Source organism: Fibrisoma montanum (genome assembly GCF_003583365.1).
GTDB classification, from domain to species: domain Bacteria; phylum Bacteroidota; class Bacteroidia; order Cytophagales; family Spirosomataceae; genus Fibrisoma; species Fibrisoma montanum.
The window spans coordinates 576716-634195 of sequence record NZ_QXED01000001.1 but is presented as its reverse complement, the minus strand read 5'-3'; the positions used below and the strand labels follow the sequence as shown (position 1 = coordinate 634195).

At 55.2% G+C, this 57480-nt stretch carries 53 protein-coding genes (1 of these 53 running past the window's edge); 25 read left to right on the top strand and 28 right to left on the bottom strand.

What is annotated here, in order from left to right:
- Window positions 1–14: 14 nt before the first annotated feature.
- Window positions 15–1271 carry an SGNH/GDSL hydrolase family protein gene (locus DYU11_RS02660; protein ID WP_119666085.1) on the bottom strand — a complete coding sequence of 419 codons (1257 nt, stop codon included), beginning with the start codon at window positions 1269–1271 and terminating at the stop codon, window positions 15–17.
- Window positions 1272–1552: 281 nt separating this feature from the next.
- Here DYU11_RS02660 and DYU11_RS02655 point away from each other — a divergent pair, with 281 nt between their 5' ends.
- The gene (locus tag DYU11_RS02655; RefSeq protein ID WP_147367872.1) at window positions 1553–1819 is read left to right on the top strand and encodes a hypothetical protein; all 267 of its coding nucleotides are present in this window, start codon (window positions 1553–1555) and stop codon (window positions 1817–1819) included.
- Between the two features lie 95 nt (window positions 1820–1914).
- Window positions 1915–2769 carry a sterol desaturase family protein gene (locus tag DYU11_RS02650; protein ID WP_119666083.1) on the top strand — a complete coding sequence of 285 codons (855 nt, stop codon included), beginning with the start codon at window positions 1915–1917 and terminating at the stop codon, window positions 2767–2769.
- Between the two features lie 6 nt (window positions 2770–2775).
- On the opposite strand, the gene DYU11_RS02645 is transcribed toward DYU11_RS02650, so the two are convergent.
- The 5 genes from DYU11_RS02645 to DYU11_RS02625 form a co-directional block, all read right to left on the bottom strand.
- Window positions 2776–3954, bottom strand: coding sequence for a DUF748 domain-containing protein (locus tag DYU11_RS02645; RefSeq protein WP_119666082.1), 1179 nt, complete (start codon window positions 3952–3954; stop codon window positions 2776–2778).
- A gap of 121 nt (window positions 3955–4075) precedes the next feature.
- The gene (locus DYU11_RS02640) at window positions 4076–4843 is read right to left on the bottom strand and encodes a pentapeptide repeat-containing protein (RefSeq protein ID WP_119666081.1); all 768 of its coding nucleotides are present in this window, start codon (window positions 4841–4843) and stop codon (window positions 4076–4078) included.
- A 142-nt stretch (window positions 4844–4985) separates the two neighbouring features.
- Entirely contained in the window at window positions 4986–5333 is a 348-nt protein-coding gene (locus tag DYU11_RS02635) for a hypothetical protein (protein ID WP_119666080.1), read from the bottom strand.
- A gap of 16 nt (window positions 5334–5349) precedes the next feature.
- Window positions 5350–6081 (bottom strand): PD-(D/E)XK nuclease-like domain-containing protein, encoded by a 732-nt coding sequence (locus DYU11_RS02630; RefSeq protein ID WP_119666079.1) that lies wholly within the window; start codon window positions 6079–6081, stop codon window positions 5350–5352.
- A gap of 118 nt (window positions 6082–6199) precedes the next feature.
- Entirely contained in the window at window positions 6200–6844 is a 645-nt protein-coding gene (locus DYU11_RS02625) for a hypothetical protein (RefSeq protein ID WP_119666078.1), read from the bottom strand.
- Between the two features lie 267 nt (window positions 6845–7111).
- Here DYU11_RS02625 and DYU11_RS02615 point away from each other — a divergent pair, with 267 nt between their 5' ends.
- From DYU11_RS02615 to DYU11_RS02605, 3 genes are all read left to right on the top strand, one after another.
- On the top strand, window positions 7112–7477 hold the full coding sequence (locus DYU11_RS02615; protein WP_119666076.1) for a helix-turn-helix transcriptional regulator: 366 nt from the start codon (window positions 7112–7114) through the stop codon (window positions 7475–7477).
- Between the two features lie 225 nt (window positions 7478–7702).
- Window positions 7703–11239 carry a SusC/RagA family TonB-linked outer membrane protein gene (locus tag DYU11_RS02610; RefSeq protein WP_229365673.1) on the top strand — a complete coding sequence of 1179 codons (3537 nt, stop codon included), beginning with the start codon at window positions 7703–7705 and terminating at the stop codon, window positions 11237–11239.
- A gap of 18 nt (window positions 11240–11257) precedes the next feature.
- Window positions 11258–13027: a RagB/SusD family nutrient uptake outer membrane protein gene (locus tag DYU11_RS02605; RefSeq protein WP_119666075.1), complete on the top strand. Its 1770-nt coding sequence runs from the start codon at window positions 11258–11260 to the stop codon at window positions 13025–13027.
- 106 nt (window positions 13028–13133) lie between these two features.
- Here DYU11_RS02605 and DYU11_RS02600 read toward each other — a convergent pair whose 3' ends face one another.
- Both DYU11_RS02600 and DYU11_RS02595 read right to left on the bottom strand, forming a co-directional pair.
- Window positions 13134–13847 (bottom strand): NAD-dependent epimerase/dehydratase family protein, encoded by a 714-nt coding sequence (locus DYU11_RS02600; RefSeq protein WP_119666074.1) that lies wholly within the window; start codon window positions 13845–13847, stop codon window positions 13134–13136.
- Complete coding sequence (locus DYU11_RS02595; protein WP_119666073.1) at window positions 13834–15057, bottom strand: glycosyltransferase family 4 protein; 1224 nt, start codon at window positions 15055–15057, stop codon at window positions 13834–13836. The genes DYU11_RS02600 and DYU11_RS02595 overlap by 14 nt, the downstream gene beginning before the upstream one ends.
- 643 nt (window positions 15058–15700) lie before the next feature.
- Between DYU11_RS02595 and DYU11_RS33435 the strand changes: the two genes are divergently transcribed.
- The 9 genes from DYU11_RS33435 (at window position 15701) to DYU11_RS32925 (ending at window position 22500) form a co-directional block, all read left to right on the top strand.
- Window positions 15701–16039, top strand: a complete 339-nt coding sequence (locus tag DYU11_RS33435) for a hypothetical protein (protein ID WP_199736653.1) — start codon at window positions 15701–15703, stop codon at window positions 16037–16039.
- Window positions 16017–16490, top strand: coding sequence for a hypothetical protein (locus tag DYU11_RS02585; RefSeq protein WP_119666071.1), 474 nt, complete (start codon window positions 16017–16019; stop codon window positions 16488–16490). The genes DYU11_RS33435 and DYU11_RS02585 overlap by 23 nt, the downstream gene beginning before the upstream one ends.
- Window positions 16491–16658: 168 nt before the next feature.
- Entirely contained in the window at window positions 16659–17654 is a 996-nt protein-coding gene (locus DYU11_RS02580; RefSeq protein WP_119666070.1) for a mevalonate kinase family protein, read from the top strand.
- Window positions 17655–17752: 98 nt separating this feature from the next.
- A complete protein-coding gene (gene galU / locus DYU11_RS02575; RefSeq protein ID WP_119666069.1) occupies window positions 17753–18619 on the top strand; it encodes a UTP--glucose-1-phosphate uridylyltransferase GalU in 867 nt (288 codons plus the stop codon).
- 241 nt (window positions 18620–18860) lie between these two features.
- Entirely contained in the window at window positions 18861–19487 is a 627-nt protein-coding gene (locus DYU11_RS02570) for a hypothetical protein (RefSeq protein WP_119666068.1), read from the top strand.
- An 18-nt stretch (window positions 19488–19505) separates the two neighbouring features.
- Entirely contained in the window at window positions 19506–20054 is a 549-nt protein-coding gene (locus DYU11_RS02565; protein ID WP_119666067.1) for a PRC-barrel domain-containing protein, read from the top strand.
- Between the two features lie 203 nt (window positions 20055–20257).
- Window positions 20258–20986: a 3-keto-disaccharide hydrolase gene (locus DYU11_RS02560; protein WP_119666066.1), complete on the top strand. Its 729-nt coding sequence runs from the start codon at window positions 20258–20260 to the stop codon at window positions 20984–20986.
- Window positions 20987–21069: 83 nt separating this feature from the next.
- Complete coding sequence (locus tag DYU11_RS02555; protein ID WP_199736652.1) at window positions 21070–21963, top strand: hydroxypyruvate isomerase family protein; 894 nt, start codon at window positions 21070–21072, stop codon at window positions 21961–21963.
- Window positions 21964–22224: 261 nt separating this feature from the next.
- Window positions 22225–22500, top strand: coding sequence for a hypothetical protein (locus DYU11_RS32925; RefSeq protein ID WP_147367871.1), 276 nt, complete (start codon window positions 22225–22227; stop codon window positions 22498–22500).
- Here the strand turns inward: DYU11_RS32925 and DYU11_RS02550 are convergent.
- The gene (locus tag DYU11_RS02550) at window positions 22481–23872 is read right to left on the bottom strand and encodes a DUF389 domain-containing protein (protein ID WP_119666064.1); all 1392 of its coding nucleotides are present in this window, start codon (window positions 23870–23872) and stop codon (window positions 22481–22483) included. The genes DYU11_RS32925 and DYU11_RS02550 overlap by 20 nt on opposite strands.
- An 83-nt stretch (window positions 23873–23955) precedes the next feature.
- On the opposite strand from DYU11_RS02550, the gene DYU11_RS02545 reads away from it, so the two are divergent.
- Window positions 23956–25200 (top strand): cation:proton antiporter, encoded by a 1245-nt coding sequence (locus DYU11_RS02545; RefSeq protein WP_119666063.1) that lies wholly within the window; start codon window positions 23956–23958, stop codon window positions 25198–25200.
- A 33-nt stretch (window positions 25201–25233) separates the two neighbouring features.
- On the opposite strand, the gene glgX is transcribed toward DYU11_RS02545, so the two are convergent.
- From glgX to DYU11_RS02530, 3 genes are all read right to left on the bottom strand, one after another.
- Window positions 25234–27360 carry a glycogen debranching protein GlgX gene (gene glgX / locus DYU11_RS02540; protein WP_119666062.1) on the bottom strand — a complete coding sequence of 709 codons (2127 nt, stop codon included), beginning with the start codon at window positions 27358–27360 and terminating at the stop codon, window positions 25234–25236.
- 80 nt (window positions 27361–27440) lie between these two features.
- On the bottom strand, window positions 27441–29201 hold the full coding sequence (locus DYU11_RS02535) for an APC family permease (RefSeq protein ID WP_229365671.1): 1761 nt from the start codon (window positions 29199–29201) through the stop codon (window positions 27441–27443).
- A gap of 329 nt (window positions 29202–29530) precedes the next feature.
- Window positions 29531–30436 carry a universal stress protein gene (locus DYU11_RS02530; RefSeq protein ID WP_119666060.1) on the bottom strand — a complete coding sequence of 302 codons (906 nt, stop codon included), beginning with the start codon at window positions 30434–30436 and terminating at the stop codon, window positions 29531–29533.
- A gap of 109 nt (window positions 30437–30545) precedes the next feature.
- Here DYU11_RS02530 and DYU11_RS02525 point away from each other — a divergent pair, with 109 nt between their 5' ends.
- Window positions 30546–31466, top strand: coding sequence for a DUF8428 domain-containing protein (locus DYU11_RS02525; RefSeq protein ID WP_119666059.1), 921 nt, complete (start codon window positions 30546–30548; stop codon window positions 31464–31466).
- Window positions 31467–31539: 73 nt separating this feature from the next.
- On the opposite strand, the gene DYU11_RS02520 is transcribed toward DYU11_RS02525, so the two are convergent.
- The 3 genes from DYU11_RS02520 to DYU11_RS02510 all read right to left on the bottom strand — a co-directional run bounded on the left by DYU11_RS02520 (window position 31540) and on the right by DYU11_RS02510 (window position 34049).
- The gene (locus tag DYU11_RS02520; RefSeq protein ID WP_119666058.1) at window positions 31540–31896 is read right to left on the bottom strand and encodes a SpoIIAA family protein; all 357 of its coding nucleotides are present in this window, start codon (window positions 31894–31896) and stop codon (window positions 31540–31542) included.
- Between the two features lie 86 nt (window positions 31897–31982).
- Window positions 31983–33356: a sensor histidine kinase gene (locus tag DYU11_RS02515; protein WP_119666057.1), complete on the bottom strand. Its 1374-nt coding sequence runs from the start codon at window positions 33354–33356 to the stop codon at window positions 31983–31985.
- Between the two features lie 6 nt (window positions 33357–33362).
- The gene (locus tag DYU11_RS02510; RefSeq protein WP_119666056.1) at window positions 33363–34049 is read right to left on the bottom strand and encodes a response regulator transcription factor; all 687 of its coding nucleotides are present in this window, start codon (window positions 34047–34049) and stop codon (window positions 33363–33365) included.
- Between the two features lie 130 nt (window positions 34050–34179).
- On the opposite strand from DYU11_RS02510, the gene DYU11_RS02505 reads away from it, so the two are divergent.
- Complete coding sequence (locus DYU11_RS02505) at window positions 34180–35511, top strand: DUF2254 domain-containing protein (protein ID WP_119666055.1); 1332 nt, start codon at window positions 34180–34182, stop codon at window positions 35509–35511.
- Window positions 35512–35518: 7 nt separating this feature from the next.
- Here the strand turns inward: DYU11_RS02505 and DYU11_RS02500 are convergent, their stop codons facing one another.
- Together DYU11_RS02500 and DYU11_RS02495 are read right to left on the bottom strand one after the other, a co-directional pair.
- Window positions 35519–36616, bottom strand: a complete 1098-nt coding sequence (locus DYU11_RS02500) for an AI-2E family transporter (protein WP_119666054.1) — start codon at window positions 36614–36616, stop codon at window positions 35519–35521.
- The gene (locus tag DYU11_RS02495; RefSeq protein ID WP_119666053.1) at window positions 36613–37542 is read right to left on the bottom strand and encodes a GHMP family kinase ATP-binding protein; all 930 of its coding nucleotides are present in this window, start codon (window positions 37540–37542) and stop codon (window positions 36613–36615) included. The genes DYU11_RS02500 and DYU11_RS02495 overlap by 4 nt, the downstream gene beginning before the upstream one ends.
- Window positions 37543–37681: 139 nt before the next feature.
- Between DYU11_RS02495 and DYU11_RS02490 the strand changes: the two genes are divergently transcribed.
- A complete protein-coding gene (locus DYU11_RS02490; protein WP_119666052.1) occupies window positions 37682–38242 on the top strand; it encodes a fasciclin domain-containing protein in 561 nt (186 codons plus the stop codon).
- Window positions 38243–38244: 2 nt separating this feature from the next.
- Here the strand turns inward: DYU11_RS02490 and DYU11_RS02485 are convergent, their stop codons facing one another.
- Both DYU11_RS02485 and DYU11_RS02480 read right to left on the bottom strand, forming a co-directional pair.
- Window positions 38245–39183 (bottom strand): sterol desaturase family protein, encoded by a 939-nt coding sequence (locus DYU11_RS02485; protein WP_119666051.1) that lies wholly within the window; start codon window positions 39181–39183, stop codon window positions 38245–38247.
- A 107-nt stretch (window positions 39184–39290) separates the two neighbouring features.
- Complete coding sequence (locus DYU11_RS02480; RefSeq protein WP_147367870.1) at window positions 39291–39740, bottom strand: hypothetical protein; 450 nt, start codon at window positions 39738–39740, stop codon at window positions 39291–39293.
- A 606-nt stretch (window positions 39741–40346) separates the two neighbouring features.
- Between DYU11_RS02480 and DYU11_RS02475 the strand changes: the two genes are divergently transcribed.
- The 5 genes from DYU11_RS02475 (at window position 40347) to DYU11_RS02455 (ending at window position 45658) form a co-directional block, all read left to right on the top strand.
- Complete coding sequence (locus DYU11_RS02475; RefSeq protein ID WP_119666049.1) at window positions 40347–40919, top strand: hypothetical protein; 573 nt, start codon at window positions 40347–40349, stop codon at window positions 40917–40919.
- Between the two features lie 30 nt (window positions 40920–40949).
- Window positions 40950–41924 (top strand): mechanosensitive ion channel family protein, encoded by a 975-nt coding sequence (locus tag DYU11_RS02470; RefSeq protein ID WP_119666048.1) that lies wholly within the window; start codon window positions 40950–40952, stop codon window positions 41922–41924.
- 2 nt (window positions 41925–41926) lie between these two features.
- On the top strand, window positions 41927–42463 hold the full coding sequence (locus DYU11_RS02465) for a DUF421 domain-containing protein (RefSeq protein ID WP_119666047.1): 537 nt from the start codon (window positions 41927–41929) through the stop codon (window positions 42461–42463).
- Window positions 42464–42506: 43 nt separating this feature from the next.
- Window positions 42507–43556 (top strand): AI-2E family transporter, encoded by a 1050-nt coding sequence (locus tag DYU11_RS02460; protein WP_119666046.1) that lies wholly within the window; start codon window positions 42507–42509, stop codon window positions 43554–43556.
- A gap of 374 nt (window positions 43557–43930) precedes the next feature.
- Window positions 43931–45658 carry a tetratricopeptide repeat protein gene (locus DYU11_RS02455; protein WP_119666045.1) on the top strand — a complete coding sequence of 576 codons (1728 nt, stop codon included), beginning with the start codon at window positions 43931–43933 and terminating at the stop codon, window positions 45656–45658.
- Between the two features lie 88 nt (window positions 45659–45746).
- Here DYU11_RS02455 and DYU11_RS02450 read toward each other — a convergent pair whose 3' ends face one another.
- Window positions 45747–47906, bottom strand: a complete 2160-nt coding sequence (locus DYU11_RS02450; protein WP_119666044.1) for a glycosyl hydrolase 115 family protein — start codon at window positions 47904–47906, stop codon at window positions 45747–45749.
- A gap of 44 nt (window positions 47907–47950) precedes the next feature.
- On the opposite strand from DYU11_RS02450, the gene DYU11_RS02445 reads away from it, so the two are divergent.
- Together DYU11_RS02445 and DYU11_RS02440 are read left to right on the top strand one after the other, a co-directional pair.
- On the top strand, window positions 47951–48181 hold the full coding sequence (locus DYU11_RS02445; RefSeq protein WP_119666043.1) for a hypothetical protein: 231 nt from the start codon (window positions 47951–47953) through the stop codon (window positions 48179–48181).
- Window positions 48178–48636, top strand: coding sequence for a type II toxin-antitoxin system VapC family toxin (locus DYU11_RS02440; RefSeq protein ID WP_158600204.1), 459 nt, complete (start codon window positions 48178–48180; stop codon window positions 48634–48636). Before DYU11_RS02445 ends, DYU11_RS02440 begins: the two co-directional genes overlap by 4 nt.
- 1 nt (window position 48637) lies before the next feature.
- Here DYU11_RS02440 and DYU11_RS02435 read toward each other — a convergent pair whose 3' ends face one another.
- The 8 genes from DYU11_RS02435 to DYU11_RS02400 all read right to left on the bottom strand — a co-directional run.
- Window positions 48638–49648 carry a zinc-dependent alcohol dehydrogenase gene (locus DYU11_RS02435; RefSeq protein WP_119666041.1) on the bottom strand — a complete coding sequence of 337 codons (1011 nt, stop codon included), beginning with the start codon at window positions 49646–49648 and terminating at the stop codon, window positions 48638–48640.
- A gap of 12 nt (window positions 49649–49660) precedes the next feature.
- Window positions 49661–50062 carry a VOC family protein gene (locus tag DYU11_RS02430; RefSeq protein ID WP_119666040.1) on the bottom strand — a complete coding sequence of 134 codons (402 nt, stop codon included), beginning with the start codon at window positions 50060–50062 and terminating at the stop codon, window positions 49661–49663.
- Window positions 50055–50846, bottom strand: a complete 792-nt coding sequence (locus tag DYU11_RS02425; protein ID WP_119666039.1) for a sialate O-acetylesterase — start codon at window positions 50844–50846, stop codon at window positions 50055–50057. The genes DYU11_RS02430 and DYU11_RS02425 overlap by 8 nt, the downstream gene beginning before the upstream one ends.
- Entirely contained in the window at window positions 50843–52933 is a 2091-nt protein-coding gene (locus tag DYU11_RS02420; protein WP_119666038.1) for a heparinase II/III domain-containing protein, read from the bottom strand. The genes DYU11_RS02425 and DYU11_RS02420 overlap by 4 nt, the downstream gene beginning before the upstream one ends.
- The gene (locus DYU11_RS02415; RefSeq protein WP_229365670.1) at window positions 52933–53568 is read right to left on the bottom strand and encodes an RraA family protein; all 636 of its coding nucleotides are present in this window, start codon (window positions 53566–53568) and stop codon (window positions 52933–52935) included. The genes DYU11_RS02420 and DYU11_RS02415 overlap by 1 nt, the downstream gene beginning before the upstream one ends.
- A 50-nt stretch (window positions 53569–53618) precedes the next feature.
- Window positions 53619–54320, bottom strand: coding sequence for an SDR family oxidoreductase (locus DYU11_RS02410; protein WP_119666036.1), 702 nt, complete (start codon window positions 54318–54320; stop codon window positions 53619–53621).
- Window positions 54321–54452: 132 nt separating this feature from the next.
- Window positions 54453–56162, bottom strand: a complete 1710-nt coding sequence (locus DYU11_RS02405; RefSeq protein WP_119666035.1) for a sodium:solute symporter family protein — start codon at window positions 56160–56162, stop codon at window positions 54453–54455.
- Between the two features lie 36 nt (window positions 56163–56198).
- Window positions 56199–57480: the 3' portion of a GH39 family glycosyl hydrolase gene (locus DYU11_RS02400; protein ID WP_119666034.1), read on the bottom strand. The gene runs 215 nt beyond the window's last position; the window shows 1282 of its 1497 coding nt (coding positions 216–1497); the start codon falls outside the window, past its right edge — the gene reads right to left on this strand; it ends in the stop codon at window positions 56199–56201.

Here is a 57480-nt window from a genome sequence, read left to right as displayed (position 1 = left end):
GCCGCTCGTGTGGTTTACTCGCCTTTGAACGTAGTAAGCTCAAACGCCCTGAAGCTGCTCTGGTAGGCTTTGTTGATCACACTGAGGTATTCGTTGGCAATCAGGGCGTACCCGCGCGATGTAGGATACGTGCCGTCCAGTGAATAAAACCCGCCCGTCAGGAAGGTCGTGTTCAGAGTGATGCCGTTCTGCGTAAGGCCCGCCTTCAGTCGCCCGGACAAACCATACAGGTCGACAACCGGCAGGTTACGGGCCGTGGCTTCGGCCTGGATGATGCTGTTGAACGCCTGAACAGCGTTCCGGGCCTGTTTAACCTCGTCGGCATCCAGTACGTCCTCGTTGTGGAGCGGATACGCCGAAAAATAACCTTTCTGCAAACCTGTCTTACCCGCCAGCCCAATCGAATCGGCATCGTTCAGAATAAGGTCATCGGCCGTAGCCGGTCGTACAACCCCCTGCCCGGTTCGGATGTAGACAACCACTTTATTGGGCCCCTGCATGGCCGTTACGGTGCGGGTATTCAGGTAAGCCAGCGTCGTAATGTCGGGCAGGTTGCTCAGTACGCCCTTGGCCTGCCGGCTCGTCAGGACGTCGAGCAGCTGCCGAAGGTGGGTGGTGAAAGTGGTCGTGCTGGTGATCGCTTCGCGCCCGCCACTGGTCACGAATGCCATAACGTCATCGCTGCCGATTGAACAGGTGAAAAACGTGTGCCCGTTCTGGCCGGTCGAGCGGGCTTTTACGTAGTCAAGGTACGTAGTCTGTTCCTGTCCGCTGGTCAGTAAACGTTCGAAAAAGGGGTTCCCCTGGGCTGATCCGTAGCCAGCCGTGTTGAGATCGGCCAGCCGCAGGTTCGGAATGCCGAGGTTAGCCGGCGCCGGACCGGTGTATTTGGTGAACAGCATCGGGTTCCGGCTACGGATGGCCGTACCGCTGCTGACGTAGCCAAGGGCGGGAAATCCGGCTACGGCTGGTCCGCTGGTCTGCTGGAGATAGCCTGACCCATTGGCCTGGTCTTCGTTGAACAGGGGTTGTACGAAGGCAGATCCACCGGCGGATTGAAACCGTTGCGCCAATAAGTTTGGATAGGCGTTGAGCTGGCTCTCGCGGTAAAGGCCACCGTTGCTGAATCCGGCCGTCAGGGCGTTTCCTACGGCCAGATACCGGCTGAAATCGGCGGTGCTTGAAGTAGCGGGTTTGGTAGGCTCTTGCTGGTTTCGCCGGCAAGCAGTGAATAAAAGGACAGGGACTACTACGTAGAGAAAAGCGTTCATAAGGAATGGCCTGGTGCCTGTAATAATTCCCTAATTAACCTGTTTAGACGGTTTGCGGCTTCAACAAAACCAACAAAGGTAATCGTCCTAAAAATAGCTTAAATTTTTATACGTTAAGTTCAACGAGGAAATACTTTTGCCGGTGCCGCACGAAATGTTTACCGGGTCTTGAATAAAATGCCCTGAGTTCGTAATAATCGGCAAGCGCCTGCCGGCAGGCGCTACGGTGTAAACTTATGGGCGGGGTAGTTGTTGACTACATACAATCAATCAGCAACGGTATGAAAGGCTTCCTGTTTTTAAGTGTATCGCTATGGTTGGGCGTGGCCATGAGTGCAATGGCCCAGAGCCAGTCGCCGACCATGCAGCAGTCGACCTCAACGACCAATACGCGCACAACCAGCCCCGTTAAGACCAAAATGAAAAAGAGTGGTCTGGGCAAACCCATGCAGAACGATACGACGCAGCCCCGCAACCGCCGGCAGCGTCGGCTTCCGCCCGACTCGCTGCGCCGGGGAGGAGCCACGCGCGTCGATACGGTCCGGTAGCCGCTCCGGGCCAGGTACCGAAACTTCGGCCGGAACTGTCAAACCTATCCGTCATGAGCGGGTTATCCGTACGATGACCCGCTCAACGTTTTGTTATGCCGTTATTTCCCTTTCCTCCCTTTGATTTCGTCATCTTTCCCCTGATGATGGTAGCCTTCGGCCTGCTGCTCTGGATACAGTGGCGTCGGCCGTTACGTCGGCAGCGCACCAGCACCGTGCGCCGGGTGGTACGTAACGTCGGGGTTTCGATTCCGATGTTCATCGTGTTTCGGTTGCTGCTGATTCCCGTGCCGCTGCTGACGGCGCTCTGGGCCGAACGGCAGGACGTTGGGCTGCTGCACTGGCTGCTGCCCGAAACGGGCGCGTGGCTGTATGTACAGGGGGCGCTGGGCTTTCTGCTGTTCGACTACAGCTACTACTGGTGGCACCAGGCTACGCACTACTGGCCTGCTTTCTGGCGATTTCACAACGTTCATCACACCGACCTCGACATGGACGTATCGACGGCCGTACGGTTTCATTTTTCCGATATGATCATCGGGACGGTATTCCGGGCGTTGGTTGTGCTCGGGTTTGGGATTGGCTTCTGGACGGCCCTGATCTACGAAGCCGTGTTTGAGCTGGCCACGCAGTTTCACCATTCCAATACGCGGCTGCCCAAACGGCTGGAGGACGTACTGAGTAACGTGATCATAACCCCACGGCTCCACGGCATCCACCACTCCATCATCCGCGACGAGCTGAATTCAAACTGGGGCACGGTGTTTTCGTTCTGGGATCGGCTGCACGGCTCCTGGCGGATGGATATTCCGCAGGACCAGATCGACATCGGCGTACCGGCTTACCGCGACGAACAGGAACTGACGTTCATCAAATTGCTGAAAATGCCGTTTGGGCCGCAGCGCGACTGGCGGCTACCCACCGGCGAACGACCCGAAACGCGCAAATAGACCAAGCTATTTTTCTTTCTTACGTTCCTCCCGGCGTTCCTGACGCTCGGCTTTACGTTCTTCGCGTCGCTCCTGGCGTTCGGCTTTGCGCTCGGCCCGCTTGGCCTTGAAATCGTTTTTTACGTCTTCCAGAGCATCTTTAAACGTAATGGTGTTGTCGAACTCACCCCGGAAAGCCTCGATGTACGCGTTACGCAGTACGCCGAACAGGGTTGGCCAAACGGCAGTTTCGATGTTCTCGACTGTCCCGCTCAGCGGAATCCGGGTGGCTACCTGGTCCTTCTTCTGATTTTTAAGCACGGCCGTTCCGACCTGAGCCGCCAGTTCGGTGAAAAATCGCCCAACGCTCCGGTTTTCATTTTCATTGAGCTTGAAAATTTTCATGTTCTTGGTCAGCGGTTTTATGTAGCCGGCCAGCTTCCCGTTGTTCATGGCCATTTCGTTGTAGACGCTGACCGTACCCCGTTCAAAATCCAGATTGGCGTATTCGCGGGCCAGGTTGTTGATTTTAACCAGCTGCACATCCCGAAACTCCAGGTTATAGTTAAAATCCGGAAGGGGTTTGAGCAGATACATGTTGGCGTCGAAACGCATGGTGCCTCCGTAGCCGGGCATGTTGCCCGTGGCCCACACCGGTGAGGGTAAACTCCCTGGTTTTTCTTCTACGTTCCGGATGTTGCGAATCTCGCCGTTGAGTCGTTGCAGCGATACGTCGGCACGGGGCTGAGTGATCAAACTCGTCAGATCAACGTTGCCGTCGTAAATGGCAAAGCGGTTGATCTGGATCGGCAACAGCTCTTTAACCAGTTGGGTCCAGTCAACTTCGGCCCCTGTCTGGCTGGCGGCTTCGTTTTCACTGAACGCAAAATTGAGTTCAGGCCCGTAGCATTCTACTTCGCCCACCAGGCTGCCTTTAAACAACGACTTCCACTCGATGGATAAATCGCTTTTGGGTATGTAGAGGAACGGCTCTTTGATTTTGCCGTTGATTTTACGAATCCGTAGATCGTCGATCTGGTAGGCACCCCGCAGCAGCGAGATGTCTACATCCTCAATGTGGCCCGTGTAGCTGCCCATGTCGGCCAATACCTTGTTGACGTACCGAAGCACGAAGTAGGGCAGCAGCAGCCGGGCTATGATAATCAGCACAATAAGTGCCAGTAAAATTTTTCCTGTCCGTTTCAAAGCAGTTCATACCGTTGGTGACTGGATAGTAAAACTAAAAAACACGCGTAGGGTTACAACAACCGAAAAGCCTCCCCGCCGGAAGGCTTTTCGATGAGTAGTTGATTCTTGGGAAAGAACCTTAACGATCCGGCGAAAACTTACGTCCGCCCAGCGTGGCGTACTTGAAGTCGGCTTTGCCCTCGAAAGCCGCATTGTCGAAGGTTGTGCCGCGGGGCATGTGGGTGTATTTGAAACTCGCCATGTCCGAGAAGCGGGCATCCCGGAAATCGGCCGGTTCGTCGAATTTAGTGTACTTGAAATCGGCGTACCGGCCAAACGTAGCCCGTCCAAAGGCCGAGGCTTCGTTAAACTTCGTGTATTTGAAGTCGGCATACCCCCGGAATTTTGAACCGCTGAAATCAGCCGCATCGTTGAAGCGGGCGTATTTGAACAAAGCCAGTTCGCGGAACGTATTGCCGGTAAACAGGGCCCGTTGCCGGAAGTCGGAGTACTTGAACGCAGCGTCGTCCTCGAACGTACAGTTCTCGATCGTTACGGCTTCGCGGAAGTCGGCGTTGAAGACTTTGTTGGTGTTTTTGGTGAATTTGTTTTCCTCCGAGTAATACGCCAGGAATTTGCCGCGGAACGTACAGTTTCGGAAAGAAACCGGAACCTCCACCGTACTGCGGTAAAACTCGGTCTCACCTACCCAGTTGCCTTCCCTATCCAGTTTGCGGTTTGCCAGGCTGGTGAGATCAAGGTCACCGTTGATGGTTACGTTCTGGTACGAAACGGCTTCCTTGCGGTTTAGTTTGGCAATGATGTCTTTGGCATCGACTGTTTGCTGGGCCCATACCGGCGATAGCGCAACGAGGGCAAGCAGAAATGAAGTAAGCAGGGTTTTCATGGGGGGTTATCTGTGTTTATGGTAAAGATGCAGTTTCGGCGGGGCGGGTTGCACGGTGGGTGACGCCCCAAACGAAAAAGCCGAACCTCGCGGTCCGGCTTGCTCTTCAGGTTGTATTGACTGAATCGACGGGTATGCCCTGTTAATCCAGCCACATCACTTTGTCGTAAGCGACTTCGTAGTCCATTTCTTCCAGCGGAATCAGGCCGGCAAATTGTCCGGCTTCGTCGGTCCGGATGGCATTCCAGCGACCACTGGTATCGCGGAGCAGCAGCTTGTACCCATAAAGCGGGTGAAGTGTATCGCCGTCGGTGCGGTGATCCCAGCCGGTCTGTAGTTCAATGGCGAACCCGATCCGACTCAGCACTTCGTCCATCTCGCCAACCAGGGTGCCGGCTCCGTCCAGTTCTTCAATCCATAACACCAGCCCATCGGTGCCCCAGTCAAAGTGGAGCTGGCTCGGTGTCAGTGTGATGACGGTCATGTTCATAGCGTTGTTGATTACGTCAGGCTACCCGCTGAAACGGGTGAGCCGTCAGGGGTGATACTCGGTCGGCTCCACGGCGGTCCGACTCCTGTTCGTCGCGCCATTTGCGCAGCCAGAAGCGGTATTTCTTCCGGCCGTAGTCGATAAACCCCGGGATGGACGTAGCGTCGACGGCAAACAGCCGGTGGGGTTTCTGTTTCATGACGCCAATAAACACAAACCGAAATTGCCGGGTAGTGGCCCATTCGCTCTGATCGGCGTACCGCAGACTGTCCAGATAAAAGGCGGCCTGCCGGTCGTAGTCATAATCGTAACAGGATTGCAGAAACTGCGCTTGGGTCCGGGCTGACGTGGTCTTGATGTCCATCACCAGGGCGTTTCGGCGTTTGGGACTTGTATACACCATGTCAAGGCGGGCTTTGCAGTCAATGCCGCTCATCGGGTCCGTAAAAAGAACCACCCGCTCCCGCTCTGACAGCCGCAGGTACCGGCGGCAGAACGCATCCTGCCGGATGGTTTGCATCAGTGTACCAAGCTGCACGGCCTGCTTCGGGGCCAGGTCGGGGAGCAGCTGTTCCAGAACGGTACCGACCGTTTCGGGCTCCAGCAGGTGCTGATGAAAGGCCTTGCCAAAAGTCCGGGTCTGTTCCGTAGCCCAGCGCGCCGACGGCACCGACCAGTAGCCGAGGTGTTCTTCCTTAAGGCGTGTCAGGTCCGAGTTGGATACCCGGGCAATTGCGCGATAATCCATTCGTGCATGTGTTTTGAGGTTGAACAATCAGAATAGGGGGATGGTATTCCGTTTACGGTGCGAAGCTTCAGAAGCCTGTTCACCGTAAACGGAATACCGGACACTGTAAACCGTGTTCTCACCCCTCTCCGCTGGTCAGGAGTTCAGGCTCTTCGGCTGCGTGGGCAAACGGATTGTAGTAGTTGAAGGCCGTTTTGATATTGGCAATGTCGGTAAGGGTTTCTTGGCGGAAGACCTTAACATCCTGCGCAAACTGCTTTAATTCTTTGGTCTTCTCAGGGTCGCCCATTTTGTACGAGAACGTGGCGATATAATACACGCCTTTCGGCTGGATTTTCGTGTTTTCTTTTTTCTCCGCCACGGCCGTGATCACTACGTCGGCCAGCGTCAGGTCGTCGTAATACAGCGGTTCGATGAGCCGGAAGATGTTATCAACTGAATAGCCGTGGAACAGCACCGCCGATACGCAGTTCTTCTCGTCAATGAAAAAGAGCTCCGCCCAGTTCTTGGTGCCCATGTTCAGAATGTTGTCGGTGAAGATCCGCCAGGCGATTGGTTGAAAGGTCAATGTGCGGCCCAGCTTATCGGTTCTGTTGATGTTGAACACGCCTTCTTTGGCATCAAAACGGTACTGACGGGGATGTCCTTCCAAATATTTATACTTGTTTACGACGTCTCCGGTCACTTCATGCACTTTTTGATAAGATTTCAAGGCGCCAACGCTTTGAATTGTCTCAATTGTGTTTTTGTTTTGCGTGTTCATTAGTATTTGTTGTTTACTGTTCAAGCAGGGGGCCCATATTGCGGTCCCTTTTGCCTTTTACAGGGGGTTCGTTTAACAGGTAAATATACATAGTTTCGTGTAATCTGCAAAGCCGTTGAGCAAAGTTTTTAAGCCCGGCCAGCCTTCCATCGAACGCCATTTTTTGACGCCATTTACGCTGTTTTTTGCCAGATTGACCCAGGTGTGAACCCGCATGACGGGCAACCATCTTTTTTTACATAAGTTTGTGTAAAACCCCACCGCGCCATGACCATTCATAACCGCCTGCAGGAACTGATCGACGCTCTTGATGTCAGTGTATTGGAGTTTGCCCGGCAGTTGGGCGAGCGACGGGGCGAGAAAGTATACCACATCCTGCACGGGCGACTGAAGCCCCGCTACGATACCATCGAAAAAATTTTGCTGGCCTACCCACAGGTCAACGCCGACTGGCTGCTGCGGGGCGAAGGCCTTATGTTCAAGACCCTCAATTCGCCCTCTGCAGCCATTACCACCGAAGAGCGCCTGCGCAATATGGAGTACCTGTTGTTTCAGCTCAACGAACGTATGGCGCTGCTCCAGCAAACGAACGATCAGCTACGGGCCGAACTGGCCGCTCTGAACGCTAAGTAGTTCAGCTTATACTTCATATTCAGGCAGTTTCCCCGCTTTTCTTGCCTCCTGTTTCAACCCCGGTATGGGTCTGGCACTACTGTGTCCAATTTCTTCAATTTTTTGTCCCGTTGAATAGTCTTACCTATTCACAAGTTGACATATTCCTAAGAGAAATATAATATGTTTAAGCCCTTAGGGGTCTACTTAAGTACTTATACATCAATATCTTAACCCGTTTACTCAATGAGAAACTTCTTAAGGTTTCGTACTTGCCTCTGGTTGTCGGTAGGCTTGCCGCTGACCGAAGTACCGGTGTTTGCCCAGACACCGGCTACGAACCAGCAGAGCACCACCGCCACACAGGGGAATCAGCCGGCGACACCCACCCCCGCTGAACGAGCAATCATGGGGACAACCCCAACGCAGACGGCCCCGCAGAGTGTTACGCCCATTGCGGACCCATCGGCCGCACCCGCCAACACCAGTCAGCCTGCTACTCCCGCAACCCAGTCACCCGCTACCCCCGCACCCGGTACTACGTCGTCCAGCCAACCGGGTCCAGGCCAGGGGGCCAATCGGAGCGGTCGGGTGGTTGACCAGGGTACCGGAACAGGCCTGCCCGGTGTCAACGTTGCCGTTAAAGGAACCAGTCGTGGCGTATCGACCGATGCCGAAGGAAACTTCCGGCTGCAGGCTCCGGACAACGCTGTACTGGTTTTTTCATTTATCGGCTACAAACCACAGGAGGTAGCCGTGGGTGGTCAGACGACGCTGAACGTAGCGCTGGTGGAGGACGTATCAACGCTGAATGAGGTGGTCGTAACGGGCTACGCTACCCAGGAAAAGAAGGACATCACCAGTGCCGTCACCGTGATTGCCCCCAAAGAACTGCTGTCGGTTCCGGCGGCTAACCTGGGTCAGCAGCTTCAGGGCCGCGCAGCCGGTGTGCAGGTGTTGCAGGACAATTCGCCCGGTGGCGGGGCCAGCATCCGGATCCGGGGCTTCGGTACGCTGGGGAACAACAACCCGCTCTATGTCATCGACGGCGTACCGACCCGGGAGAACCTGAACAACCTGAATCAGAACGACATCGAGTCGATTCAGATTCTGAAAGATGCGACGTCGGCATCCATTTACGGATCGCGGGCGGGTAATGGTGTAGTGATTATTACTACCAAGAAGGGTAAGTCCGGCGAGCCCCGCCTGACATTTGACGCCTACTACGGTAGCCAACAACCGTACAAGTACTTAGACCTGCTCAGCACCCAGGAGTATGGCCAGTACCTGTGGCAGAGCAAGCGGAATGCCGGTGTGGTGAATCCAGCGACCGGTAACCCATCGCAGGCGCAGTACGGAAACGGCCCCGAACCGGTCATACCCGACTTCATCGTACCTGACGGAACATCGGCCAGCGACCCGCGCGTGGCCCGGAACCCCGACGGAACCTACCAGAACTACAGCATCGATCGGTTCAACGACCCCCGGTTCGGCAGCAGCGTGTTCCAGATTACGCCCGCCAACAGGGAAGGTACCGACTGGCTGCGCGAAATCATGACCGACGCGCCCATCCAGAACTATAACCTCGGCCTGACAGGCGGCACCGAAAAAGGTCGGTATGCCCTCTCGGTGGGTTATTTTAATCAGGAAGGCATCATTCGCTACAACGGATTCACGCGGTACTCGCTGCGGGCCAACACCGAATTCACGATCAAGAAACGGGTGCGGATCGGCGAAAACCTGCAATTGGTACTGGCGCAGCGCAAAGGTGGTTTTCGCAACGAAGGCACGGAAGGAAACGGCATCCTGATGGCCATTCGGATGCAGCCCATTGTGCCGGTGTACGATGTTGCCGGGAACTACGCCGGAACGCTCGGCAGTAACCTGGGTAATGCCAAAAACCCGGTAGCGCTGCTCGACCGGGCTCAGAACAACGGCTACCGCGACCTGCGCGCCCTGGGGAACGTGTATGCGGAGGCCGATATCCTCGACGGCTTCACGCTGCGGACCAGCTTCGGTCTGGACGGTACGCTGGCCTACGGTACCAACTACGGCATTCCGGAGCCGGAGGCATCGGAGCCCGTTCGGACCTACAGCGTCCGGAAAGATGCGCAGTACCGCTATTCGTGGACCTGGACCAATACGTTGTCGTACCGGAAAACCTTCGCCAACATGCACAACCTGAATGCATTCGTGGGCATAGAGGCCATTTCGGCTTTTGGGGAGTACCTCGAAGGATTCCGCGACCGGTACTACAGTGGCGCTCCTGAACTACAGTACCTGGACATCGGCGACCAGGCTACCCAAACCAACCGCAACTACGCGTTCAACGACTACCGGCTGTTCTCGTATTTCGGCCAGGCCAACTACTCCTACCGCGACAAATACCTGTTGCAGGCTACCCTGCGCCGGGATGCTTCGTCGCGGTTCCTGGCTGCCCAGCGGTACGCTACGTTCCCGGCCGTTTCGGGGGGCTGGCGCATCACGGGCGAGCCGTTCATGAAAAACGTGCCGGTGATCAGCGACCTGAAATTACGCGCTGGCTGGGGGCAGACCGGAAACCAGGAGATTGGCGACTATAACGCCTACACAACTTACGCGGCTGACTTCGACCGGGCGGGCTACAGCCTCAACGGCAACCCGAACGCCTACAACACAGGGTTTGCCATCCAGCGCTTTGGTAACCCGAATGCCCGCTGGGAAACGACCACATCCATCAACGTAGGACTGGATGCCGGGTTGTTCAGCAATGCTCTGGAAGTTAACCTCGACGTGTATGAACGAAAAACGACGGGTCTGCTCTACACCCGGCCGCGTCCGGCTACGGTCGGTCAGGGGGATCTGCCCGCCGAGAACGTAGCGGCCATTCGCAACCGGGGCGTTGACCTGCAGGTCAGCTACCGGGGCCGGGCTTTCGACGACAAGATTCGATACCAGGTATCGGGTAACTTCTCGACGTACCGGAACCGGGTGCTGGAGCTAAATCCGGCCAGTCCCAACGAGCCGCTGCTGGGGCTTAGCTCACGGCTGCCGGCCGTCAACCGGTCGGTGGTAGGTCAGCCGATTTCGCTGTTCTACGGCTACGTCATCGACGGTATTTTCCAGACGCCGGAAGAGGCCGCGGCTGCGCCCAGCTTCCCTGGCTACAACGATGCCGAGGTGGTGATTGACGGCCAGCGGGTACGGGGCGTTGGTAAGTTTCGGTACCGCGACCTGAACAACGACGGGCAGATCACGGCCGACGATCAGACGTTTATCGGCAACCCCCATCCGGATTTTAGCTACGGGCTGAACGTCAGCGTCGGCTACGGGAATTTCGACCTGACGCTGTTTGGGCAGGGCGTATCGGGGAACGACCTGTTCAACTACGTGCGCTACTGGACGGATTTCAATACGTTCCAGGGAAACCGGACCAAAGATGTGCTCTACAACTCATGGACGCCCCAGAATCCAACCGCGACACTGCCGATTCTGGACGAAAACGATGCCATCAGCAGCCGGGCTTCGACCTATTTCATTGAAAAGGGCTCGTACTTCCGGATGCGGAACATTCAGCTGACGTATTCGCTGCCGAAAGGATTTGGCACCCGCCTGGGTCTGAGCGGAGGCAGTATCTACCTGCAAACGACGAACCTCTTCACCGTGACCAAATACAGCGGTCTGGACCCCGAAATTACGCTGCGTAACTCGTCGGCTTCCAACGAAGACCGGCAGTTGGGCGTCGATGAAGGCCGGTATCCAACGCCCCGTCAATTTCTGGTCGGCTTAAACCTGAGTTTCTAACCTTCACTGCCAACACGTATGAACACAATAAAAAAATGGATAAGTGGTGGTCTGGCTACGGCCGGGCTGCTGATGCTGAATGCCTGCGGTGAAGATTTCCTGACCCGAACTCCGCAGGGAACCTTCAATCCAAACGCGGTGACCGATGCGCGGGGGATCGATGCCCTGCTGACGGGTGCGTATGGTATGCTCGATGGAATACCGTCTGTGGGCCCAAGCTGGCACGGAGCCGGGTCGAACTGGGTGTTCGGTGAAATTCCGTCCGACAATGCCTACAAAGGTACCGACGCCGGTGACCAGCCCGAGCAGACGGCGATTGAACGATACGTCTGGACAGTTACGAACGAACACGTACGGGGCAAATGGCGAACCTTGTACAACGGCGTTGCCCGAACGAACGACGTACTGGACAATCTTGCACTGGTGGAAGATCTGGATACGGCCCGTCGGCGCGTGATCAGTGCGGAAGCCCGGTTCCTGCGGGGGTTCTACCACTTCGAAGCCAAGAAGATGTGGAACAATATTCCGTTCATCGACGAGCAGGATTATAACAAAGAAGTGCCCGACAGCGCCAAAGTGCCTAACACCGAGGATGCCTGGCCACGGATTGAAGCCGATTTTATGTATGCCATGCAGAATCTGCCCGATGCCTTTCCCGGTGAACCCGGTCGCGCAACCCGCTGGGCAGCGATGGGTATGCTCGCCAAGAGCTATCTGTACCAGGGGTTCGACCCGTATACCGGTGCGCCTAACCCGCAGAAGCTACAGCAGGCGTTGACGCTGTTTAACCAGATTATTGCCAGTAACCGGTTTGCGCTCATGGATCGATACGGCGACAATTTTTCAGCGGCTCCGGCCAATCGCAATAACCGCGAATCCATCTTCGAAATCCAGTACTCCGTTACGTCCTCGGCGGGTGGGGGCGGTGGTTTGGGCGACGAACTGGCCTGGCCGTACAACACGGGGCCGGGTGGCTGCTGCGGGTTCTACCAGCCGTCGCAGAACCTGGTGAATGCCTACAAAACTGATGCCAGTGGCCTGCCGCTCATCAATACATTCAACGAAACTGATGTTACGAGCGACCAGGGACTGTCCTCGGATCAGCCCTTTACACCCTATGCCGGTACGCTGGATCCCCGACTGGATCATACCGTTGGCCGACGGGGCATTCCGTACAAGGACTGGGGAGTTCACCCGGGTCGGACCTGGGTTCGTGATCAGGCTTATGCCGGACCCTATTCGCCGAAGAAACACATTCCGGAACGCCAGTTTTTTGGTGTAAACCCCGGCAACAACCGCCTGCATTCCAATAACTACCGGTACATGCGGCTGTCGCAGGTGCTGTTGTGGGCGGCCGAATGTGAAGTAGAAGTCGGAAGCCTGACCCGCGCTCGTGACCTCGTGAACCAGATCCGTCGGCGGGCGGCCAACCCCGACGGCTTCGTTCGCGGAGCGGATGGGGCACCGGCTGCAAACTACGTTGTTCGGGAGTATCCGGCCGGTGCTCCGCAGTTTGCTACGAAGGAAGCCGCCCGGAATGCCGTGCGCTTTGAAGAACGACTCGAAACGTCGATGGAAGGTCATCGCTTCTTCGATCTGGTCCGGTGGGGCATTGCTGAGCCAACCCTGAACGCGTACCTGACCAAAGAGCGGACGCAGCGGACGTACCTCTCCGGGGCAACGTTCACTAAAAACCGGAACGAGTTTTACCCGATTCCATTCGAGGAGATCCTGAACAGCGCCATTAACGGCCAACCCACGCTGCGACAGAATCAGGGCTATCAATAAGTCAAAAGCGTACTGTTGTCAAAAAACAAACGGCCGATCACTGGATCGGCCGTTTGTTTTTTGAGATGAGTTGAGCAGAAAGAACGGGGGCGTGTGGGGCTGACGGCTACACCAGGCAAGGTTCGAACGCCCACTGGTAATAAGCGTGCAGCAGGTCGTTGAGATAGCATTCAGGATCTATCAGCTTGCCGAACGACTCCAGAATAGCAGCACATTCGGAAGCAACAATCCGGAATGGCTGCCCTTTGTCGATCAGTCGGTACTGAGCCGACCGGCCGGTGAAGCGTTCAATGCTTTGTACAATCTGCAGCGGGCTGATGCTAACCGGGTAAGCCACATTGATGGTCTGATTATGGAAAACAGGTTCCTCAATCAACTGCATGACAACCTGGTAGAGATCATCGACGTCGATCAGGTTGCGGGTTGCGCCCTGCCAGACATCGAAGGGCTCGCCACTCCGGCAGCGTGCCATAAAATAATTGAGCACCGTATTCGGATTACCCGTACCACCCACCACGTTCGACGCGGGGCAGATCAGGTAGCGTTCGGCCCGCTCAGCGATCAACGATTCAAGGGCGAGTTTGTGCGCTACGTAAGGGGAGCCCCGCTCGGTCGGGTCATGCACGCTACACGTACTGAAATAAATGAATAAGCGGCCCTCAGCCTGACGAAGCCAGTGCTCAACGAGCCTGCGCTCCCGAACAAATGGCTCACGCTGGGTTTCTTTCGAATTAGAAACACCTGAGGCAAACAAAATAACATCATCATTATGCGCCAGCGAACTGAAGCGCCGGGCAATCATCCCATTACCGATAACCATGAGGGACGGGCTGGTGGTTAATACATGTACTCAGTAAAGAGAGCAAACGTGGGGCCAATACACTCGTATCGTGTGCCATAGCTCGCTCATAAAAAACTTTTCCTAGCGTCCGGCGCTCAATCGGGTCGTTAATCAGGCGATTGAGCACATTGGCCATGGCCGATACATCCGCGTAGGGAATCAGGCAGCCCGTGTCGTGCCCAACGTAGTCGGCGCTTCCCCCTGATCCCTGAAAAGTCAGCACCGGATTGTAGTTCAGCCCCGCTTCGAGCATCACCAGGGGGTATGGGTCCTCGCGGGAGGTAAGAGTAAACAGATCAAAACAGGCGACGTAGTCCAGGTAATCCCCCCCCGGTTCGATCAGGTGAACGCGGTCGGTCAGGCTCATCCGTGCCAGATCATACATCAGATGCTGGTATTCTTCGCTCGCCTTCGGAACACCTACCCAGATGAAATGCACCTCGGGGCTTGTCAGGTCATTATTTTGCTTGAGCACCTGCTGCGCCACCAGTGCGAACAGATCCACGCCTTTACGCCACTCGGCGTTGCCGCAGCCTCCTACCACAACCGCATCGGCCGCAATACCCAGCCGCTTCCGAACCGCAGACCGCTCTACCTTACTCAGGGCACTGATCAGGGTTTCAGCCCGCAGGATTGAATTGAGAACGGTCGTTTTCAGGCGATCCACGCCGTGGTTGTCAATGAGATTATCCTGAACCGCGCCTGAGCCGCACAGGAAGTGACGGCAAGTGTTGAGCTGAAACTGAAGATCAGCCGGTTGGGTGTAAATACTGATGGATGTTTCCAGCTCGTGGACGTACGACACAAACGGGATGCCCAGCGGCTGAAGCGTACGCAGTAGGGAGCCGTTTGCAATGGTGTTCGAGAAAATCAGGTCAAACTGCTGCGCCCGGAGTGTGTCGAGCAGGCCGGCGGGAAGCACCGTTACGGACGAAGCCGGCTTTGACCGGTTACCCGTTTGTAGCCGACGTAAAATCCGGGAACCTAAGGATGGATTTTGCGGATGAACAAACCCGTCGTATACGGTTGTCACGCGTTCATACTCGGAGCGAAGGGGGCCGTCGCCGGCTAGTAACAGGGCCGTTTGAACGCCGGTCTGCTTTAAGTACGTGAGCAAATGCAGAAGCAGGTATTGCGCTCCCGCCCGGTTTGCATCGTGACCAATAAAAAGTACTTTATAGCTGAACAAACCTGGTGTAAATTAAAACGTTTACTGATTTGACTGATTAACTTCCGGGTGCGTGGGAGGCATCGCCGATGCTGGATGGCTCGTCAATGATTGACGCTACACGTCCAAACTAGCTTTCAATACCTGTGCTGATTCCGTGTGGATGCTTCCGTTGACGTCAACGGAAGCTGCTGCGAATATGATGATTTTTTTAATTACTGAAAAGGTTGTTCAGCTAAAAAAAGGCGCTTCTACGATAGGTTTACTGTATTACTCAAAACAGTACGGCCATCTTGTTTGATACCACGCTGCGCCTGTCAGAAACGGAAAAAACGGCTCTCTGCGTTGTGCGAGCCGTATTTATGAAGAATTGATGCTAGTGGCTTGACTAAGTATAAATACTGGCGTAATTGATTTACAGTCAACAACTTATATAACAAACAAATTGCATTATTAAAAGACTGATTAAGCCCTGATTTTATAACAAACCTTTCCTGTTTGACCGTATGGCTGTGGCTACTAACCAGCATGATGTTGCTAAGCTCCCTAACTAAACCTTAAGGAACTACGCGCAACGTCCCAGCGCTGGGAACGGACAGGCAAGGTACTGAATAGTAAAGAACTGCGCCGTCATCTGTTTTGTGACCTGATACGCTGGAATCAGGTGCTAAACGCCTACGCGACGAAAGAAGGTGAAAAGCGGACGTACCTGCGCGGAGCCCGGTTCGTAAAGGAGAGAAACGAGTACTATCCGATTCCGCAGGAGGCTATTGACAATGCCTACCTGTCGGGCAAACCAACGCTGGTTCAGAATCCGGCGTATAAAGAGGAGAAAAAGGAGGAAGGAGGGAAGGGAGGAAAGGGGGAAGGGAGTACTTTCCACGGCTGGCTACTTAACCCTTTCTTCTTTCCCTCCTTTTTTCTTTTCCAAACAACCGGCCAGTATTTCCAGTTAATATGTCAAAAAACCACTCAACGGTATGGCAACTACATCACCATTTGATCCGGATAAAGTAGACCCTGAATTCTATTCGAACAATCCGAACCAGCACGGCGACTCTGATTTCGGCCGTGAATCGGAGGGGGTGGGTAATGCTCAGTATAACAGCGTAACAACCAACGACCGTGGCGAAACGTCAGAAGACATGGCCGTTCGCCGGGAGCAGAACGTTAATGTCGGAGATCCCGACCTGCCCGAAGGTGAAAACTACGGCGTGACAATGGAATGGGACGTTAATCCGGAATCCATCACTACACAGCCGAAAGGCCACATGATGAGTGATGAGGCTTCGCGGAAGCTGAACGAAGTCGCTGAAAACCCATCGGACGATGCCTTGTTCCACCGGGGCGACGCTACGTACCTCGAACAGAACGACGATCCGAATCAGGGATATGACCCGCACAACGTGGGGTATAGCAACAACGAAAAGAAGAAAGATAACGATAGAAAGTAAGCAGTTTGAGCGCGGCTTATTTCTTTCTACAGCCAGGCCGGGATGTCACATTCCCGCGTCTGGCTGTTTTTTTTGAGTAAGGTATACCGCCCGGCCGCCTTTATACGGTAGTTCTTTCGTAAACTTGCCGCGTCACATTACTGCGGACTGGCGGTCCGCCCTTTCGTTTTGCTCATCGAAACCCGTGCCTATGCCCGGGCGGGATTGCTCGGCAATCCGTCCGACGGCTTTTTTGGTAAAACCATTGCCATCTCCGTTCGTAATTTCGGCGCATCCGTTACGCTGTATCCGTCACCGGAACTGCACATCGAAGCGCAGCTGCAGGACAGCAACATTTTCCGGAGCATTTTTCACCTGCGCGATGCCGTCGGTACCCTGGGTTACCACGGCGGAGTCCCGTTGATCAAAGCCGCCATCAAGAAATTTGCGGAATACTGCGAGCAGCAGCAGATCCGGCTGCCGAATCAGAATTTTTCGATTCGCTACAAAACGTCCATTCCCCGGCAGGTGGGCCTCTCGGGGTCCAGCGCCATCATCGTCGCTACGTTCCGGGCGCTGATGCAATTCTACAACGTAGAGATTCCGCAGCCAGTGCTGCCTAATCTGGTCCTCGCCACCGAAACCGATGAGCTGGGCATTGCGGCCGGTCTGCAGGATCGCGTGATTCAATGCTATGAAGGCTGCGTGTACATGGATTTCGACCAGGCCACGATGGAGCGCCAGGGATACGGCCAGTACCAACCGCTGGACCCGCGATTGCTCCCGAAGCTGTATATCGCGTATAATACGGAGCTGGGAAAGCAGTCGGGGCGGGTGCACAACGATGTCCGGGCTCGCTGGCAAAAAGGCGAGGAGAAGGTCGTACAGACTATGCGTAACATTGCCAACGTAGCCCACGAGGGACGTGAAGCCCTGCTCAGGCACGATACCGATTCGCTGCACGGCCTCATCAACCGGAATTTTGATCTGCGCCGTGAAATTTACGCCATTAGTGAGCGGAATCTGAGCCTGATCGAAACGGCCCGCGGCTGTGGTGCATCGGCTTCGTTTACCGGATCGGGCGGGTCGATTATCGGCGTGTACCATAACGATGCGATGCTGAACCGGCTGTTCGTTGAACTGAAGAAAATTAACGCCCGCGTCATAAAACCGTATGTTGTTTAAAAAAGGGAGGAAAGGAGGAAGGGGAGAACGGAGAAAAGAGTATTGTATACCTACTCCCTCTTATCCCCTTCCTCCTTTCCTCCTTTCCTCCTTCAACTATGATCACAAAAGCTGTTATACCCGCTGCGGGGCTTGGTACCCGGTTTCTGCCCGCTACCAAGGCTCAGCCCAAAGAAATGCTGCCTATCATCGACCGCCCGACGATCCAGTACGTTGTGCAGGAGGCCGTCGATTCCGGGATTGAAGATATTCTGATTATTACCGGTAAGGGCAAGCGGGCCATCGAAGACCACTTTGACCGGAATTTTGAACTGGAAACCCGGCTGGAAGAAAAGGAAGATCAGCTTCTGCTCGACGAAATGCGCCGGCTGTCGGACATGGCCAATCTGCACTACGTCCGGCAACGTGAACTGAACGGTCTCGGCGATGCCATTCGTTACGCCCGTCACCACGTTGGGAATGAGCCGTTTGCGGTGCTGCTCGGTGATACCATCATGGATTCGGTAATTCCCGTGACCCAGCAACTGATCGATACGTATGAACAGTATGGCTGCTCGGTGATCGGCGTAGAAGAAGTGCCGCACGACAAGGTGAATCGCTACGGAATTGTGGGCGGCCGGTCGCTCAGTGACCGGATTCTGGAACTGGATACACTCGTTGAAAAACCCGCCATCAGCGAAGCCCCGTCGAACCTGGCCATTGCGGGCCGGTACGTACTGACGCCGGAAATTTTCACGATGCTGGAACAGACGGGCGTGGGGAAAAACGGCGAAATTCAGTTGACCGACGCCATGCGGTTGCTGCTCAAGCGCGAAAACCTGTATGCACACCGTATCGAAGGCAAACGCCACGACATCGGCAACAAACTCGACTTTCTGAAAACGACCGTGGAATTTGCCCTGAAGCGCCCGGAGTTTGCCGAAAAATTTAAGGCCTTTCTTAAAGAGACCGTGGATTCCTTTTAATACCTGACTTCCCAATTTGCCGTGCTAGAGTGTCGCCCGGCAAATCCCGTTCTCCGTCAATAAAACAAAACCCGGCTAAGTAACCTAGCTGGGTTTTGTTTTAATAATGACATGATAATCAGATTAATATGTTTTGTTGTGCCAGTTGAGAAAAGCACGTAAAAAGTAAGATTAAAACGACTTTCTATAAACAGGGTAGATTTTATAGGGTTAAACAATCAGTACCAAACATGTACTGGTTATGGCAGAGATTGATATTCAAAAGAAAAGCTCCCCGCCAATTTGGCCGTGGATTCTGGTCTTGCTGGCCTTGATAGGCGTTCTGGCGTACATCTTCTGGTTCCGTAATGGCGAAACTCAACCTGCCGTTACACCCGTAACCGACACGACCGCGACGACTACCGCTACGAATGCAGGTACGTTATCGGAGCCGGTCGATACCTACGTCAGTTGGGTGAGCGACATGGATAACAAGGAAATGGGCCTTGATCATGAGTTTACGCACAATGGTCTGACTAACCTCGCCGACGCGCTTGCGGCCGTTGCCGACCAGGTAGAGGGCGTAAACCGGTCTCAGTTCGAAAGCAAACTTAACGTCATGAAAACAAGAGCCGATGAGATTACCCGCAACTGGAAGAGCGGTAAGCACGGCGATATGATCAAGGACGCCTTTCGGGCCAGCGCCGACGTAATGGGTGACCTGCAACAGGCTTCGTTTCCGGACCTGCAGCAGGACGTAGCCACAGTAACGCAGCAGATCAACGATATGGATACAAGTACGCTTACGCTCGATCAGCGCAAGCAGGTAAAAGACGTTTTCCGGGCGGCTGCGGACGTAGTGCGCAAAATGGACATGCAGGTAGACTAACTGTAAACTCGTACCGATATGGCACATTCAGAAGAAGTAAAAAAGGTTCAGGATGACTATAATTCAGGTAATCGCCATTTATACAGTCTGAATGAACTCGACGACTATGAGGTAGCCGACGATAACCCGGACATTCGGGGTTGGCCGGTTAAAACACACGACGGTTCGGTGATTGGCAAGGTAAACGATCTCATTGTGGATACAACAGCCATGAAAGTTCGATACATCGATCTGGAAATAGATCAAAACGTACGGTCAGACGACGACAATGACCATGCGCTGGTGCCAATTGGAGTAGCCCGGCTCGACGACAACGATGATGATGTGTATCTGGATCAGATTGCTTCCATTGACAGTTTACGTGCTTACCCTACAGGGCGCCGTGGGCTGATCAACCGCGATTACGAACAAAAAATAGTTCGATACTATTGGCGATCTGATCCGAACCGAAACGCCCGTTCGGAGCTGGTGCGCACCGAAGAGCCGGCAATTGGCAGCGACAGCTCATTCTACGACCAGCGCTATTTTGACGATCAGCGGCTGTATGCTAACCGCCGACGTTCCTGACACCGGTTCAGGTTGTGATGCATCAAAAACGGTTGTCGCCGTAACGAATCGCAAACGCTCGTTACGGCGACAACCGTTTTTAGTGTAAGTAAATACATGTTTCGCGGTGCTTTATCTGATATTCGTTTCAAAGTTTGATAGGTTTTACCAAATTGCTTTCTAAAAAGGCTTAGGCCATAAAACTGTTATTTTTTGCACTAACTATGAATTACTTTCTGATCTTCAAGAGTGGCCTTCTTACGGCTGCGCTGACGTTAACGCTCAATGCCACTGCTACAGATACACCCGATGCGCCTAAGCGTACGAAGAAAGGCAAATGGGAAAAAATCTTCGACGGCAAAACGCTGGCGGGCTGGCACAACTACCTCAAAAGCGGTCAGCCGGTTTCCGATAAGTGGCAGGTTGAAGACGGTGCTATTCACCTGAATGGCCGTGGTGCGGGCGATATCGTAACCGATAAGGAGTACGGTAATTTCGAACTCGAACTCGAATGGAAGATTGCCGAGAAAGGCAACAGCGGAATCATGTATCACGTCGTTGAAGATCCGAAGTATAAAACCACGTACATGAGCGGGCCTGAAGTGCAGGTGCTGGATAACGAGCGCCATCCCGATGCCAAGCAGGGACGTAACGGCAACCGTACGGCCGGGTCGCTCTACGATATGCTGCCGCCTTCCGATCCCTCGGCCTACAAACCCGCCGGTGAGTGGAACAAGATTCGGATTGTGGTGAACAACGGCAAAGCCGAACACTTCCTGAACGGTAAGAAAATTGTCGAGTACCCAACCACTGGCCCTGAGTGGGACAAGATGGTTGCCGAAAGCAAGTTTAAGGCCTGGGAAGGCTTTGGTAAGGCGCAGAGCGGCAAAATTGCGCTGCAGGATCACGGCGATCAGGTATGGTACCGTAACATTCGTATTCGAGAACTTTAATTAATCAGCGAACGGGTGAATGAGTAAGGCGAATACACGCGCTTGTTCATTCACTCGTTCACTCATTCACGCTTTCACTCATTATGATCCGCCGAACGGCCCTTAAAACCCTGACTGGTTCCGCAGCGTTATCGCTGGTGGGTACCGAAACCTTTGCCCAGTTCATGAAAGAGTCAGAACCTGCCGCACCGGGTGCCGGTGTGGCGCCAACCCTCCTCAAAGGCCGCATCAACCATTCGGTGTGCCGGTGGTGCTACAGCAAGATTCCCCTCGAAGACCTGGCCAAAGCCGCCAAAGAAATCGGCATCAAGTCAATCGAACTGACGGGACCTGACGAATGGCCGATCCTGAAGAAATACGGCCTGACCTCAGCTCTGCCGCAGGGAGCGGGCAAGGGCATTGAAAACGGGTTCAATGATCCTAAGTTCCACGACGAACTGGTTGCCAGCTACGAAGCGATCTTCCCGAAACTGAAAGACGCCGGGCTGAATACCATCATCTGCTTTTCGGGCAACCGCCGGGGCATGAGCGACGCCGACGGTATCGCCAACTGCGCCAAGGGTCTCAAGCGGCTGATGCCGAGCGCCGAGAAGTATGGCATTACCATGATTATGGAACTGCTGAACAGCAAGGTGAACCACAAGGATTACATGTGCGACCACACCGCCTGGGGGGTTGAGCTATGCAAGGCCGTTGGGTCCGACAATTTCAAGCTGCTGTACGATATTTATCACATGCAGATCATGGAAGGCGATATTATCCGGACCATCCGCGATAACATCAAATACATCGGCCATTTCCACACAGGTGGCAATCCCGGACGTAATGAAATCGACGAAACGCAGGAAATCTATTACCCGGCTGTGATGAAAGCTATCGTCGACACGGGCTTCAAAGGCTACGTAGCGCAGGAGTTTATCCCCAAACGCGATCCACTGACAAGCCTGAAAGAGGCCGTCATCCTGTGTGACGTATAGACCTACCGGGCATTTGGCCGGGACAAAGACGGACCGCCATCGGTAAACAAACCGATTAAAAAAACGCCGTTGCGCAGCGGGTCATCCGTTGGCAACGGCGTTTTTGTTTTACCGATACTGAGGTGACTTCAGTCCGTCTGTTTCAGAAGCTGCTTCGTTTTTCTATCAGGCTCTAAGCACATTCTAAGCAAATTTTTAAGCTGGACTAAGCCGCCGTACCCAATTTTGCCTGTATACATTTCATCACGTTTATAGTGCCCAATGACAGACGAAAAATCACTTCATCAGTCTATACCGTTGCCTCCACCGACCAAAAACCGGCTGGAGTTGCCGACCATACCTCAGGAGAACCCAACCAACAAAGAGCCACCGCGCCGGCCAGACTGGCTGGTGCTGCTCATTATCGGGTTATTGCTCCTGACGTTGCTGATTGTCTGGCTTACGGATATGCCGTTCGTGTATTTCAAGGCTGAGCGGGCTGCAACCGCACGGGAGCTCGTGTGTTTAGCTGAGCAAGTTATTCAACCACGAGTTTGATTTTTTTGCTTTTGGTCCGGCTTTGCAGCCACCGCTCGATGCGCCGGCGTTCGGCTACGGTGTGTCGGCGCGAAAAGCGGGCGTATACCAGCGTGACCGTATCGGGGCGGTTGGTGTTGCGGTCCATAACCAGCGTCTGAGCAGCCGTAAAGTTCAGAACATCGGGCATGAGCGTTTTCAGCTCGTTCCGCAGATCAGCCACCGGAAGCCCGGCCGTCTGCGCCTGTTGCAACTGCTGGCGCAGGGAGTCGATGGTGCGGTCTTTACGGGCGATGGACGACTGGCTGTACTTGATGACCTGGTCGGTAACGGTACTGGTGATGGCTGTAACGTCTACATCCTCATTTTTAAAGCTTCCCTGTTTTACTACCAGCCGGGCATTTCCCAGGCCGTAGGCGGGCATCCGGGCGCGGAGTACATTCAGCGAATCGGCCGGTAACGGTTCGCCAACCATGGTCAGTTCAAGCGTACTCTGCCGGCGATTGAAACGAGCTGCGTAATTAATGACCTGCCGGTACTGGAAATTACATTCGTTGGTGACGAACCGCAGGGCCGCCTGTTCGAATATGGTCTTGCGTACAATCTGATAGCCGAGGTAGGTGCTGGGCACGAGCACGATCAGGACCGATAGCCAGATGGTATGACGTACCCGGCGTTCGACGGATTCGCTGGGGTACTCTTTCTGTTGATACCCAAGGAACCGTACGATCAGGAACGTAGCCAGACTGATGCATATGGTGTTGATCATAAACAGGTAAAAGGCACCGGCGAAGTAATAGGGGTTCAGGGTGGCGAGTCCGTAGCCGGCTGTGCAGAGGGGCGGCATGAGGGCCGTAGCAATGGCCACTCCCGGAATAACGTTGGTGACTTTTTCCCGGCGCGAACCGGCCACAATGCCCGCCAGACCGCCGAAAAAGGCAATGAACGCATCCCAGACTGTCGGCGAGGTACGGGCTAGAAGTTCCGATTGGGCAATGTGTAGCGGACTGATCAGAAAATAGACCGTGGAGGTGAGCAGACTGATTCCGACCGCAATACCCAGGTTTTTCAGACCCCGCAGAATCATGGTCAGGTCGTTGATACCAACGCCCAGACCAATTCCCATGATAGGCCCCATCAGGGGAGAAATCAGCATGGCACCGATGATTACCGCCGTGGAGTTAACATTCAGACCGATAGAGGCAATAAAAATGGCGAAGATGAGGGTCCAGAGATTAACGCCCCGGAACTCAATGCCCCGACTGATGGAGCGGATAATCCCGGCCTCATCGTCTTTGTCTTCTTCCAGACTGAAGCGGTCGCGTAAAAAGTGCCCAATCCGGGTCAATACGTCGGACCGTTTGGGAGAGGTATTGGGCTTATCAATGATCATTCACCTATTGGCTGTGGCAATACAAAATTTAGTTATATACTTAAACGAAATATAGCTTATTTATTGGCTAATCTTTCCGATCTATGGATTTATTTGACCTGTTTTCTCTCCTCATTGTTGCCACAGCCCTGTTTTCGTATCTGAACACCCGTCTGCTCAAACTACCGGGGGCCATCGGCGTAATGGTGCTTTCGCTGGGCGTTTCGCTGCTGCTCAACAGTCTTAATTCCATACGGCCCGAGTGGCTCCAGCTGGTCCGGGAAACGGTAGCTCAGATCGACTTCGACAAGGTTGTGTTCGATATCATGCTCAGCTTCCTGTTGTTCGCCGGTGCGTTTCATACAGACGCGGCTCAGTTAAGGGTCGAGCGCCGGTCGGTTATCCTGTTTGCGTTTGTGGGGGTTATGCTGAGTACCTTTCTGATCGGTTCGGGCCTGTATCTGCTGGCCAACTGGCTCGTTCTGAATATGTCATACCCGGTCTGCCTGCTGTTTGGAGCCCTGATTTCGCCGACCGATCCGATTGCCGTGCTGGGGATTCTGGGTAAGTTCAAACTGCCCGAGAGCGTTAAAATCAACATTGTCGGCGAGTCGCTGTTCAACGACGGTGTCGGGGTGGTTGTGTTCGCAACGATCTACCAGGTGGTGCTGAATGGAACCGATAGTATTAGTGGAGGAGAGGTTGCCTGGCTGTTTGTGAAGGAAGCCGGGGGAGGAATCGTGCTGGGCCTGGCCATCGGCTACGGGCTGTTTCTGGTTCTGCGCTCTATCGATCATTACCAGACCGAGATTATCGTCACCGTAGCCGCGGTGATGGGCGGCTACCTCCTGGCCCGGTACATGCACGTATCAGGACCATTGGCCATGGTGGTGGCTGGTCTGCTGATGGGACACAATGCCCAGCCGAATGTAATGAGTGAGCTGACCGAGGAGTACGTTGACCGGTTCTGGGAAACAATCGACGTCATTCTGAACGCGCTGCTGTTTGTGTTGATCGGCTTTGAACTGCTCCTGATCGACTTCGAGGTGTCACAATGGACGATCTACGTACTGGTGGTGCTGCTGGTGCTCATGTCCCGTTACATAGCGATTCTGCTGCCTTTTTCACTGGCACGGCGCTGGCTCGATCTGGACGACAAAGCGCCGTTGCTGCTGACCTGGGGTGGTCTGCGCGGGGGCCTGTCCATTGCCATGGCGCTTTCCATCGATTCATCAGTGCCGGAGAAAGACTTTATCGTGACGATTACGTACGCCGTGGTGCTGTTCTCGGTCATTGGGCAGGGACTAACCATGGAACGGCTCATCCGACGGCTGTATCCCGGCCAGTAGTGCCCTCGCATTGACCCGGTACCGCCGGCCCGTTCATTGATGCCCCCGTAGCAGGAGCGATGAACGGGCCGTAATGAAGTACGGGCTTCCGCCCTGAATAGCTGGCTGCTCGGGGAAAACCCGGCCGGTGGTTGTATCGACCACCACTTCCCAGCCGGCCAGACCGATCCGGGGTAGATGGAAGGCCAGCGCTTCCCAGTACGCATTCAGTACCCAGAGCAGCAGTTCCGGCTTCTGATCCCGTATGCCAATCAGTGAGCCATCTTCGGCTTGTTCATCCACTTTGGAGCCGTCGATGAGCAGACCGAAGCATCGGGTATGCGGGTTATGGAAATCCGCGTGACTCATCGGTAAGCCGTCGCTCCGTAGCCAGATAATCTGCTCATGATGGTAGAACCGCCGACGGTGCAGCAGTGGGATATCGCGCCGGAGGGCAATCAGCTGGGCCGTAAAGTCAAACAGGTTCTGCTGGCGCTTTGTCCACTGCCAGTTGAACCAGTTGATTTTATTATCCTGGTTATACGCGTTGTTATTCCCTTGCTGTGTACGCCCGTACTCGTCGCCCATCACCAGCATCGGGATGCCCTGGCTCAGAAACAGGGTACTCAGAAAATTACGCTTTTGCCGTTCGCGGAGTTCGATAATGCCGCGATCACTGGTAGGGCCCTCAACGCCATGGTTCCAGCTCAGATTGTGGTTATGGCCGTCGCGGTTCTCTTCGCCGTTTGCCCAGTTGTGTTTGTTGTTGTAGCTCACCAGATCGTTCAGCGTAAACCCATCGTGGGCCGTAATCAGGTTCACACTGTGGGTCGGCGAACGGCCATCGTTACCGTACAGATCGGGGCTGCCCAGCAGGCGGTGCGTCATTTCGTGGGCTGTACCTTCATCACTTTTCCAGAACGACCGGACGCAGTCGCGAAAGCGCCCGTTCCATTCCGCCCAGCGAACCGGAAAATGGCCAACCTGATACGCTTGGATGTCCCAGGGTTCGGCAATCAGCTTAACCTGGGCCAGGATGGGGTCCTGAGCGACCGTATCCAGAAACGACGACACCCGCCCGGCTTCGGTCTCGTTGCGGGCCAGCGCCGTAGCCAGGTCAAACCGAAAACCATCGACGTGCATTTCTTCAACCCAGTACCGCAGGCTGTCCATAACCAGTTGCAGAACACGCGGATGGGTTACATCCAGCGTATTGCCCGTGCCCGTATAGTCCATGTAATACTCCGGCTGCGACTCCACCACCCGGTAGTACGTTCGGCTGTCGATACCCCGAAACAACAGGGTAGGGCCGAAGCGGTTGCCTTCAGCGGTATGGTTGTAGACGACGTCCAGAATCACTTCAATGCCGGCTTTGTGCAGCGCTTTGACCATCTCCTTGAACTCGGTCACCTGCTCCCCACGCATCCCCGACGAAGCATACCCGTTGTGGGGCGCGAAGAAACCGATGGAGTTATAGCCCCAGTAGCTTTCGCCCGTAAACTGATGGACCGGCATAAGTTCGACGGCCGTAATGCCGAGCTTCTGTAAATAGTCGATGCTTTCAGCACGGGCCAGGGCCGCATACGACCCCCGAATGTGGGCCGGGATGGTTGGGTGCCGCTGCGTAAAGCCTTTCACGTGTAGCTCATAAATGACCGATTTATGCGACGGAATCGCCAGTTGTGTGTCGCCTTCCCAGTCGAACGCCGGATCAATCACCACACTTTTCGGGGCCACCGGGCCGCTGTCAATAAAGTTGGGGGTCAGATACCGGTCGGGTGCCTGGCTGGTAAAATCGTACCCCAGATAGGCATCGTGGTGCACGACCGGTTCATGAATGGCCCGGGCGTAGGGGTCGAGCAGCAGTTTACTGGCGTTGAAATAGTGCCCGTTGGCCGGGTCGTGCGGCCCCTCGACCCGGTAGCCGTATAACTGCCCGGGCCTGATGCCTTCAACGTAGATGTGCCAGATCAACTCAGTACGTTCTACCAGGCGGATCCGGGCGGTTTCCTGGTCGGGATTTTCGGCATCGTACAAGCACAGGTAAACCGCGGTGGCGTTTTCGCTGAAGAGGGCAAAATTGGTACCTTCTCCGTCGAAAAGAGGCCCTCGTGGATAATGTTTGCCCGGCCGGGTTCTGATTGATTTGTCAGCTTTGTCAGTTGAATCGGTGGCGTTCATTGGTATACTCAAAGGGTTTAGAGGTATTGCGCTGAGCCGGTCCGGGTAGGCGCTATTGCAAACCGGAGCCGCTTCAGGAGTTAAATAATCAGGCGCACTCCGCAGAGTTCTTCAATTCGGTACTGGAATCGGCGACCGGGTGAACCGATAAACATAAAGTTGGTGGGGATGCGCCACTTCGCCGACAGTTCTTTGATCAATTCGGGGCCAAAATGCCCGTTTATTTTCTCGTACGTGATGTTGATTTCAGGGTAGGCCCGGTCGAGGGTTTCGATGTCACGGTGTAAGTGTTCGGGCGCTTTGAACTGTTCATTTTCGACCGTTACAATGCGAAGCCGATTCGTTTCTTCATTTTCCTGAATGTAAATCATCACCTGGTTGAGCGAAGCCACATCGTCACCTTTTGAGAAAAAGACGAACTCCTGATCGTTAATTTCTTTGATGGTACGATTCGTCCAGCCCGTAAACCGTTCGATGGTTCGTTTCAGCGGATTGAACAGATACAGCACTACCGACAAAAGTCCTTTCAGCAGCAGCGACCGGTCCATCATAACCAGGGCGATCAGGAACGTGGGAATGAAGTACTGAAAAAATACCCACAAATACTGCGGATTAAGCACTACGTTGCCCAGCAGCGCGACACCAACAGCCAGCAACGCGAGAAGAACAGAACCCACTGTAGCGATCTCGGGCCGTGGCAGGCGTTTCCGGCGAAGCTTAAGCATCAGATTGCCGACGCCGAACAGGCCCATTACGGCCAGAAACGAGATGGTGTACACCCCCGCCAGTGCCCGGAGGTTGCCCCCTGTGCTCAGCAGGATGGCCACGCAAAGCAGAAAGAATACCAGCAGAATGTAGTACGGGGCCTGCCGTTTGTTTTCGGTCAGCAGAAATTGAGGGAAAATCCGGTCGAGGGTCATGCGCTTGACCAGGCCGCTGACGCCCACAAACGAAGTCAGAACGGCTCCGCTCAGGACCAGCATGGCATCGACGGAAACCAGCCAGGCCAGCCAGCGACCACCCGATCGCTGGCCCATGAACGCCAGCAGCGATTCCTGGTGCTGACGGACATCGGCGACGGGCAGCACCCCAAGCGCCAGGATCGCAATCAGCGGGTTAAACACCGTAACAATGATCCACATATTACGGAGCGTTTTCGGGAAAACGCCCCGGGCCTGTTCCTCTACGTAGTTGGCTGAACTCTCAAAACCCGAGATGCCCAGCATAGCGGCCGAGAAGCCCGCAAAAAGCTGATAAGACAGGCTGTGCTGGGAGCGGACGTTGAAATTGGCCACTATCTGCCCGATGCCGTTGGTCAGTACGTACCACCCGCAGACCAGGCACAGGATGCTCAGGGTGGCCAGATGAATGATGAAGATGACAACGGCTGCTTTCGACGATTCTTTCAGCCCGAGCAGATTCAGCAGAAAAAATAGCAGCAGCAAGCCAATTGTCCCGATAATAACCGGCATGGTCGGTGCAAACGAAGCTGCGTAATGAATGGCTTCGTTTGCCGAGATGACGCTCGTGGCGACGTAAGACAGAATGGTCAGGCAGGCCGCCAGAGAAGCCATCGATTTATTGGCCGAATTCAGCAGTACGTTGTAAGCCCCGCCGTTGAGGGGTAAAGCGCCTACTACCTCGCCGTAGATTTTCCGAAACAGAAACAACGTGCCGCTGACCAGCAACAGCGAAATCCACGCAAACTGTCCTGCATACAGAATGCTCAGGGCTGATACGTACAGGCACGATGAACTGATGTCGTTGCCGCAGATGGCCGACGCGGGTAGCTCACGTAGTTTGGTTTTGACAAATGCCTGCATGCTGAGAATGATATACACGACATGAAGCAATAATGTTATACATTCTCATGGCCTTTTTGGGGAGACCGTGCTGACGAAACAGCCCATCGATCCAAACACGGAGATTACTTTTTACTGCTTTCGTGCGCCGAAAATTGGGATTGTAGCTGAATTGAGCGAAAGAATTTTGTCACGGATTTTCACAATCGACGGCCAAGGGTTTGCCCCAATGCGGTGGTGTCAGCAAACTGAACGGTATCTTCTGCCGGCAGCACAAGGCCCGCCAGCAACGTAGCAACTTCTGCCACTCCTGCAAACAACCGAATCTCAGAGCCGGAAGAAACGGCAGGCGGCTGCGTTGGGCTGCGCTACTGATTCCGGTGAGGCTGCGGCCGCCAGCCGTACCGCCATTCAACGCGTTGAGAGCCAGTCAGCGATGCTTGCGGCCGTATGCTTAGAACCGGTACGTGGGCATTGTGAACAATCTGCTGCGTAAACGGCCCGATGTAAAACTCCTGCTGCGTCGTGTCCAGAGTAGCCGTAATAATCAGCAGGTCGGTGTTCAGTTCGTTGGCTTGCTGCAGCACGGTCTCGGCAATCAGATCTGTGGCCTGAAACAAGGTTCGGCTCCGGATGCCGTCGCGGGCAAACTGAGCGATCAGGGCGGCAACCTCGTCCTCCAGCTGATGGATACTGATCACTTCGTCGGGGGGATGCAGGGCCAGTACGGTCAGTTCGGCTTCGTTCTGCTGAATGATTCGGCGGGCAAAGGCATATTTCTCCAAGGCTCCAGCCACGGGCCGTACAGGAAACAGAATTCGCTCGAACGTAGTCCAGGACTGGTGAGCCGGAACCGTCATAACGGGGCAGGGAGCGGTTTTTATGACCCGGTACGCTTCACTGCCAATGTAAAACGCCCGGCTGCCCGACGAACCGTGGGTGCCAATGACGATCAGATCGGCTTTGGTCAGGCCGGCCGCAGCCACAATTTCGGCGCTTACACTGCCGACCCGGCACTCGCCCGCGCATTGGATCTGGTGGTCAAGCGAAATTTGCCGGGCTAATTCGCGTATCGCTTCGGTTTGGGTGCGGACCTGCTCTTCCAGCGTCGGCATGGGCACACGGCTGTCTGTTTCGGTGGGGTCGAGAACATTGAGCAGGTGCAGACTCGCCTTCTGGCGTTGGCCCATGGCAACGGCCGTAGTGAGGGCGTTGCGGGAGGGGGCACTGAAGTCAATGGGAACCAGCAGGTACTGAATGGGAGGTGCTTCCATAAAAAGTTACCATCTAATCTAAGTAATTTCTAATTCCTCTTTAAGCCCGCTGTAACGAACGTGTCCCAGATTTGCCACAGTAACAGTAATCAACTAAACTAAAGAGGATATGGAAACAACGGAACAAACGTCAAGCGGTACAATGACCGCCCTGATTATCGGGTTGGTCCTGTTCCTGGCCGGCGGCATCTATTTCTGGAACAAAAGCCGCACACTGGCTGCTCGCAGCGACCAGACCGAACAACGGGCCGATTCACTGCTGGCCGTTAAATTACGGCTTGAAAACGATATGAAGGTATTAAACGAGCAGTTAGGTACGGCAAAAGAAGATAATACTGAGCTCAACCGGCGTATTGAGCTGGCTGATGCTGAACTGAACCGTACGAACACGTCGCTGCGGGAACTGCGCCGGGGCAACGCCGGTCGGAGCCGGACCATCGAAAACCTGAACCGGGAGGTCGAACAACTTACGGCCGTCCGCGACAGTCTGGCTACCCAGGCGGTTGCTCTGCAGGATAAAGTAAACTGGCAGAACCAGTCGAATGAACTGCTGATCAACCAGCAGAAGGAATTGCAGGATAAGGTGACTACGTTGGATGCCCGAATCGTGATGATGGTGCCGCGTTCGTCGCTCACCGGCGATGGGTTCAGGGTAGAAGCGGTCAAGCCCAACGATAAGGTTACGGCGAAAGCAAAGAAAACGGATGCGCTGGCTATTTCGCTCAATATCCCGGCCGAAATGCGGCTGGAAGGCTTGCAGGAGGTGTATCTGAGCCTGACCAACGAGCAGCAGCAGGCGGCTATTCCCCCGCTTCGTACGGAAACCGTCGCGCTTTCCGATAAAAATGAGGTGATTCCGGTTCATGCGGTGCAGAACATCAATTTTGCCAAAACACCCATGCGGATTTCATTCCGGCTCGATCCGGATGCTGATATGAAACCCGGTACGTATCGGGCCTCGGTGTATACCAGTGATCGATACCTGGGTTCGGTCGAGTTCCAGCTGCGCGACAGCTTCTGGTTTTTCTGAGTTTTTGAATTGATCTACACATACCAAAGCCCGCGGCTGGCCGCGGGCTTTGGTATGTGTAGGCTATGAGCTGTCAGCTTCTGATCCATTGCCGGGCCTGTTCCTGTTCATCCAGCGAAAACAGCTTCACTTCCAGTCCCGGAACCAGGTTGACCAGCCCCGCCGAGAGATTCATCCATTGCTTATCCGTCACGAGCGCGGCTTTGTCAAAATCGGTCAGGTGAGCCAGATCAAATTTCAGGTCCTCCCACATTGCCCTCGGTGTAATGCCTTCCACGCCGATGTATTCGGCATACACACGCATTTTACCGTATTGCTTGATGAGGTCTCTCAGCTTGTCGGCCAGCGGTTTTAGCTCATCGGTCGTGATCTTGCCGTTGACACGAAAGGCGAATACGCGATCGTTCTGCAAATCAATTGGCTGTATCATGATTAAGTTGTTTGGTCTATAGGTTAACTACTTAAATGATACGGCAGTTTAGAGAAGCAGCATCGGTGGCTCGCTGCGTTTCGGCGTCAGCTTCTCAGCCGCGGCAGGATTACCGTAAACGTACTGCCTTTCCCTAGCTCGCTGACTACCGAAATGTCGCCCTGGTGCAGGTCGATAATGCGCTGGCAGATGGACAATCCAACCCCAAATCCGTCGTAGCCGACGGCGTTGCGGGCGCGGTAAAACGGCTCAAAAATGCGCGTCAGTTCGTCGGCCGTCATGCCGATGCCTTCGTCGCGGACGGTCAGCCGGCAGGTGTCCTGCGTACTGCCGATACGTATCCAGACCCGGGGGTGGGGCGAATATTTGCAGGCGTTGTCGAGCAGGTTCAGGACGACGCGCCGAAGCAGGTTCTCATTACCGCGGACCTGCAGGCCCGTGTCCGATTCCGGGATGTTGTCGTAATCGATCTGAATCTGGTAGTCGGGGTGGACGCTCAGCAGCTCATCCTGCGCCGAAAATACGATCTCATCGAGCCGAACAACGTCCTGGTTCATGTGTTGCAGGTTCTCCAGCGTTCGGGCCAGAAACAGCAGACTGTTCGAGAGGGCAATCAGCCGGTCGGTATCGGCCATCAGGTTCCTGAGCACACCCTCATACTCGTCGGCATTGAGCCGTCGGCGCAGGCCCAGTTGAATTTCGGACTTCAGGGCGGTCAGGGGCGTCCGCAGTTCGTGCGACGCGTGTGAAACAAAGCTGCGTTGCTGATCAAATGCCTGCTCCAGCCGGTCGAGTACGTGGTTGAAATTGACCGCTAACCGATCAATCTCGTCCTGACGACGGCCTTCGTCGAGTCGCTGCTGAAGGTTACGGGCCGTGATGGTCTGTACCTGCTCGTTGATGTGAGCGATGGGTTGCAAGGACTTACCGGCGAAGAAAAAACCCAGAGCCACGGTCAGACCGATGCCGCCCACCAATCCCCACGTCAGCGTACGACGCAGGTTGCTGAGTTTGGACCGTCCGAACTGGTCGTAGGCCGACGCCAGCACCACCAGTGGCTGCCCTTGTTCCCTGTAGAGCAGGCCAACGACTTCATTGTCGCCATCGGTTGTTTCGACTACCCCTTCGCGCCGAACCCAGTCGAGCAGCTGGGGGCGGTAATTGATAACCTGATCGTCGACGCTGGCGTAGATGAGCTGATTTCGTTCGTTGAAAATCAGGACTTTCTCGTTGATCAGGGCTGAGAGCGTATTCCGGTCGATGATTTTCAGCAGATCGCGGTCGATTTCCTTTACTTCGATCAGGAACCGGACCGTTGTTCTGGCTTTCTGTATCAGCCGGTTGTAAAATTCTTCCTGCCGGTAGTTGGCCGACGTTGCGTAGACCAGTCCGGAAAATACGACCAGGATCGAAGCGACAATCAGCGTGAACTGCAGCGAGATGCGGTTTCGAATCGTCATAGGCCTTTATTCTTCCTTGAGGATGTAGCCCAGTCCGGGACGGGTGTGAATCAGCTTGGTTTCGAAGTCTTTATCAATCTTTTTCCGCAGGTAATTGATGTACACTTCAACGACGTTGGTGCCGGGGTCGTAGTTAATACCCCAGACATTTTCGGTCAGGTCGGTCTTCGAAACAACCCGCCCCTGGTGCCGGATCAGGTACTCCAGCAGCGAAAATTCCTTGGCGGTCAGGTCGATGGTCCGGTTCTGGCGACTGACGATCTTGGACGAAAAATTGACGGTCAGGTCGGCCAGCTGAACCACTTCCTCCTGATGCGGATTGGCCATCAGATCGGCCCGCCGGAAACAGGTTGCTACGCGGGCGCTCAACTCACGGAGGTCGAAGGGCTTAACCAGGTAGTCGTCGGCTCCGCGTTCCAGGCCTTCAACCTTATCTTCCACTTCGCCCAGGGCCGTCAGCATGATAATCGGCAGGCGAGGCTTTTCGGTCCGTACATTCCGGCAGATTTCGTAACCGTTTACGCCGGGCAGGTTGATGTCCAGAATCAGCAGATCGAACGCACCCCCCAGCGCCAGTGCCCGGCCGTTGTAGCCATCGTAAGCGATTTCCGTCTGGTAGCCTTCATCCTGCAGGCTTCGGCTTACATTCAGGGCAATCCGCCGGTCGTCTTCAATGATCAAAATCCGCTTCATAAGTAAGTGTATGATTTATAGTACGTAACGGTCAACAGCAGGTCGGGTGTACATCCTGATTTCCGGAGCAAGGCCCTGCTGTAAAAAACCGTTTCGTGCGTAGTCGGTTAAATGTACAGACAGAATTTGTATGAATAACCGCCTTGGCCAGTATTGGCAACAACTTCGCGAGTCTCTCTGGTTTGTGCCCAGCCTGATGGTGTTGGGCTCGTTCGGGCTGGCCTACGGGCTGATTCGGTTCGACGCCGAGACTTCGTGGCAAGGCACCAAACGCTTTCCGCTGCTCTTTGGCGTGGGGGCTGATGGCTCCCGCGGGATGCTCACGGCCATCGCCGGCTCCATGCTGACGGTGGCTGCGCTGACCTTTTCACTGACGCTGTCGGCCATCTCGCAGGTTAGCAGCCAGTATTCGCCCCGGGTGCTGCGTAATTTCATGCGCGACCGGGTCAATCAGGTCGTCATGGGCTACTTTGTGGGCGTGTTTGCGTACAGTCTGGTTGTGCTCGGCACGATCCGGGGTTCCGACGAGGGCAAGTTCGTACCGGCAACGGCCGTGCTGGTCAGCCTGATACTGGCGCTGGGCGGAGTGGCGGCCCTGATTTATTTTATTCACCACATTGCCGAATCGCTCCAGACGGGGACCATCGTACAGCATATTTTTCACGAAACCGGTCACGCAATCGACAAGCTGTTTCCGGATGAATTTGGCGAACCTGTCGATGATCCTGAGAAAGCTGAAGCGGCCCTGCGCTACAGCGACGAGCAAACCGGCTGGTGGCCTATCGTATCGACTCATACCGGCTATCTGCAACGGATCAATACTGAAGATCTGCTGCGCTGGGCTACTCATAACCAGGTCGTGCTGCGCATTGAAAAAGAAATGGGCTCGTTCGTCGGCGAGGGTACGGTGCTGTTCAGCGTTCGCAGCGGCATGGAACGGCCCGACCCCGACCAGGCCGACTGGCCCGACGATCTGATGCAGTTTGTCAGCATCGGGCGGCACCGGAATATTGAGCAGGATGTAGCGTTTGGTATTCAGCAGCTGGTCGATATTGCCCTCAAAGCCTTATCGCCCGGTATCAACGACACCACAACGGCCATCATGGCTATCGACTACCTCGGGGCCATCGGCGGACAGCTTGCCCGGCGCGACTTCCCGGCCCGGCTCCGTTCCGACGGACACCACGTACGCGTGCTCGTGCGGGCGGCCGGCTTTGAGGATTACATTCGGCTGGCGTTCGATCTGCCCCGGCTGAATGCCGATGGGAATCATGCTGTGCTTCGCCGGTTGCTGCGGGCGCTGGCCCTGGTGGCGACCGATATCACCGACCCGGATCGTAAGGCTGTTTTACTGGAGCAGGCCGGGTATCTGCTGAGGTATGCCGAACAAACGTTGCCGACAGACTACGAAAAGGCAAGCATCCGGTCCCTGTACAGCACCCTACGGCCTGTCTGGACATAGCAGGCGATCAGTTTTGGTCTGTCCGTTTTACAGGCGCTTCGTCGGAGTCGTCTTCTTCTCCAATGAGGTAGCCAAACGGACGTAGTGGCTTGACGTTATCCAGAATGATCTTCGTGATGCCCAGCAGTGGTATGAACAGGATCATACCGGCAATCCCCCACACGTAACTGCCGATCAGCAACGCTATGATCGTAGCCAGCGGATTTACCTTAACCCGGCCACCGACAATGAAGGGCGTCAGGAAATTGTTCTCCAGAAACTGACTCAGCGAAAAAACGGCCGCTACGGCAATAGCCGGCGTAATGGACTCTTTGGTCAGCAGGGCGAACAGCGTCGGGATCAGCCCGCCCAGGAACGTACCGATGTAGGGAATGATGTTCAAAAGGCCGCCCAGTACACCAAAGAAAACCGCCTGCTGAATACCGATGATGCTCAGCCCGATGGTGTTCAGCGTGGCCAGGATGATCATAACCAGCAGCACCCCCGATACGTATTGCTGCGTTACCTGACCGATCTGGGTGATGATGTCGCGCGTGGTTTTGTGATGTTCCGGCGGGGTGATCATCAGAATGAAGCGAACAAACCGCTGCCGGTAAAACAGGAAGAAAAACGTATAGATCAGCACGAGACCAATCGTGGTCAGGGCGTTGCCGGTCGTCGCGAGAACGGCCATCAGATAGCGCCCGGCCGAGCCCAGCAGCGAATTTAACCATTCGCGCAGGAATTGTATCTGCTCGTCGGCCGATACGTCGGTCAGCCGCCGAATGGACTGTTGGACCGTCGCCAGCTTAGTGGTCATCTGAGCCTGCAGCGTGGGCAAATCCCGGACGAAGCCGATGATCTGTGTGGAGAGCAGCGCCCCAATGCCCAGCACAACGATCAGAATAATCAGCAGGCATACGATAATGGCGGCTACGCGGGGTAGCTTCCAGCGTTCGAGCCGGCGACAAACGGGCAGCATCAGCATGGCCAGCAGCCCGGCTGTGCTTAACGGAGCCAATAACCCGCCCGCATTGTACAGGCCTGACAGCGTCAGGTAAACGGCAGTGATCAGCAGAACGTACCGAAAGAGGGGCGACTGGAATACGGGTTGCGCGGGTTTCATGACGGGGTTGACTGGCTAGCCGGATCATCGACCGGCGGGGCAAACGAGAACGGCAGGATCTGTCCACTTTGTTGCTGGAGTGCATCCACTACGGCCGCCCGCTTGCCTTCGTTACAAAGAACCAGCACGCACCCTCCGCCACCGGCGCCACAGGGTTTACTGCCCAGCGCACCGGCTGCTTCGGCGGCCGTAAAGAGCTGATCCATGTGGGGGGTTATGAGCTGCGGATGCAGTTGCCGGGCGGCTTCGCGGTTCAGGGTCAGCATGGCGGCCAATGTACTCAGATCGCCCCGCAGCAACGCATCCCGCGCATCCTGAGCACTATCGCGAATCCGCTCCAGGGCTTTCCGGATCGTTTTGTCGCCCGCCCGGTAGCGGGACCAGACCTGTTCGTGTAGTTCGCCGGACGACGACCGGTCGCTGGTCAGGCACAGGACGCACTGCTCCTCCAGCTTACCGATGGTTTCGTCTGAAACGGCCAGCGGTTCGACCTCGACGGGACCATCGTGGCCCAGAAACCGCAGCAGATGAAAGCCGCCCAGTGCGGCTGCATATTGGTCCTGCTTACCCCCGGCTACTCCGAGTATTTTCTCGACCGCATACGCCTGTTCAGCCAGTTCGACGGGAGCGATCTGGCGACCAATGAGACCGTACGTCAGCCGGAGCCACGCTACGTCGATGGAAGCCGAACTGCCGAGGTGAACATCGGGCGGAACATCGAGGGTATATTCGAGCCGGAGTCCATCCTGTCCCCAGCGGGCCTGCCCTTCCACGTAGCGGTCAATAGCCGCATTAACAACAGCCCCCTGTTCATTCCGCAGAAAGTCAGGAGCGTCGGACCACCCCCCGGCGAAGTCAATACGTAGCGGTACGCGTACGCGGGCGGTGATGGTCTGGTTATCGGATAAGTTGGCTTGTGAGTGCATCGTCTGGTTAATTAAGGACTCGTCGGCCGGCCGGTTACTGCCAACGTAGTGCCGTTAGCGACAGAAAAACAATAAGCCGGTGGGAAGGTTCTTTTACAAGAAGCTGAAGAGCAGGTGGATTGTTGATAAAATTGAACTTATGGCTACGAATCTTATCCGTGTGTTTTGCGCGGCCGGTATGCTGCTGATGATTCAGGGCACCGGACTGGGGCAGACACCACGCGCTGGCGCAGGTGGTTTATCGGCGAGTGGCGTGGAAACAAAGCAGAGTCTGGCCCTGAGCGCGGGGCTGTCGGCTGATCATACGACCCTGCTCCGGTTGCTGACCGCGTCGGGATTAGATAAACAGGCTGCCGGAAAGGGGCAGTACACCGTATTCGCACCAACTGATGCGGCCTTCTCCATACTGCCGGAGCGCGATCTGGAAGAGCTGTTGCTGCCGTCGAGCCGGAATCGACTGGTTCAGTTTCTGGCTTATCACGTCGTGAAAGGCCGGCTTACGTCCGATCAACTGAAAGACGGCCAGACGCTGACCAACTTAACTGGGCAGATTCTGACCGTCCATAAACAAGGCAATACCATAACCATCGAAGACGGCCGTGGCGAAGTGGCCGACGTCATTCAGGGTAATATCCGGGCTACCAACGGCGTCGTGTACACGATCAACAAGGTGTTGCAGCGGATCGTTGAACAGCCGTAACCTTACGCTGACTGCTCCTGAGAAACTACCTGCTTTTCAGCGAGCCGCTGTTTCTGCCGGGCTACTTCGACCGGACTCCCGAACAGGAAGAACCATTTGCGCCGAAAACCTTTGGCCTGCCTGACATCCCGGATGATGTCCTGCAGTTCGTGGAAGTTGATGTAAATAGGGTTCGCTTTATTGCCTATGTTGGTCGTGATGCCATAGATAGGCGGCTCTTCTTCGGGCTGGTACGTACCAAACAGCCGATCCCAGAAAATAAAGGTAGCCCCGTAGTTTTTGTCAATGTACTTCTCCTGCGACCCGTGGTGAACGCGGTGATTGGAGGGGGTGGCAAAAATGAATTCGATCCAGCGGGGGAGCCTGCGGATGTACTCGGTATGCACCCAGAACTGAAACAGTACCGCAAGCTGGCTGACGGTAAAGAAGACGATCGGGTGGAAGCCAAAAAATGCCACCGGCAGGAAAAAGATGATCTTGAGGTTCTGAATCCAGCTCAGTCGAAACGAAACGCTCAGGTTATAGTGCTCGCCGGAGTGATGCACAACGTGAGTAGCCCACCAGAATCGGTGTTCGTGCGAAATGCGGTGAGCCCAGTAGCTGAAGAAGTCGAAAATCAGGTAACAGGGAACCAGCGTCCACCATTGGAGCGTCATTCGCCACGGCAGGTGGTTGTAAATCCAGACGGCTCCGTAGAGCAGTCCCAGCTTGACGGCGGCTCCGACCACGAGTGAGCCTAAGCCAACCAGCGTTGAGCCCAGCGTTTCCCATTTGTCATAATACGGTTTTTCCTGAATGTAAGTGACAATCATTTCGATTGCCGTCAACAGCAGCATAGCCGGGGCTGCCCACAGGATTAAGTTTGGTGCTCCTGCTTCAATCGTCCAGATCTTATCAACCGGGATGGTAGGGGCGCCGAAAAGGGAATCAAATTCAAACATCTAATACGTGTTTACACTGAGCAAAAACCTATCCTGAGTAGACAGGCTATAAAAGTAAGCAATCTGCGCAAAACAGAAAGCTAATACTATTGAAGGTTTGCGGCCAATTACGGACTATTTTGTTCCGCGCCGTTCAGGACTCCGTCGAGCGAGTGTCCTACGTGACTAAAGCCGATTTTAATATCCTGCCAGGTTTCGGCCGTAGCTTCTTCCACAATGGCTATGTTTTCAATCAACTCCTGTCGTTCGCGTTTCAGTTCGGCAAGCCCTTCTTCAAGAATGGCGAGCTGGTGGCCTTGCCTCCGGTTTATTTCGCAGGATAGTTCCTCTATTTCGCGGTCGAGCTGAACACGCTGCTCGGTCAGGCGGGCTATGGTCTGGTCACGCTCTGCCCGAAAATTGGTGGAAAAATTGCTGTTAACGGCTATCTCGTCCGTAGGCTTCGGTGCTGCCTGCCCGCGCATCGTGTCCGAACGGCCGTTGCAGCCCTGCGTAGTAGCCAACGCGCAGGTGAAACATAAAGCAGCGAGGATCGATCGAATGGAATATGTAAGCATAGTCGTAACGGTATCTCGGTCCGAACTCACGACGAAGTACCGCTCCCTGACTTATAACCGCCTTAAGTTAATCTTAGAAAGTGCTTAGAAAAGTGAGTACGTCCGCCCAAACCTCTGAAAGGCGCAGCAACCCCATACGCCCGCATATTCAGGCACAGGTTTGGTTTTGCGTGACCCTGGTCCATCATAAACCGCTGACTTAAAGAAAGTAAGTCCGGATCAGGGCGAAGCGGTCAGCAACGCTCTAAGCGAATTCTAATCCGTTGTTAAGCTTCGGCTAAGCAGAGCAGGGTTCATTAGCATAATCACGGAGGAGGCAGGGCATGAGTAGACCCCAGGAAGCAACCATCCTGAAAGCCCGACTACGAATTGTACGGAGCCGCGTCCGTAGTCTGGTTGCAGAAGCTACCCACCAGCCCGCCCTGAGGGGTGTCTGTCTAAGCGAACCGGGCGGCTTACCGGACGACCGTACTGTACTTAAATCGGGAACATACAGAGCCTTTTAGGGCACGGATCGCGCTTATAGACAACCGGGGCCGGCTGCGCTGCCCGTTACGCGCAGAGAGCCGCTGCCCGACTCATTTTTCAACGTAAACACGCACAACAATGACTACAGATCAGCACATTGAATCGAAGAAAAAGACGCCAAAGACCCGGCTGGGCCTGAACCCGATTGTGGTCCTCTACGGCGTAATCATTCTGCTGGTGGTTGGCATCGGTTACCTGTTCTACCGAAACTGGCAGCTTACGAAGCAACTTGAAAACGAACGCACTACGTTGTTGTCAACGGCGTGGCAGAACCAGATTGTGAACGACCGCCAACAGTTAACATTTGCCATGAAAACGTTCGTCTGGGCGGTTCGGAACGCCATGCTCCAGAATAAACCCGGCGAAATTAACGAGTACTTCAACACCCTCGTCCGCAACGAAGGGGTGCGGGAGGTGCTGCTGGTAGACCAAACGGGTAAAGTGACCATTTCGACCAACAAGAAAAACCAGGGGATCAAGTTTGCCAGTCGCTTTCCGGCTTATCTGCTTAACCAGCAGGACGTGTATTTTAATAACAAAATTCCCTACGAGCTGTCGGCACCGGTTACTGGCCCAAACCAGCGGCTCGGTACGCTGGTTATGTTTTACAAACCTACGCCCGTGCTGCCCAATTCGGTAGAAACACCGTAAGGCCGGACTGATTTACTCAACGTTATCTGTATGCATCTAATCTGTTTAATGCTTCAGCCGGACCGGGTCAGTGAGCCGCCGTTTACGCTTAACGACGGCGTTACCTTGTTCTGGCGGACAGTACGCGGTTTTGCAAAGGGGTTTGCCGAACGCCTGCCTTATCTCCTGGTAGGGGTGCTGGTGTTCGCGCTGTTCTGGCTGCTGGGCAAACTGATTAAAAAAATAATCAATAAGGTAGCGGTTCGCAGCCACGCCATCGACGATATGCTGGCGAATCTGATCAGCCGCATCGTCAGCACGCTCATAACCATTCTCGGGTTTCTGGCGGCCTGCGTCGTTATTTTCCCTTCGTTCAAACCGGGCGATATCATTGCCGGACTCGGTATTACGTCGGTAGCCATTGGCTTTGCGTTCAAGGACATCCTGCAGAACTTCTTCGCGGGACTTCTGATTCTCTGGCGTCGTCCGTTTCTGGTGGGCGACCAGATTCGGGTCAAAGACTTTGAAGGCACCGTTGAGGAAATCAACATGCGGTCGACACGGCTCAAAACCTACGATGGCGAACGGGCCATCCTGCCTAACGGCGACGTGTATACCAGTTCCGTGCTGGTCCGGACGGCCTACAAACAACGCCGGATGAAATTCGTGGTTGGCATCGGTTATCCGGATTCAATTGAAGAGGCCCGGCGTGTTATCCACGGGGTGCTGGACCGGATCCCGGGTGTATTGAAGGACCCGGCTCCGTGGGTATACGTATCCGAACTGGCCGGATCGTCGGTTAATCTGACGGTGTATTTCTGGGCTGAATCCCTGCAGGCCAACGTCCTGAAAGTTAGCGATCAGGTCGTGACGGGCATCAAACTGGCGCTCGACGAAGCAGGCATCGACATGCCGTATCCGCATTCGGTCGTACTGCTGGAACAGCAACCCGACGGACCTGCTATTTTATCGCGACCGCCGATAGTAAACCGAAAACCAGGTACAACCTTTAACGGACAGCATTAAGTATGGCAGACGAACTGGCAACCCTCAGCGACTGGCTGTTTAAAGGCTGGAACAGCATCATCCGTATACTGGTAGTGGGTGTGCTGGCGTATGCCGGACTACTGCTGTCGTTGCGAATTTCAGGCAAACGCACCCTTTCGAAAATGAACGCTTTTGACCTGGTCGTGACCGTAGCCCTCGGTTCAACCCTGTCGACGATCATCGTGTCCCGCCAGACCGGCGTAGCGGATGGCCTCACGGCGCTGGCCCTGCTGATCGCCCTCCAATACGTCGTTGCGTGGCTGTCGGTACGATCGCCGGGGTTTAAGCAGCTGATTAAAAGTGAACCGGCGCTGTTGTTTCATCAGGGGCAGTATTTGCGGGAAAATATGCGACGGGAGCGCGTTACGGAGGACGAAATCCTGTCGGCGCTCCGCTCGTCGGGTGTAGCCAATCCCGACGACGTAGCGGCTGTTGTGCTGGAAACCGACGGGTCGTTTACCGTTATCCAGGGCAAAACCAACACCGAACCGACCAGTCTGACCAACGTTCAACGCTGAACCGGCTCCAGACCCTGGGGTCTGAGCAAGAGATTCTTACTGCATGGAAACTAATCGCTCGTTTGCTCGCCGGGTGGCAACAGCCGCTTTCGTAAGTCTGATGCTGGTCGTTCTGTTTCTGCTGATCGGCTACGCTGCCAACTTCTTCTTTCTGGTATTCGGCGGAATTTTGTTTGCCGTCGTGATCAGTGCGCTCAGCCACTGGGTCAGCAGCAGAACACCGCTGTCCTATAACCTATCGGTGGGCGTGGTGGTGCTGGGGCTGGTGCTATTGATCGCGGGCGGGATACTGCTGATGGCACCGGCTGTAAGCCGGCAGGCCGATCAGCTGGCCGAATCGCTGCCGCAATCCATCAACCAGCTTAAAACATCACTGCAGCAATCACAGCTTGGCCGGCGGGTGCTGCAGGGCATTCCCAAAGATCCCGGTAAACTCCTGTCGGGGTCGGGTGGGGGGCAAGGTATCCTGTCGCGGGCAACGGGCGTAGTGTCGAGTACGCTCAACGGGCTGGTCAACATTCTGATTGTGGTCATTACCGGTTTATACCTGGCGTCGAGTCCCGGCAGCTATCGCAAGGGGTTCGTGCGGTTGTTTGCGCCGTCGTACCGCGACCGGCTGCTCGGGGTGATGGATCAGTGCTACGATACGCTCAAGAACTGGTTTATCAGCCGCAGCATCACGATGGTCGTTGTAGGCGTAACAACCGCTGCCGGCCTGGCGCTGCTGGGCATTCCGTTCGCTGTCGTATTGGGCATCATTGCCGGTATCCTCAATTTTATTCCAAACTTGGGCCCGTATCTGGCCCTGGCGCCAGCCCTGCTGATTGCCTTCTCGCAGGGTGCCAATCAGGCACTCTACGTCTTCATTCTGTACATGGGCATTCAGTCGCTGGAGGGGTATATCCTGACGCCCCTGCTCGACAAGCAATTTGTGTCCGTACCGCCCGCTTTGCTGCTATTCGGACAGGTGCTGCTGGGGATTCTGGTTGGGTTGGCCGGCATCTTGTTCGCGTCTCCGCTCATTGCCGTGCTGCTGGTCATCGTGCAGGAACTGTATATAAAAGACCGGCTGGAAGCCAAACCGCGTTCGTAATACGGTCGTTTCCGGCTTTGCAGTACTCGTCATAATCTGAAATCCGGTCAAAGCGGTTTAGGGCGTTTCCCGCGTGGGGAAAGCCGCCCGGCATTCCGGACAGGTGCCATCTGGTAGCCAAAACCAGGCCGGTCGTTTTAACCGGGTGTTACGTTTTGACTCCACTCCAGCAAGGGCCGACCGTCTTCAGAGAGAGGCTGATACGTAGAAAGCCGTTCCAAACGGTATTAAGTAGCCATTTAAGCTGATTCTTGACTTTCTAAGCTAATTCTAATCTTAGGTTAAGGCCATATTTAGGTTTGATATGCTATTTGCTATAGTACTCCAGAAGATATTATATAGTAAAGAGAGTACATCAACAGACCTTTGACAACATGAAAAAGCAACTAATTTTTTGGGCAGCTACGGCCTTTTCGGGTTCGGTGCTGGCTCAAGCGCCCGCTCCCGATGCCAACACACTAATGAACTCGGGCCGTTTCGATGAAGCTAAACAGCTCTTGCGTCAAAATGCACAGCAAAACCCGTCGATGCAAACCTATTTTAATGCCGGCTACGGGTACCTCCGCGCTGGCCAGCCCGATTCGGCCCGAATCTGGTTTGAAAAAGGGATTGCGACCGACGAAAAACGAGTACCGTTAAATGAAGCGGGCGTTGCCATTACGTACCTGGTGCAGAACCCGGCGTCGGCTGATGCCCGGCTGGAAGAGGTGGTCAAAAAAAGTAAGGGTAAAAACCCCGACATCCTGTTCCGGATTGGCGAAGCTTACACCGGCTACCTGACCCCTGATAGTGGTTCGATCAAGCCCCGGTACCCGAAAGCCGTTAATTCGGCCAAAGCCATTGATTATCTGAACCGCGCAACCGAACGTGCCAAGAAAAACGAGGGCATCAAAGCCGACATTCAACTGGCGCTGGGCGACGCTTATTATCTAAATCGCGAAGCCGGTACGGCCGTTACGCGGTATGAAAATGCCATTGAGCAGGGTATGGACCGGTCGCGGGTGTATCAGCGAATTGGCGATATATACTGGCAGGGCCGCAACCTGAACCTGGCCGTCGAAAACTACAAGAAAGCTATCGACGCCAATCCGAATTATGCTCCGGCTTATAACCAGTTGGCTGAACTCTACTTTCTGGTAAAGCGCTATAAGGAAGCAGCCAACTACATGGACCAGTACGTGAAAGTAGCCGGGGATGTGCGGCAGGATGCCTTGTTGCGTCAGGCGCAGTTCCATTTCCTGGCCAATGACTTCCAGCGGGCGGTTAACCTGATTGACAGCAACCGGGTATCGCTGGGTCAGAATCCCATTCTTTACCGGATTCAGGGGTGGGCATATTCATCGCTGAAGGAGCCGCAGAAGGCCATCGAGAATCTCAATACGTTCATCGAAAAGGCACCAAACAAGGTGATGTACGATGATTATAAATACCTCGGCCGGGCGTATCTGGCGCGCGAAGGTTTTGCGAACGATTCGCTGAAAGCGCAAAGCGACTCCGTAGGGATCGCTTACCTGGAAAAGGCAGCGCCCAGCGATACGACCGAGAACCTGTACAGCGAAATTGCCAAGTACTACTACCGGACCAAGAAACACGTAGAGGCCGTGGCTGCCCTCGATTCGGCGGCTAAACATGGCTTTAAGTCCGATGTCCAGGATTTGTTCCGCTACGGCATGAGTAATTACACGCTCGGTTTCCAGCGTGATACGGCCGGTCGGCTTGTTCGGGATACGGTACGTTTTGCCATGGCCGATTCAGCCCTGGCCCTCGCTCAGCAGGGATCGCCCGACTACGCCCCGACGGTGCTGTACCGGGCAAAGGCTAACTATTACGCGTATGCTCCTGAAGAGGCCGTTCGGAATGGTAAAGCGCGGCCGTATTTTGAGCAGTTTATCAACATGGTTGCCGACAAAGAAGAGGACCGCAACCGGTACAAAAAAGATCTGGCGCTGGCGTTCAAATACCTGATTTCGTACAACGAGCTGGTAACCAAGGACGAAAATGCCCGCAATGAATGGCTCCGGCGCGGGCGTGAGTTACTGCCCGAAAATAAAGACCTGGCCAAAATTGCAACGGCAGAAACCGCCGATACTGAAGAACAATAAGCGTGCTTTTTTCATAGTTGAGCAGAACCGAAAACGCTGTTGGGGCATTGCATCCTGGCAGCGTTTTTTGTTGTTCAGGAACGTGGCGCTACCGAGCGGCTGCGCTGGCGGGCGTCCGGGTTTGTGCCAGTTTCAGTACGTCCATGGTCTGGGATTTGACCGCGTTGAGGTTCATCTTCTTTTCGCCCCGATACCAGTTCTGCCACTTTTCGCCCTGCGTGGCCTGAGCTTTGGCCGTATCAATCAACGCCAGCGCTTCGTTGGCTTGTTGCAGATAAAACGTAGCATCGTCCCAACGGCCGGCGTTTTCTGCCTGTTTAGCGCGTTGTAGATTAGCCAGCCACTCGGTCAGGCTCAGCATGAACTGCTGGTGATTGAGCAGGTTGCTCTCCAGAAACTGACGTTGCTCCGGCTGCATAGAGACCGCAGCTTTTTGAATCAGCTGCCCGGTCTGTTGCAGACCGGCCCATTGCAGGTTGATCTTCTCGGCCAGTCGCGCCGAATCTGCCTCCTGTGGGTGCATATCCCCCAGCGATGTTCGTCCCCATTCCGATTCAGCCGTCACGACGGCTTTTTTGCGCCGGTCGGCGTAGTACTGTTCAGGCTGACTGATCTGCTTTTTTAGTTGATTGAGCATGTTGAGCCCCATGCTGCGGCTTTGCCCGTCGAGCAGGAACGGGACCTTACGGCCGTCGTGGATGGCAAACGAGTCGAAGTACGCGCGGTAGGCCCGTTCGGCCGCTGCGGCTGAAGCACCAAAGCGTTCGCGACACCAGTCGGTCAGAAACGTATCGGCATTAAAACCGGCGAAATCGTACCACATCTGTGCCGTTGCGGCCGTGCCCAGTACAAATTCCCGGATGTTGGACACGTTCATGATGGCGTAGGTCGTGAAGCCTTTGTCGACCGCTTCACTGACGACTCGTTGCGTCTGCGCCGGTGGAATCCCCTGTGCCAGATGAGGACCGGAACCCCACAGCTGGTGGTGATAATAGATCCCATAGCCGTACTCCGGCCGGTGCTTCGTATCCCGAAAGTCTGACTGCCATCGCCAGCCGGGGCTGTTATCGGCAAACACCTGCGTTACGCCGTTCGGTATCTGCAAATGCCCCAGCGAATTCAACACCGACCCTTCGGCCCAGAGCGTTGTGGTGATGGGTGGACTGGGGCGTTTGTCTACCGAGCGAATGATGTCCATTTGTGTGCGCATCGCTTCGGAAATCAGCCGGCCACGGTCGGCGTCGGTCTGCGGAATACCCGGATCGGCCAGCCACATGGGCCGGTCGCCGATGCCGCGCAAACCGATCTGCCAGATCACGTTAGGGTATTTTGCCCACTCTCCGGCATACACCCGCCAGACTTCTTCAACTTTCGCCCGCTCGCTGTAGTAAGAGAACAGGGGTGGTTTATCCCCTGTTTTGTCTTTCCAGTAGTTGAAGTACGTAAATGCGCTCACGCCCAGCGGTTCAATATGGTGCATGGACACGAACAAACCACGACGAGCGGCTTCTTTGACCAGCGCGGCCTCGGCCGGATTGCGGATGTCCAGAAAACTGGCCGGAATGATCAGGTTGCACCGCGACCGGACCAACGCTTCGACTACGTGCCGCATCACCGACGGGTCTACCACCTGACCGTAATACGGGTAGTCGATATTTCGTTTGGCCCCGCTGTTTACCCATTCGGTCAGCAGGTCTTCGTCGTTGATAAACCAGCCGCGGTACTGAAACGTCGGACTTTTCTGCGCTATGGAAACAGACGGCCAGCTAAGGGTTGGTTGCTGCTTCGGGCGTCGGTCTGTCCAGAAATGAAACGGGTCAACACCCAGGTACGTTTCGGCGAAGTCGTACAGGGCAAACATCGTCCCTCGTTCGTCGCTGCCTGCAACATACAGGTTTTTACCCGATGCCAGCACCCGGTAGCTCTCCCACTGTCCCCGGAGCGTATCGGCGCCGGGCAGGTAGGTATGCAGCCACTTCTGCGACTCCTTCACCGACTGGCTTCCAACCAGCACTAACCCTTCCTTAATCCCTTTCGGGTGGTTGGTTACCTTCAGAATTTTGCCGGTTATACGGTGAAGATCGCCGACGAAGTCCTCAATGGCCAGCCGAACGCATTCTGGCTCCTGTTGCGAGACTACAATGGTGGCCTGCCGGGCTGCACCGACCAGCTCGAAAGACTGAGCTTTCAGGCACACTGACGTCGATAGAGCCAGAAGCAAAGCGAGCAGAACGATAACCCTACGCATGGCGTTTAGTTGTTAGTATATTTACCAAAAGCATTAGCCTTACTATGGAAAAGACATCGAAAGCGACCGACCCAACCGAACCCTATCAGTTCAAGCCCATTAAATCCTACTCCGTCGAGGACGTCCTGGCGGCTGGTGGCACGTCCGCGTTTGCTTATAAGATGGGCAAATCCGGAAAAAAATTGGCAGAGTCGCTGGAGAAGCTACCCGAAGGCAGTCATCTAACGGATGAAGAATTTGAATTGGCTCTTAAGACATTACGCGAAGAAAAGTGAACATTTTGTTAGACACCAATATTCTAATCTTCTTAGCCCGTGATGAGAAGCATCGTCTTTTGAGAGAAGTGGTTAATACTACTCAAAAGACAGTTTATGTATCAATCGTCTCCATTGCAGAAGTTCGTTCAATTGCTTTTCGCAATCGGTGGAGCTTTAAAAAGCTCGCCACATTCGATACAATTATCAGCGACGCCGTCATTATCGACGTTAGCGATTCATTAGTGAACAGCTACGTCGAAATACAGGCTTATTCTCAACGCCAAAGTCGCAACTTCACCAGCTACCCGTTTGACACACCCCGTAACATGGGGAAGAACGACATGTGGATCGCTTCAACAGCCGCGCTGCTGGGCTTGCAGTTAGTTACGACCGACGCCGACTTTGATCACCTCAATCAGGTTTTTCTTGACGTTCGCCGGATTGATCCAGTTGAGCTGAGAGCCTTCTTCTAACTCAGCACTCCAGCAGATACTTCATCCCGGCCGGGTTGTTGTCAATCGTTTCGAAAACCTGTTGCACGTCGGTCAAGGGTGATACCTGCGTGATCAGACTCTCCAGCGGCAGCTCGCCCGATGCAGCCAGTCGGATGGCTTCGTCAAAATCTTCGGGTTCGTAGACCCGCGCACCGATCAGCTTGATTTCCCGCCAGAAGAAACGGAACAGATCGACCGACTTCGGCTCACTATGAATCGCAACCATCACGATACGTCCCCGGGCGCGGGGCAGCTGCGTCATGGCCGTCACGCCCGCCTGAACACCCGACACTTCAAAGACAACATCGGCCATAGCGCCATTGGAAAATGCTTCGACCGCGGCTACCAGGTCCTGCTCTTTTGGATTAACGGTTTGGAGGCCAAGCGATTCGGCCAGCTGTAGTCGCGCCGGATTAACTTCGGAGATAAGCACGTTAGCCCCAGCGTGCCGGGCCACCAGCGCGATCAGCATACCGATTGGTCCGCCACCAATGACCACCGCGTTTTCGCCTGGTTTCAGTTCGCCCAGCCGTACGTCGTGGCAGGCCACGGCCAGTGGTTCGATCATTGCCCCGAGCGTCAAGGAGAGGTTTTCCGGCAGGCGGTGTAACGTATAGGCTGGTACGTTCCAGTAGGCCTGCATACCGCCGGGGGTATCAATGCCGATGAATTTGAGATTTTTGCCAATGTGACGCTGGCCGTTGTCAGATGGGTCATCGGTGCCGGGTTGCAGCGGTCGAACGGCTACCCGGTCGCCGACCTGCCAGCCGGTAACGCCCTCACCGATGGCCTCAATCTCGCCCGAAACCTCATGACCAACGACCTGCGGAATCCGAACGCGCTTGTCCATGCTTCCGTGGTAGATGTGAACGTCGGTACCGCAGACGCCACAATAGGCGACTTTCAGCCGAACCTCGCCGGGCTGGGGCGGCTGAGACGTAGCAGGTTGTATAGCAAATCGGTGATTACCGGTGTAATAAGCAGCTTGCATAAGCGGAATGAATTAAGGAGTTGTAATTGGAAGAGGTCGTTCTAAAATCTGGAGCATATTGCCGTCCGGGTCGAAAAAGTTGCGGACCTGGCCACCGCCGATAGCGTTCGTCTGCTCTCCGCCCCAGGTAACGCCGTGCTGATCGAGCCAGCTAATGGCCTGCTCAATGTCCGTAACACGCAGTGCTACGTGCGACCAGCCGGGCGTCCAGGTGGTGCGAATCGGTCGGTCGGTATCGTCTTTTGGCATGATCTCCAGCAACGTATTGTCGGGGGCAACCAGCATCCAGACTGGCTTTTCGTGTTTGAACCACTTTTTATAGCCCAGTACGGTACAGTACCAGTCGGCCAGTTTCTCCACATCGTCCGCGGCTACGGCAGGGTGATCGACCCCCCGGAATAGCGTTTCATCCATCTTTTCTGGTTAATAGGTTTTTCTGAACAAAGACATCGGCGTACCGGCCCCCGAGAGTGCGGGCCGATGGGGTATCAAAATGCGTTGAATCGCCCTTATGGATCAAGCCGGCCGCTACGACGCAATAGGTATTGGGCACCTGACCGGGTAACTTCTGCAGGGTTTCGTTAATGACGCCGGCATCCGGATTGCGTCTGACAATGAAATCGCCTAATGTCCCCACGACAACCGGTACGTTCGGCGCATTCAGGTCGTTGCGCAGCCGCTGGATTAGCTCAGCCAGCTTAGCTCCGTAGGTAGGCGCTTTGTCCGGTTTGGCATCGCTTTCGCCCTGATGCCAGAGAATACCCGCCAACTTACCCGTGCCCAGCGCTTTCCTGGCCCGCCGGAGCGCATCGTCGTACGGATACGATTTCGTAGGTTCGTAATACGCCCCCGGCTTCCAGACATCGATGCCCGACCCACCTACGGCGCAGGGAATCAACCCAATGTTCTGGTCTGGAAAGGCCTCGGCTATCCGCTTGCCGAACGCAAACCCCGGCCCAACGCCGACTACGGCCGGTTTGTCGAAATGCATCGGTTCGCGGGCCGGCACCCAGGTTTCTTCGTTGGTCAGCATCCAGACGCGGTCGAGGGGTTGCTGATCCTGCGCTTCGGGTGCACCCCGGCCTGCCATATTCGACTGACCAATGAGCAGAAACAACCGTAGTTGGGTCGGTACGTCCTGTTTCAGGGATGTTCCCAGGAAAAGGACGGCCAGAAGAGCGAGGCATTTATACGTCATAAGCTTTCGTTTACTACAAAACCCGACTCGCCCTCCGTTATACTAACTGGCTTTCCCTGGCTCCATACCTGCAGCGATATCGTTTCGGCAAAGGAGCCGGTTAGCTGAATCCGGAGCGTTGGCCTGGCTACCGTCAGGAGCTGATCCGCCTGGGTGATCTCCCATTCGTCCAGCTCAGCTACGTCGTCGGCAATCAGGACGTGAAGCCGGGTTATAGTCGTTGACGCCTCGGTATCGGTATGCCGAAACAACAAACCGCTGCCGGGCAGACCCTCACCTAACTGAGCCGGTTCGGGGTGGTAGGCATCGTGAACGTAGGCGTAAACAGGGCCAGCCAGCGCGGCCGGTCCGATCTGACGCAGCCGCAGACCGCTCTGGTGCCTGCTGAAGACTAACTCATTCCCAATTGTTCGGGCGACCGACTGGCCGTCGCGGTTGTTCAGCAGCCAGTTCCAGACGGTTCGGATGGGTTCGCTGGCCCGGATGCGGTCAATCACGAACGTAACGTGCGAACCTGCCTGCAACCAGCACCGGGTGAACTCCTGGATCGGCGCACCGTAGGCATGAGCCACCTCTGAAACTACCCACGATACGTCGCCAACCCGCTGGCAATGCCGGAGCCGGCCACCGCGTTCAACGGCCGGGCCTACGCTGCCGTCGGGGTAAATGAGCCGACGCGGCAGGACGTTTCGTTGTTCGAGGAGTTTGATCTTCGCCAGATCTTCCTGCAGGCCCAATGAGTCCTGCTCGACTAAAAACGTGCAGGTATTGTGCGTCTGTGAAGCGCTTTCGAGTCCGTGAATCAGGTTACGGTAACAGCTATGGCCGGGGTCGACCAGCAATCGTTCCCGGTTGTAGGCCAGCATAAAACTGTTCAGGTCGCCCTGCAAATGGCCGGGCGCGTAGATGCCGTCGTTGGCTCCCCCCTGAATGCCCAGCACGGATGTAGCCGCCCAGTTATCCCGGATGAACGTATTGCCGTTCGAAAACGAAGCAGTAAGTGGTAGACCAGCCGCTTCGGGTGAGCGCACCGGGGCTGAATTCATTAGCAGCGGCAAGGTCAGGAACCCCCAGTCGTTGCGCATCCCGAACGTAGCCAGGTCATGCGGTCCCTGCGTTGGGAAGGGCTCGTAGTATTCCTGAAACAGCCAGCGGGCCAGACCAGCCTGAACGGCATCGTCGTAACGAACGGCTACGTGCAGCAGCAGATCACCCGAGGGGCGGAACAGCGCGGCCGAGTCGTTGAAGTTCACCGCCCGCGCCCGTGGTTCATCGTTCCAGCCCGCCATCGGTTTGCGATATAGCATACTCTGCGCCATCCAGCCCATGCCACGGCCGTAGGCGCTGACATCAAGCTGAGCGGCCAGTACCGGATGTTTTCGAACCAGCGATTCGTAGGCCAGCATGAGCGCATTGGCCAGGTAGTTGCCGTATTGCAGCGACTCGCCGTAGCTGCCGTCGGGTTGAAACGCCAGGGCCATTCGGGCCACTTCGGGTGTAAATTCTTCGAGCAGATCATCGTGCCCCAAAGCCGCTGAAGCCACCAGCGCGCCCGACGCCAGTATGCCCCGCCAGTTGGCCAGGTGACTATTTCGCTGCAGCCACCGCCGACACAACACAACGCCTTTGTCGTAGAGCATTGCCCGAACCTCGGTTTGTTCGGCTTCGGTGAATACATCGCCGGCCAGGTCCAGCACGGCCGCGACGCCCCAGCAAACGTGCGCCGTTTCCAGATGGCCCGTCAATGGCTCGGCATGACTGCGAAACCACGGCCCAACCCAGTCGCCAATTGGCCGCCGGGCAATAGTCAGCGTCGTGCTCCGCAGCCAGGCCGCCAGTTCCGGGGTTGGTTCCAGGGCGTACTGCATAGCCGCGTCGGAGAGGTACTCGGCGCAGGGGTACCACCAGCCAAGCGTGGCCCGACCGAGCGAGATGGTTTCAGCCTGCAGGCCGGGCACGGCCAACCGGCTCGTCACCCGCTGCCTGAGCGCCTGCTGAAATCGCTTAACGACCGGGTCCGGGCTGGTCAGGATAGCGTCTTTCTCGTCGCCCGTTAAAAACAGACTGACCGTTGCGATGGCTTCCATCAGAAATACCCGCCATTTTTGACCACTTCGGTCGGACGCATACCGCTCTCGACCATCTCCTTGATGCCTGCTTCCTTGTGGACAATTTTCTCGGCGGCCACCAGTACGTCGTAGGCAATGGCCTGCGGAATCGCAATGACCCCGTCGATGTCGCCAAAAATCCAGTCGCCGGGCTGAATGATCACCTCACCGATCTGAACGGGCTTCTGGTAGTAGTACATCCGGAAGCGGCCCAGCATACCGGTACTCGTTTTGTATTTATAAAACACCGGAAACTCCTGATCCAGAATGGCTTTCGTGTCGCGGATGCCATTGATGAGCGCACCCCGGCAGCCGGCCCGGACGGCGGCCATCGTCATGACTTCGCCCCACTGCGACGTAACGGTGTCGCCGGTGCAATCCCAGACTACAACCGAATCTTTGTGCAGATCCTCCAGCATCTGCGCCCGCATTTCAAACTCACCGTCCGTAGTGATGTCAGGTGCCCCTTTGACGGTGAAGGCCATACCGGCCATTTTCATTTCCTCCCGCAGGGGAGCGTAGCAGGACGGCAGGCTGGTAGCGTGCAGCTTGTACGTAAATCGCAGTACGTCGTTAACGGCTCCCGTAAAGAGCTGTAGATAGCGTTCACGCATCTCAGAAACGGGAATCGGAAAAGGCGAAGTAGGGTGTGTGCCGTTGGATTTCATTGCGCCAAAAATTTCATGTTGTCAAAATTGATTTCCCGGATCAGAACGTAATCCGGCTGATTGAGTACGAAGGTGATGACGTTTGCTACGTCCTCTACTTTCAGGAATTTCTCCCGGGGTACCTTTCGGTCGCCCCAATAATTACTGTCGGTTGGGCCAGGATTTACGTCGGTTACTTTGATGCCTTCTTTGATCACCTGGTCGGCCAGACCGCTGTTTAAGCCGCGGGCACCGAATTTCGAAGCCGCATAAACCGGCGCATTCGGGTTGGTACGTTGTCCCGCCATAGAGATAACCGTGAGAATGTGGCCCTGTTTTTTCGGCTTCATCACTTTCAGGGCTTCGCGGTTGCACAGAAACACGCCCCGCATGTTTACGTTGACCATCTGCTCGTACGTTTCCAGGTCCGTTTGCGAGAGGTCGGTGGTCAGCACACCCATGCCCGCGTTATTGATCAGCACATCGACCGTACCGAAAGCCTCCACGCAGGCCGAAAAACCCGCCACTACGTCGGCTTCGACACTCACGTCTCCATTATACGAGCGCAGGTTGTCGTGCTGAACGTCATCTGCCAGACGGTGGGTACGGCTAAAATCAAACACGCTGGCACCCTGGTCAAGTAGTTGCAGCGCGGTCGCTTTGCCAATGCCGCCCGATGCGCCGGTAATGAAACAAACTTTGTTTTTGAGGTTATTCATTGCTATTCAGGTTATCTATGCTCAATCCCGTCAGGGGGAGTGATCGGTTTCTGTGTACTTGTTATGTCCGCATCTGCGAAGCTCTGTAAGAGAAATCTTGTGGTTTGTTCGGCTGGAGGTTTTCGGCGAAGCTTACAGGCGTTTATCGGCATCTTCGGTCATAACCAGGTCATCTCTTTGGGCGTTTAATACAGTCGCTTCGCGGGTCCAGTACCACATGACGGCGCACAGAATCAGGCAGATCACGCCTGCTCCGAAGGCAAACTTTCCGCTGGTATCGCCGATGGAGGGAATGCTCATGACCATGAACAGACCGCCGGTCACTGCCAGCGCCACGGCGTAGAGTCGGTTCATCGACCGCATGAATACCGGATTTTCTTTCGGCTTTTCGGCTTCCGTCAGGGGCGTGGCCAGCTTGCGGAAGAAGGCGTCGACCCGCTGCCGGTACGCTGAGTCTTTCGATTCAATTAAGCCGGACAACAGGAAGATGGCGACACAGGCGACAATCTCGATGAGCGTCGCCAGCTCCCACGAGATACTCGGGGTGGCATTCAGCAACAGGCCGATGAGCATGCCGGTCAGTACGGTGGCCAGCGCGCCCCAGGGCTGCGGCCGCTTCAGGACGATCCCCAGAATGAGCGGCAAGGTCATTGGAATAGCAAACAGGCCCGTAAACAACTTGTTGGCTTCAAAGGCCCCGCCGAATCCGCCGACGAATAACGCACCGATCGTGATGATGCCGCCCAGCAGCAGCGTCATCATCCGGCCTACCCAGAGCGTTTCTTTATCGGTTGCGTTGGGATTGAACAGCCGCTGGTAGATGTCGCGCGTCAGAACGCCCGCCGTTACGTTGTATTCACCGCTCAGCACCGACATGGTAGCCGCAAACATAGCCGCGACCATCAGACCCATGATCCCTTCGGGCAGCAGCTTCAGGCAAACGCTGACGTAGGCCATTTCGGGGTTTTCGAGGTCGGGGATGATGGCGCGGGCTGCCAGCGAGGGGAACAGAAATACCGTTGGGAACAGAAAGAAGAAGATGGCCGTCAATAATCCCTGCTTCTGGCTGGCCCGCTCGTCGCGGACGCTGTAGAACCGCTGGATGAACGTCCAGTTACCGCTGTATTTTACCAGAATCATCAGGTAGTAGACCGACAGATAAAGCGGTGCGCCTTTCGGCCCGTTGAACGGATCGAAGTGCTGCGGAATCGTCTCGATCATCTTCGGCAGGCCCCCGGCGGCCTGCATCGTCAGCGGCACCAGAATCAGCGTAGCCACCATCAGGATGATGAACTGCACGACGTCGGTAACGACAACCGCCCACAAGCCCCCGGCAATGGTGTAGAGTGCGACGATAATGCCGCAGCCCAGAATGGCCTGCTCCAGACTCAAACCCGCGGCCGTTTTCACGAACAGGCCCAGCGCGTAGAGCCGTACCATGTTGTCCAGGATTTTGAAAAATACACCCGCCCAGGCAAACACCTGCCGAACCGGGGCATTGAACCGGGTTTCCAGAAATTCCATCGGTGTCAGGATACCGGCCCGGCGCCAGCGCTTGGCGTAGATGGCCACGCCCACCAGAGCGGGCAGCACCGTACTCCAGATGAGCGTCAGCGCCACCATGCCGTGCTGGTAGGCGATACCCGCGTAGGCCACGAACATGAACGTACTGAACTTGGTCATGAAGTTGGAAATGGCCCCTGATACCCACGGGATGGCGTTCCCTCCCTTGAAGTAGTCGCCAATATTCTTGACGAACTTGCCCAGAAAGAGGCCAATACCCGCCATGAGTCCCATGTAAATGGCAATGGCCCAGTAGTCTAAGGTCTGTAGAGTTTGCATAAGGGTATAGAGCGAAAGACCGAAAGAGTGAATGCGTTAGGGATTAGCTCTTTCACTTTTTCGGTCATTATTCATTGTTATAAGTGATTGGTCGGCGATCAGCACGGGCGAATCGTAAACGGGAATATTTTTGAACGTATAGGTTGAGCCAGTCTTATTCCAGCCGTTTTTCGGAATGTCGTACACCTTCCCCGTCATCAGATCAACCCAGACGGGTTTGTCGAAATTACCGTTTTCGATGGTGATGTCGAGGGGTGTCGGCTGAAACAGATTGTTCGGTGTTTTACCGTCGAACCAGACCGTTACGAGCTGTTTCTTTCCGGCTTTGTGCTGATATCCAAAGATGGATACGGGTTCTTTGGCGGTCGTGGTAGCCTTAACGTTCGGGGCGAGTTCAAGCCGGTTGTCAAAAACGGACGCCAGGTTCTGAACCGCGTAATACGCCACTTTCGGGCGGATGACGGTTTTATCCAGGTCCGACTGAATCAATCCCTTCATGTTCAGCACCGGCGGGTCGCCCGCGTACCGGATGTCGATGATGGTAAACACCGACGTTTCAATGTCACGGCCCAGATCGCCCAGCAGTCGGCGCATATCGTACTTGGCCTGGGAATACTCCGTCCAGTAATACTTGTCGAGTGCGTAGCTGGGAATGTAGCCCGACGGTGCTCCATTCTCGCCCTGCCGTAACTTCAGGCTAGGTGAGTATTTGGCCAGTACGCGCTTGAACGACTCGACACCTTTGTACGACTGTTCGGGTCGGAAGGCGTAGCTGTGGTACGATACCCAGGTAAACAAATCAAGCTTCCTGCGGTCGGCAAACACCTTCAACGCGCGGTCGAGGTACACCGTGTCGGTATGGCTGGCCATGGCCAGAGCCGCAATGTTGGCGTCGGGTTGCAGGCGCTTGATGATGTCGGCGGTCCGGATGTTCAGCTCGGCCGTGGTCTCGGGCGTAATCTTCTGCATGGGATGGTCGGGCTCATTCCAGATTTCCCATTCCTTCACACGGTCTTTGTAACGAGTCACCAGCGCTTCCACCCAGCGGTCGTAGGCGGCATAGCCTTCGGGCGAGGTCATCAGGCTATTCAGCAGGCCCGTGCGACCACCACCTTCGTAAATCGGGTTGCCGTACGACGTTTCGAGCCAGGGTTCCAGTCCATTCGCGACGGCGAAATTGATGATGTTGTCGAGCCACGCCCAGTCATATACCCCTTTCACTTTTTCGCATTTGGCCCAGCCAGCCTGCAGCCGGATCTTCTTAACTCCCAGCGGTGGCAGATACGCCTTGTAGGCATTGAAGTCCGTGAAGTCGCGG

Excerpts from the sequence above, each read along its gene's own strand:
- glgX (WP_119666062.1), bottom strand. The coding sequence starts at position 27,360 with ATGAACGCCACCGATTCAACTGACAAAGCTGACAAATCAATCAGAACC.
- DYU11_RS02655 (WP_147367872.1), top strand. The coding sequence starts at position 1,553 with ATGAAAGGCTTCCTGTTTTTAAGTGTATCGCTATGGTTGGGCGTGGCC.
- DYU11_RS02600 (WP_119666074.1), bottom strand. The coding sequence starts at position 13,847 with ATGGTTATCGGTAATGGGATGATTGCCCGGCGCTTCAGTTCGCTGGCG.
- DYU11_RS02530 (WP_119666060.1), bottom strand. The coding sequence starts at position 30,436 with ATGGAAGCACCTCCCATTCAGTACCTGCTGGTTCCCATTGACTTCAGT.
- DYU11_RS02515 (WP_119666057.1), bottom strand. The coding sequence starts at position 33,356 with ATGACGATTCGAAACCGCATCTCGCTGCAGTTCACGCTGATTGTCGCT.
- DYU11_RS02635 (WP_119666080.1), bottom strand. The coding sequence starts at position 5,333 with ATGAACATGACCGTCATCACACTGACACCGAGCCAGCTCCACTTTGAC.
- DYU11_RS02545 (WP_119666063.1), top strand. The coding sequence starts at position 23,956 with ATGGATTTATTTGACCTGTTTTCTCTCCTCATTGTTGCCACAGCCCTG.
- DYU11_RS02510 (WP_119666056.1), bottom strand. The coding sequence starts at position 34,049 with ATGAAGCGGATTTTGATCATTGAAGACGACCGGCGGATTGCCCTGAAT.
- DYU11_RS02405 (WP_119666035.1), bottom strand. The coding sequence starts at position 56,162 with ATGCAAACTCTACAGACCTTAGACTACTGGGCCATTGCCATTTACATG.
- DYU11_RS02485 (WP_119666051.1), bottom strand. The coding sequence starts at position 39,183 with ATGTTTGAATTTGATTCCCTTTTCGGCGCCCCTACCATCCCGGTTGAT.
- DYU11_RS02555 (WP_199736652.1), top strand. The coding sequence starts at position 21,070 with ATGATCCGCCGAACGGCCCTTAAAACCCTGACTGGTTCCGCAGCGTTA.
- DYU11_RS02475 (WP_119666049.1), top strand. The coding sequence starts at position 40,347 with ATGACTACAGATCAGCACATTGAATCGAAGAAAAAGACGCCAAAGACC.
- DYU11_RS02425 (WP_119666039.1), bottom strand. The coding sequence starts at position 50,846 with ATGACGTATAAATGCCTCGCTCTTCTGGCCGTCCTTTTCCTGGGAACA.
- DYU11_RS02465 (WP_119666047.1), top strand. The coding sequence starts at position 41,927 with ATGGCAGACGAACTGGCAACCCTCAGCGACTGGCTGTTTAAAGGCTGG.
- DYU11_RS02650 (WP_119666083.1), top strand. The coding sequence starts at position 1,915 with ATGCCGTTATTTCCCTTTCCTCCCTTTGATTTCGTCATCTTTCCCCTG.
- DYU11_RS02445 (WP_119666043.1), top strand. The coding sequence starts at position 47,951 with ATGGAAAAGACATCGAAAGCGACCGACCCAACCGAACCCTATCAGTTC.
- DYU11_RS02415 (WP_229365670.1), bottom strand. The coding sequence starts at position 53,568 with ATGCGTGAACGCTATCTACAGCTCTTTACGGGAGCCGTTAACGACGTA.
- DYU11_RS02520 (WP_119666058.1), bottom strand. The coding sequence starts at position 31,896 with ATGATACAGCCAATTGATTTGCAGAACGATCGCGTATTCGCCTTTCGT.
- DYU11_RS02490 (WP_119666052.1), top strand. The coding sequence starts at position 37,682 with ATGGCTACGAATCTTATCCGTGTGTTTTGCGCGGCCGGTATGCTGCTG.
- DYU11_RS02630 (WP_119666079.1), bottom strand. The coding sequence starts at position 6,081 with ATGGATTATCGCGCAATTGCCCGGGTATCCAACTCGGACCTGACACGC.
- DYU11_RS02500 (WP_119666054.1), bottom strand. The coding sequence starts at position 36,616 with ATGAAACCCGCGCAACCCGTATTCCAGTCGCCCCTCTTTCGGTACGTT.
- DYU11_RS02625 (WP_119666078.1), bottom strand. The coding sequence starts at position 6,844 with ATGAACACGCAAAACAAAAACACAATTGAGACAATTCAAAGCGTTGGC.
- DYU11_RS02565 (WP_119666067.1), top strand. The coding sequence starts at position 19,506 with ATGGCACATTCAGAAGAAGTAAAAAAGGTTCAGGATGACTATAATTCA.
- DYU11_RS02430 (WP_119666040.1), bottom strand. The coding sequence starts at position 50,062 with ATGGATGAAACGCTATTCCGGGGGGTCGATCACCCTGCCGTAGCCGCG.
- DYU11_RS02550 (WP_119666064.1), bottom strand. The coding sequence starts at position 23,872 with ATGATCATTGATAAGCCCAATACCTCTCCCAAACGGTCCGACGTATTG.
- DYU11_RS02660 (WP_119666085.1), bottom strand. The coding sequence starts at position 1,271 with ATGAACGCTTTTCTCTACGTAGTAGTCCCTGTCCTTTTATTCACTGCT.
- DYU11_RS02505 (WP_119666055.1), top strand. The coding sequence starts at position 34,180 with ATGAATAACCGCCTTGGCCAGTATTGGCAACAACTTCGCGAGTCTCTC.
- DYU11_RS02420 (WP_119666038.1), bottom strand. The coding sequence starts at position 52,933 with ATGGAAGCCATCGCAACGGTCAGTCTGTTTTTAACGGGCGACGAGAAA.
- DYU11_RS02615 (WP_119666076.1), top strand. The coding sequence starts at position 7,112 with ATGACCATTCATAACCGCCTGCAGGAACTGATCGACGCTCTTGATGTC.
- DYU11_RS02460 (WP_119666046.1), top strand. The coding sequence starts at position 42,507 with ATGGAAACTAATCGCTCGTTTGCTCGCCGGGTGGCAACAGCCGCTTTC.
- DYU11_RS02480 (WP_147367870.1), bottom strand. The coding sequence starts at position 39,740 with ATGCTTACATATTCCATTCGATCGATCCTCGCTGCTTTATGTTTCACC.
- DYU11_RS02560 (WP_119666066.1), top strand. The coding sequence starts at position 20,258 with ATGAATTACTTTCTGATCTTCAAGAGTGGCCTTCTTACGGCTGCGCTG.
- DYU11_RS02570 (WP_119666068.1), top strand. The coding sequence starts at position 18,861 with ATGGCAGAGATTGATATTCAAAAGAAAAGCTCCCCGCCAATTTGGCCG.
- DYU11_RS02450 (WP_119666044.1), bottom strand. The coding sequence starts at position 47,906 with ATGCGTAGGGTTATCGTTCTGCTCGCTTTGCTTCTGGCTCTATCGACG.
- galU (WP_119666069.1), top strand. The coding sequence starts at position 17,753 with ATGATCACAAAAGCTGTTATACCCGCTGCGGGGCTTGGTACCCGGTTT.
- DYU11_RS02585 (WP_119666071.1), top strand. The coding sequence starts at position 16,017 with ATGGCAACTACATCACCATTTGATCCGGATAAAGTAGACCCTGAATTC.
- DYU11_RS32925 (WP_147367871.1), top strand. The coding sequence starts at position 22,225 with ATGACAGACGAAAAATCACTTCATCAGTCTATACCGTTGCCTCCACCG.
- DYU11_RS02470 (WP_119666048.1), top strand. The coding sequence starts at position 40,950 with ATGCATCTAATCTGTTTAATGCTTCAGCCGGACCGGGTCAGTGAGCCG.
- DYU11_RS02605 (WP_119666075.1), top strand. The coding sequence starts at position 11,258 with ATGAACACAATAAAAAAATGGATAAGTGGTGGTCTGGCTACGGCCGGG.
- DYU11_RS02435 (WP_119666041.1), bottom strand. The coding sequence starts at position 49,648 with ATGCAAGCTGCTTATTACACCGGTAATCACCGATTTGCTATACAACCT.
- DYU11_RS02640 (WP_119666081.1), bottom strand. The coding sequence starts at position 4,843 with ATGAAAACCCTGCTTACTTCATTTCTGCTTGCCCTCGTTGCGCTATCG.
- DYU11_RS02495 (WP_119666053.1), bottom strand. The coding sequence starts at position 37,542 with ATGCACTCACAAGCCAACTTATCCGATAACCAGACCATCACCGCCCGC.
- DYU11_RS02525 (WP_119666059.1), top strand. The coding sequence starts at position 30,546 with ATGGAAACAACGGAACAAACGTCAAGCGGTACAATGACCGCCCTGATT.
- DYU11_RS02455 (WP_119666045.1), top strand. The coding sequence starts at position 43,931 with ATGAAAAAGCAACTAATTTTTTGGGCAGCTACGGCCTTTTCGGGTTCG.
- DYU11_RS02410 (WP_119666036.1), bottom strand. The coding sequence starts at position 54,320 with ATGAATAACCTCAAAAACAAAGTTTGTTTCATTACCGGCGCATCGGGC.
- DYU11_RS02610 (WP_229365673.1), top strand. The coding sequence starts at position 7,703 with ATGAGAAACTTCTTAAGGTTTCGTACTTGCCTCTGGTTGTCGGTAGGC.